At 68.1% G+C, this 57,671-nt stretch carries 45 protein-coding genes, 2 pseudogenes and 1 riboswitch (1 of these 48 running past the window's edge); of the genes and pseudogenes, 25 read left to right on the top strand and 22 right to left on the bottom strand.

Annotated features, from left to right (window positions below):
• The 7 genes from ABZV38_RS21660 to ABZV38_RS21630 all read left to right on the top strand — a co-directional run.
• Window positions 1-870 carry the 3' portion of an SEC-C domain-containing protein gene (locus ABZV38_RS21660; RefSeq protein ID WP_356329273.1) on the top strand. 129 nt of this gene lie to the left of the window's left edge, so only the last 870 of its 999 coding nucleotides appear in the window; its start codon lies off the left edge, out of view; the stop codon is at window positions 868-870.
• A gap of 756 nt (window positions 871-1,626) precedes the next feature.
• Window positions 1,627-2,085 carry a hypothetical protein gene (locus tag ABZV38_RS21655; protein ID WP_356329271.1) on the top strand — a complete coding sequence of 153 codons (459 nt, stop codon included), beginning with the start codon at window positions 1,627-1,629 and terminating at the stop codon, window positions 2,083-2,085.
• A gap of 493 nt (window positions 2,086-2,578) precedes the next feature.
• Window positions 2,579-4,108 carry an ATP-binding protein gene (locus ABZV38_RS21650; protein ID WP_356329269.1) on the top strand — a complete coding sequence of 510 codons (1,530 nt, stop codon included), beginning with the start codon at window positions 2,579-2,581 and terminating at the stop codon, window positions 4,106-4,108.
• A 49-nt stretch (window positions 4,109-4,157) separates the two neighbouring features.
• Window positions 4,158-7,097, top strand: coding sequence for a Z1 domain-containing protein (locus tag ABZV38_RS21645; RefSeq protein ID WP_356329267.1), 2,940 nt, complete (start codon window positions 4,158-4,160; stop codon window positions 7,095-7,097).
• 14 nt (window positions 7,098-7,111) lie between these two features.
• A complete protein-coding gene (locus tag ABZV38_RS21640) occupies window positions 7,112-7,564 on the top strand; it encodes a very short patch repair endonuclease (RefSeq protein WP_356329265.1) in 453 nt (150 codons plus the stop codon).
• Window positions 7,561-8,517: a DNA cytosine methyltransferase gene (locus ABZV38_RS21635; RefSeq protein ID WP_356329263.1), complete on the top strand. Its 957-nt coding sequence runs from the start codon at window positions 7,561-7,563 to the stop codon at window positions 8,515-8,517. The genes ABZV38_RS21640 and ABZV38_RS21635 overlap by 4 nt, the downstream gene beginning before the upstream one ends.
• Before the next feature lie 46 nt (window positions 8,518-8,563).
• Window positions 8,564-9,808, top strand: a complete 1,245-nt coding sequence (locus ABZV38_RS21630) for a DNA cytosine methyltransferase (protein ID WP_356329260.1) — start codon at window positions 8,564-8,566, stop codon at window positions 9,806-9,808.
• 64 nt (window positions 9,809-9,872) lie between these two features.
• Here the strand turns inward: ABZV38_RS21630 and ABZV38_RS21625 are convergent, their stop codons facing one another.
• Genes ABZV38_RS21625 through ABZV38_RS21615 form a run of 3 tightly spaced genes read right to left on the bottom strand, consistent with a single transcriptional unit; the run spans window position 9,873 to window position 13,833 of the window.
• The gene (locus ABZV38_RS21625; RefSeq protein WP_356329259.1) at window positions 9,873-10,775 is read right to left on the bottom strand and encodes a DUF6339 family protein; all 903 of its coding nucleotides are present in this window, start codon (window positions 10,773-10,775) and stop codon (window positions 9,873-9,875) included.
• The gene (locus ABZV38_RS21620) at window positions 10,772-11,749 is read right to left on the bottom strand and encodes a hypothetical protein (RefSeq protein ID WP_356329257.1); all 978 of its coding nucleotides are present in this window, start codon (window positions 11,747-11,749) and stop codon (window positions 10,772-10,774) included. Before ABZV38_RS21620 ends, ABZV38_RS21625 begins: the two co-directional genes overlap by 4 nt.
• Window positions 11,746-13,833 carry a helix-turn-helix transcriptional regulator gene (locus ABZV38_RS21615; RefSeq protein WP_356329255.1) on the bottom strand — a complete coding sequence of 696 codons (2,088 nt, stop codon included), beginning with the start codon at window positions 13,831-13,833 and terminating at the stop codon, window positions 11,746-11,748. The genes ABZV38_RS21620 and ABZV38_RS21615 overlap by 4 nt, the downstream gene beginning before the upstream one ends.
• 327 nt (window positions 13,834-14,160) lie before the next feature.
• Here ABZV38_RS21615 and ABZV38_RS21610 point away from each other — a divergent pair, with 327 nt between their 5' ends.
• From ABZV38_RS21610 to ABZV38_RS21590, 5 genes are all read left to right on the top strand, one after another.
• The gene (locus ABZV38_RS21610) at window positions 14,161-14,532 is read left to right on the top strand and encodes a hypothetical protein (protein ID WP_356329253.1); all 372 of its coding nucleotides are present in this window, start codon (window positions 14,161-14,163) and stop codon (window positions 14,530-14,532) included.
• A 119-nt stretch (window positions 14,533-14,651) separates the two neighbouring features.
• Window positions 14,652-19,451, top strand: coding sequence for a DEAD/DEAH box helicase (locus ABZV38_RS21605; protein WP_356329251.1), 4,800 nt, complete (start codon window positions 14,652-14,654; stop codon window positions 19,449-19,451).
• Window positions 19,448-21,364, top strand: a complete 1,917-nt coding sequence (locus tag ABZV38_RS21600) for an ATP-dependent helicase (protein WP_356329249.1) — start codon at window positions 19,448-19,450, stop codon at window positions 21,362-21,364. The genes ABZV38_RS21605 and ABZV38_RS21600 overlap by 4 nt, the downstream gene beginning before the upstream one ends.
• The gene (locus ABZV38_RS21595) at window positions 21,361-24,612 is read left to right on the top strand and encodes a helicase-related protein (protein WP_356329247.1); all 3,252 of its coding nucleotides are present in this window, start codon (window positions 21,361-21,363) and stop codon (window positions 24,610-24,612) included. The genes ABZV38_RS21600 and ABZV38_RS21595 overlap by 4 nt, the downstream gene beginning before the upstream one ends.
• A gap of 3 nt (window positions 24,613-24,615) precedes the next feature.
• Window positions 24,616-26,472, top strand: a complete 1,857-nt coding sequence (locus tag ABZV38_RS21590; protein WP_356329245.1) for a DUF1998 domain-containing protein — start codon at window positions 24,616-24,618, stop codon at window positions 26,470-26,472.
• A 184-nt stretch (window positions 26,473-26,656) separates the two neighbouring features.
• Here ABZV38_RS21590 and ABZV38_RS21585 read toward each other — a convergent pair whose 3' ends face one another.
• Window positions 26,657-27,289, bottom strand: coding sequence for an ATP-binding protein (locus tag ABZV38_RS21585; protein WP_356329243.1), 633 nt, complete (start codon window positions 27,287-27,289; stop codon window positions 26,657-26,659).
• Window positions 27,290-27,513: 224 nt separating this feature from the next.
• Here ABZV38_RS21585 and ABZV38_RS21580 point away from each other — a divergent pair, with 224 nt between their 5' ends.
• Both ABZV38_RS21580 and ABZV38_RS21575 read left to right on the top strand, forming a co-directional pair.
• The gene (locus ABZV38_RS21580; protein ID WP_356329240.1) at window positions 27,514-28,362 is read left to right on the top strand and encodes a helix-turn-helix transcriptional regulator; all 849 of its coding nucleotides are present in this window, start codon (window positions 27,514-27,516) and stop codon (window positions 28,360-28,362) included.
• Window positions 28,359-28,556, top strand: a complete 198-nt coding sequence (locus ABZV38_RS21575) for a DUF397 domain-containing protein (protein ID WP_356329239.1) — start codon at window positions 28,359-28,361, stop codon at window positions 28,554-28,556. Before ABZV38_RS21580 ends, ABZV38_RS21575 begins: the two co-directional genes overlap by 4 nt.
• A 183-nt stretch (window positions 28,557-28,739) precedes the next feature.
• On the opposite strand, the gene ABZV38_RS21570 is transcribed toward ABZV38_RS21575, so the two are convergent.
• The 5 genes from ABZV38_RS21570 to ABZV38_RS21550 form a co-directional block, all read right to left on the bottom strand.
• Window positions 28,740-29,675 carry a phosphotransferase gene (locus tag ABZV38_RS21570; protein ID WP_356329237.1) on the bottom strand — a complete coding sequence of 312 codons (936 nt, stop codon included), beginning with the start codon at window positions 29,673-29,675 and terminating at the stop codon, window positions 28,740-28,742.
• 4 nt (window positions 29,676-29,679) lie between these two features.
• On the bottom strand, window positions 29,680-32,349 hold the full coding sequence (locus ABZV38_RS21565) for an ATP/GTP-binding protein (protein ID WP_356329235.1): 2,670 nt from the start codon (window positions 32,347-32,349) through the stop codon (window positions 29,680-29,682).
• 489 nt (window positions 32,350-32,838) lie between these two features.
• Window positions 32,839-33,759 carry a hypothetical protein gene (locus ABZV38_RS21560; RefSeq protein ID WP_356329233.1) on the bottom strand — a complete coding sequence of 307 codons (921 nt, stop codon included), beginning with the start codon at window positions 33,757-33,759 and terminating at the stop codon, window positions 32,839-32,841.
• Between the two features lie 426 nt (window positions 33,760-34,185).
• Window positions 34,186-34,779, bottom strand: coding sequence for a flavodoxin family protein (locus ABZV38_RS21555; RefSeq protein ID WP_356329232.1), 594 nt, complete (start codon window positions 34,777-34,779; stop codon window positions 34,186-34,188).
• Between the two features lie 273 nt (window positions 34,780-35,052).
• Window positions 35,053-36,294, bottom strand: a complete 1,242-nt coding sequence (locus ABZV38_RS21550) for an MFS transporter (RefSeq protein ID WP_356329230.1) — start codon at window positions 36,292-36,294, stop codon at window positions 35,053-35,055.
• A gap of 98 nt (window positions 36,295-36,392) precedes the next feature.
• Between ABZV38_RS21550 and ABZV38_RS21545 the strand changes: the two are divergent.
• Window positions 36,393-36,533 (top strand): annotated as a pseudogene (locus tag ABZV38_RS21545) (LysR family transcriptional regulator); the annotation flags it as partial.
• Window positions 36,534-36,902: 369 nt separating this feature from the next.
• Here the strand turns inward: ABZV38_RS21545 and ABZV38_RS21540 are convergent.
• Window positions 36,903-37,601, bottom strand: a complete 699-nt coding sequence (locus ABZV38_RS21540) for a hypothetical protein (RefSeq protein WP_356329228.1) — start codon at window positions 37,599-37,601, stop codon at window positions 36,903-36,905.
• 482 nt (window positions 37,602-38,083) lie between these two features.
• Between ABZV38_RS21540 and ABZV38_RS21535 the strand changes: the two genes are divergently transcribed.
• The 3 genes from ABZV38_RS21535 to ABZV38_RS21525 all read left to right on the top strand — a co-directional run bounded on the left by ABZV38_RS21535 (window position 38,084) and on the right by ABZV38_RS21525 (window position 41,398).
• Window positions 38,084-39,805, top strand: coding sequence for an NAD-dependent malic enzyme (locus ABZV38_RS21535; RefSeq protein WP_356329226.1), 1,722 nt, complete (start codon window positions 38,084-38,086; stop codon window positions 39,803-39,805).
• A 173-nt stretch (window positions 39,806-39,978) separates the two neighbouring features.
• On the top strand, window positions 39,979-40,416 hold the full coding sequence (locus ABZV38_RS21530) for a cupin domain-containing protein (RefSeq protein WP_356329224.1): 438 nt from the start codon (window positions 39,979-39,981) through the stop codon (window positions 40,414-40,416).
• A gap of 250 nt (window positions 40,417-40,666) precedes the next feature.
• The gene (locus tag ABZV38_RS21525; protein ID WP_356329222.1) at window positions 40,667-41,398 is read left to right on the top strand and encodes an NAD(P)H-binding protein; all 732 of its coding nucleotides are present in this window, start codon (window positions 40,667-40,669) and stop codon (window positions 41,396-41,398) included.
• A 14-nt stretch (window positions 41,399-41,412) separates the two neighbouring features.
• Here the strand turns inward: ABZV38_RS21525 and ABZV38_RS21520 are convergent, their stop codons facing one another.
• The 4 genes and pseudogenes from ABZV38_RS21520 to ABZV38_RS21505 all read right to left on the bottom strand — a co-directional run.
• Window positions 41,413-41,982 carry a hypothetical protein gene (locus ABZV38_RS21520; protein ID WP_356329220.1) on the bottom strand — a complete coding sequence of 190 codons (570 nt, stop codon included), beginning with the start codon at window positions 41,980-41,982 and terminating at the stop codon, window positions 41,413-41,415.
• A gap of 58 nt (window positions 41,983-42,040) precedes the next feature.
• Window positions 42,041-42,256, bottom strand: a complete 216-nt coding sequence (locus ABZV38_RS21515; protein ID WP_356329218.1) for a hypothetical protein — start codon at window positions 42,254-42,256, stop codon at window positions 42,041-42,043.
• Window positions 42,169-42,618 (bottom strand): helix-turn-helix domain-containing protein, encoded by a 450-nt coding sequence (locus ABZV38_RS21510; protein WP_356329217.1) that lies wholly within the window; start codon window positions 42,616-42,618, stop codon window positions 42,169-42,171. The genes ABZV38_RS21515 and ABZV38_RS21510 overlap by 88 nt, the downstream gene beginning before the upstream one ends.
• Window positions 42,615-43,439: pseudogene (locus ABZV38_RS21505) on the bottom strand (MFS transporter); the annotation flags it as partial. The gene ABZV38_RS21510 and the pseudogene ABZV38_RS21505, both read right to left, overlap by 4 nt.
• Before the next feature lie 21 nt (window positions 43,440-43,460).
• Here ABZV38_RS21505 and ABZV38_RS21500 point away from each other — a divergent pair.
• Window positions 43,461-43,763, top strand: a complete 303-nt coding sequence (locus ABZV38_RS21500) for a hypothetical protein (protein ID WP_356329215.1) — start codon at window positions 43,461-43,463, stop codon at window positions 43,761-43,763.
• Window positions 43,764-43,903: 140 nt separating this feature from the next.
• On the opposite strand, the gene ABZV38_RS21495 is transcribed toward ABZV38_RS21500, so the two are convergent.
• The gene (locus ABZV38_RS21495; protein ID WP_356329213.1) at window positions 43,904-45,295 is read right to left on the bottom strand and encodes a DUF445 domain-containing protein; all 1,392 of its coding nucleotides are present in this window, start codon (window positions 45,293-45,295) and stop codon (window positions 43,904-43,906) included.
• A 152-nt stretch (window positions 45,296-45,447) separates the two neighbouring features.
• On the opposite strand from ABZV38_RS21495, the gene ABZV38_RS21490 reads away from it, so the two are divergent.
• Window positions 45,448-46,737 (top strand): GDSL-type esterase/lipase family protein, encoded by a 1,290-nt coding sequence (locus ABZV38_RS21490; RefSeq protein WP_356329211.1) that lies wholly within the window; start codon window positions 45,448-45,450, stop codon window positions 46,735-46,737.
• A gap of 66 nt (window positions 46,738-46,803) precedes the next feature.
• Here the strand turns inward: ABZV38_RS21490 and ABZV38_RS21485 are convergent, their stop codons facing one another.
• From ABZV38_RS21485 to ABZV38_RS21470, 4 genes are all read right to left on the bottom strand, one after another.
• Window positions 46,804-47,463 (bottom strand): DUF1707 domain-containing protein, encoded by a 660-nt coding sequence (locus tag ABZV38_RS21485; RefSeq protein WP_356329315.1) that lies wholly within the window; start codon window positions 47,461-47,463, stop codon window positions 46,804-46,806.
• Between the two features lie 102 nt (window positions 47,464-47,565).
• Complete coding sequence (locus ABZV38_RS21480; protein WP_356329209.1) at window positions 47,566-48,546, bottom strand: ATP-binding cassette domain-containing protein; 981 nt, start codon at window positions 48,544-48,546, stop codon at window positions 47,566-47,568.
• A gap of 102 nt (window positions 48,547-48,648) precedes the next feature.
• Window positions 48,649-49,476 carry an ABC transporter permease gene (locus tag ABZV38_RS21475; protein WP_356329313.1) on the bottom strand — a complete coding sequence of 276 codons (828 nt, stop codon included), beginning with the start codon at window positions 49,474-49,476 and terminating at the stop codon, window positions 48,649-48,651.
• A gap of 55 nt (window positions 49,477-49,531) precedes the next feature.
• Window positions 49,532-50,332, bottom strand: coding sequence for an ABC-2 family transporter protein (locus ABZV38_RS21470; protein ID WP_356329207.1), 801 nt, complete (start codon window positions 50,330-50,332; stop codon window positions 49,532-49,534).
• A 190-nt stretch (window positions 50,333-50,522) separates the two neighbouring features.
• Here ABZV38_RS21470 and ABZV38_RS21465 point away from each other — a divergent pair, with 190 nt between their 5' ends.
• The gene (locus ABZV38_RS21465; RefSeq protein ID WP_356329205.1) at window positions 50,523-52,898 is read left to right on the top strand and encodes a transglycosylase domain-containing protein; all 2,376 of its coding nucleotides are present in this window, start codon (window positions 50,523-50,525) and stop codon (window positions 52,896-52,898) included.
• A gap of 22 nt (window positions 52,899-52,920) precedes the next feature.
• Here the strand turns inward: ABZV38_RS21465 and ABZV38_RS21460 are convergent, their stop codons facing one another.
• The 3 genes from ABZV38_RS21460 to ABZV38_RS21450 form a co-directional block, all read right to left on the bottom strand.
• Window positions 52,921-53,241: a multidrug efflux SMR transporter gene (locus tag ABZV38_RS21460; protein WP_030971037.1), complete on the bottom strand. Its 321-nt coding sequence runs from the start codon at window positions 53,239-53,241 to the stop codon at window positions 52,921-52,923.
• 38 nt (window positions 53,242-53,279) lie between these two features.
• Window positions 53,280-53,346: riboswitch (guanidine-III (ykkC-III) riboswitch) on the bottom strand.
• Between the two features lie 58 nt (window positions 53,347-53,404).
• Window positions 53,405-53,743 carry a co-chaperone GroES gene (locus ABZV38_RS21455; RefSeq protein WP_327274989.1) on the bottom strand — a complete coding sequence of 113 codons (339 nt, stop codon included), beginning with the start codon at window positions 53,741-53,743 and terminating at the stop codon, window positions 53,405-53,407.
• 54 nt (window positions 53,744-53,797) lie between these two features.
• Entirely contained in the window at window positions 53,798-54,118 is a 321-nt protein-coding gene (locus ABZV38_RS21450; protein ID WP_356329203.1) for a DUF3618 domain-containing protein, read from the bottom strand.
• Between the two features lie 127 nt (window positions 54,119-54,245).
• Between ABZV38_RS21450 and bcp the strand changes: the two genes are divergently transcribed.
• The 4 genes from bcp to ABZV38_RS21430 all read left to right on the top strand — a co-directional run.
• Window positions 54,246-54,713: a thioredoxin-dependent thiol peroxidase gene (gene bcp, locus ABZV38_RS21445; protein WP_356329201.1), complete on the top strand. Its 468-nt coding sequence runs from the start codon at window positions 54,246-54,248 to the stop codon at window positions 54,711-54,713.
• 112 nt (window positions 54,714-54,825) lie between these two features.
• Window positions 54,826-56,322: a glycine betaine/L-proline transporter ProP gene (gene proP, locus ABZV38_RS21440; protein ID WP_356329200.1), complete on the top strand. Its 1,497-nt coding sequence runs from the start codon at window positions 54,826-54,828 to the stop codon at window positions 56,320-56,322.
• A gap of 152 nt (window positions 56,323-56,474) precedes the next feature.
• Entirely contained in the window at window positions 56,475-57,137 is a 663-nt protein-coding gene (locus ABZV38_RS21435) for an HNH endonuclease signature motif containing protein (protein ID WP_356329198.1), read from the top strand.
• Window positions 57,134-57,671, top strand: a 538-nt coding sequence (locus ABZV38_RS21430; RefSeq protein ID WP_356329196.1) for an HNH endonuclease, incomplete at its 3' end; no start/stop codon positions are given. The genes ABZV38_RS21435 and ABZV38_RS21430, both read left to right, overlap by 4 nt.

Raw genomic sequence — 57,671 nt, 5'->3', positions numbered from 1 at the left:
CGCACCCGCGCCACCCCCCTCTACGACGAGCTCCTAGCCGCGGACGCCGCCGAACCGCACCTGATCAAGGCCCTCAAGGCGTCGAACCTCTGGGAGTACGGCCACGAGGCCGAGGCCCGCGCCATCATCGAAGGCATCCGCACGGCGGGCCCCCTGGAATCCGCCCCCTGGCAGATCGCGGCCGAGACCCTGGAATCGCACGACGAGCTGGAGTCGGCCCACGACTTCTTCTCGACCGCGCTGACCCTGCTCCTGGCCCCGGGCGAGGAAGTCCCGTACGCCACCCACTCGCTGCTGATCGGCCGCCACCGGGTACGCCGCCTGATGGGCCTCGACCATGACACGTGGGACGACCTGACCGACACGCTCCACACCGCCCCGGTCCCGCTGGACGAACTCCACGACCCGAAGCGGCTGTGGTCACTGGGGTCGTCCGACCCGGGCGAACTCCAGGCCGAGATCACCCGCCTCCGCGCCGAACTGGGCACCTACCGCACCGCTCTCTCCCGCCCGTTCCCGGTGGCGGTCCTGCACTGGCCGGAGCCCGAACTGAACGAACTCCTCGCCGCGTACCCCACCCTGCGCGCGGAGTACCCCTCCCACACCGACCACCTGGCCGACCTGGAAGCCGCCCTCCGCGACCTCCACGCGGCGGGCACCCCGAACCTGGGCATCGTCACCGGCACGGTCCCCTCGTACGAGGCCTTCGCCGCCTCGGAAGCCATGTCCCCGTCCGACCCGAACCTCCTCCCCCAGTACGCGACCACGCTCGCTGCCCGCGGCCGTGCCGTGCCGTGGCCACCGGCACGGACCGCGGCGTGCTGGTGCGGATCGGGGCGGGCGTACCGGGAGTGCCACGGGGCGGAATGACGGAGGGGCCACAGCCCTTGCCTGAGCGATCGGGGTCCCGCCACAGCGGGACCCCGATCGCGCGGCCGTACCCTCCCCGCTACGGCGGGGTCCCGACCCCGCCGTAGCACCCTTTCCCTCCTGCGACTCCTTCGCCCCTTTCGACGTCCGGCACGCCGCCCTGCTCGCCGAACAGGCAGCGGGAATCGGCCACTTCCACGTCCTTGCGGACACCCATTCCAGCAACGAGGGCGAAATCCCGGGCCGCTTCCACCTGTTCGACGTGGCGGACGGTTCTGCTGAGCCGGGCTTCCGCATGGCCGAGATGGCCACCCATCAGGGCCTGACCATGGCCACCGTCCGCCAGATCTGCACCCTGGCCGCCACGGAGTACGGCCTGACCACACTGCGCGCAGCAGCCGCACTCGACAACACGGGCTCCCGCGCGGTGCCTGACCCGCACGGGGTGCGTCCCCACCGGACAGACTCCCCAGGCTGCGTCAGGCTTGCCGAGGTCCGACGGGAACTGCGGCGCCGCAGGCACTGCGAGCCGCTCGGCATGAGCAGCCCGCCCGCCCCGGTCGACACCCTGGGGAGAGCGGGGGAACATGGAACGGCGGGCACCTTCCGGCCTCCAGGTTGCCGCCGGTATGACGCGACGGCCGGAGTGCAGGACGGCGCGATCGCCCGCCCCGCAGGCCGCCGCGTTGTGCTCGCAGTGATGACGCCGACGCCTCTGCGGCCGGCTTTTCCGTCCTCTCTGATGGGAGCACCATCATGCGTCTGCACCCTCGACGCGCCGTGGTTTCTCTGCTCGCGTCCTCATTCGCACTGTCCGGCGCGATCGTCTTCGCGCCGACCGCCGACGCGGTACCCGCGGCAAGCTGCACGGTCACGCCCGCGGCGAACGGGATGTCCGTCGCCATCTCCGGTGAGGGCTTCACGGCTCCGCGGAACCTCAACGACGGTGAGTCCACCGAGCGCTTGAACGTGGACGCGACCGGAAACTTCTTGCTGACGCGCTTCCAGAAGAACGTCGACTACACCGTTCTCGCTGTCAACGAGGACCAGAGCAACATCTTCGTGAACTGCAAGGTCGTCCCGCCGGCCACAGGGCTCCAGCCCGACACAGGGTTCCAGCCCGGCACAGGCTTCCCGCCCGACACAGGGACGAACCAGCCCGACACCGGACCGTTCCAGCCCGGCACAGGGTTCCCGCCCAACACGAATCAGTGAGCACGGGGCCACAGAGAAAGAGGCCAGGACGGCTACGACGCGGCCGGGATGAGCTGCAGCGAGCGTCCTGCGCCGGACTGGAGCCGTGATCACACACCGCCTCCTGGGAAGGGTGGACGCAGGGAGAGGATCGCGCTTTCAACAGGGCCTGCCGCAGAGGATCAGCGTCGGTATGACTCTGCGGCAAGCGGGGCGCGGTCCTCTCTCCTGCTGAGGGCTTGCAACAGGTGACACCGTGCGCCGAGGTGGCGGTGGGGGATGAGGCAGCAGGCCGGTTCGCGTCGGCGTGGACCGCATCGTCGATCCCGCTGATCGGCTGCCCCAACCGACCGGACTGCCCAGCCCGAGTCGCGGTCCGCCAACTCCCCGACAGGGGGTTTGTCAATAGGATTCCCCTCTGTCGCACCTTTGCAATATCATCACACCCCACCCACTGATCTCAGGGCGCGCCTCCCCACGCAGGTCTCAGCTCTGTGTGCGCGAGGAAGTCTTCATGCCGCCCTATCAGCCTTCCGCCGACTGGCAGTACGAGATCCCGACGACCGGTACCAAGCGGCTTCCACCCGCCGCCCGTTACGTCGAATCGCTGACGCACCAGGGCTACGGCTTCGAAGCCGCTGTCGCCGACCTCGTCGACAACTCCATCGACGCGGGCGCCCGTAACGTCGTCGTCAGCTTCCTCCGGGACGAGGACCGCCTCGCCGGCCTCCTTGTCGTCGACGACGGGTGCGGCATGAACGACGAGGCCCTGGACACCGCGATGACGGTCGGCGGCCGCGAGGGGTACGCCGCGAGCGCGCTCGGCCACTTCGGGGCGGGCCTCAAGGCCGCCTCCCTCTCGCACGCCGATTCGCTGACCGTCATCAGCCGCACCAAGAAGAGCCCGTCCACCGGCCGCCGATGGCTTACCGCGCGCGCCCAGGCCGACTTCACGTGCGACGTCGTCGACCCCCGCTACTGCCAGGACCTCGTCGACCGCTACGACGGAGTCGTCGAGTGGCACGGCACGATCGTCCGCTGGGACCGGGTGCGGGCCTTCGACACTGTGACGACCGGTCAGGCCGACCGCTTCCTCAACGACGCGATCGAGAAACTGGAGACACACCTCGGGCTGTATCTGCACCGGTTCCTCGCCCGTGAGGACTTCAACGTCGACATCGTCGTCGAGGACGTACGGACCAAGGAGGAGCTCGACCACCGCGGGGTCGAGCCGATCGACCCCTTCGGCTACCGGATTCCGGGCCGGTCCGGCTACCCCCGCACGTACACCGCTCCGATCGAGGGTGTCGGCGAGGTGGCGCTGACCGCGCACATCTGGCCCCCGAAGTCACCGCTGGTCAGCTTCCGCGGCATCGGCCCGCTCGCCGAACGCCAGGGGTTCTACATCTACCGCAACGACCGGCTCGTCCAGGCGGGCGGCTGGAACAGCACCCGCAGCGCCGAGGGCCACCTCGCCCTGGCCCGGATCGCCGTCGACCTGCCGGCCGAACCGAACGACGTCTTCAGCCTCACGGTGAAGAAGGACGGTGTGACGGTCACCCCCGCCTTCGCCCGCGGACTCGAACAGGCCACCGACGACACTGGCCGGACGTTCGCCGCGTACCTCCAGGAGGCGGAGACGACATACCGGGAGGCAGCGCGCCGCTCCACCGAACCGACCCGCAAGGCGGTGCTCCCGGCGGGCAGGGGTCTCGACCCGAAACTGAAGCGCGCCCTGCGGGACGAACTGCCGGAGCTGGAGGGCGAAGACCCGATCACCTTCCGCTGGGACACGCTGCCGACCGAGGTGTTCTTCGAACTCGACCGCGAGGAGCGGGAGGTCAGGCTCAACAAGGAGTACCGGCAGGCCTTCAACGGAGGCCGCCGCGGCGGCCTGAACGACGCCCCGGTCGTCAAGAGCATGCTCTATCTCATGGTCAACGAGATCTTCCAGAAGGAACGGGTGCGGGCCGTCCACACCGACAACGTGGCGCTGTGGAACAGCGTCCTGGTGACCGCCGCCCGCTGCGAACTCGCGCGCTGAACCACCGAGTCGTCCGCCCACCTCCCTTCTCGAGGAAGCCGTCCCCACCATGACCGACCACCTGTTCAACCTGCACGGCGACGTCCTGGCCGCGATGCGCCGCGGACCCAAGCACTTCACCAAGCTGGCCTTCGTACTCACCGAGGCCAACGAACCCGCGGACACGGAGCTGAGCCACTTCCGGGACCGCATCATCGCCGCGGGCCCCGGCGACGAGCTCACCGCACTCTGGCACCGCACCCTGACCGGCTGGGACCTGGCGGAACAGGCCGACTGGTCCGCCGCCCCGCCCCGTACCGACGAGCGCCGCGCAGACACGTACACCCGCCTCGGCTTCGGCGCCGACCTGCGCAAGGCTCTCGACTATGCCTTCCCGGTCTTCAAGGAGCCCGGCCCGACGATCATCAGCAGGACCCCGACTTCCTGGTACTCCCGCGACATCGCGGCGGCCCGCTCCTTCTACTGGAACTCGTACGAGCAACTGCTGCGCCGCAAGGGCTGGTCGGACGCGGCCGTGTCCAGCCTCGACGAGGCGAGCCACGCCGTGGTCGAGCGCCTCGCCGACCCCACGCGCGCCGAGGCGTACGGAGCCCGCGGCCTGGTCGTCGGCTATGTCCAGTCGGGCAAGACCGCCAATTTCACAGGCGTCACGGCAAAGGCCATCGACGCGGGCTACCGACTCGTCATTGTCCTCGGCGGCACCCTGAACCTCCTCCGGGGCCAGACCCAGCGCCGCCTGGACATGGAACTGATCGGCCAGGAGAACATCCTGCGCGGCGCCGACCTGTCGGACCCCGACGCCCTGATCGACATCGACTACCAGGACGACGAGGACTGGCCGGCGAAGTTCGTCAGCCACGGTGGCCGCCCCTCCACCCGAGGCGCTTTCGACATCGAACGCCTCACCACCCGGGACGACGACTACAAGAGTCTGGCGACCGGAATCCGCGCACTCGAATTCGACAAGCAGGTCCGTACGCAGCCGCTGCACGCCCCGGACAACCTGCACCGCGCGGCCGCGCGCGTGATGGTGGTGAAGAAGAACAAGTCCGTGCTGGCCAAGCTCATCAAGGACCTGAAGAAGATCGGCCCGCTCCTCTCCGAGATACCCGCGCTGATCATCGACGACGAGTCCGACCAGGCTTCGGTCAACACCACGGACCCGAAGAAGTGGGAGGAGGGCAAGGTCGCCCGTACGGCCATCAACGGCCAGATCTCCCAGCTGCTCGGCCTCCTCCCCCGCGCCCAGTACGTCGGCTACACGGCGACGCCCTTCGCTAACGTCTTCGTCGATCCGGGCGACGGCGAGGACATCTTCCCGCGCGACTTCCTGATCTCGCTGCCCCGCCCGACCGGCTACATGGGCGTGCAGGACTTCCACGACCTGGACCGGACCGACGACTCCGCCACCGGCACCGCCGAGGAATCCCACATCCGCGGCATCTACGAGGACACGGGCGACCGCCTCCAGGAAGCCCTGGACGCCTTCCTCCTCACCGGAGCCCTGAAGCTGTACCGCGCGGCCAACGGCGTCCCCGACGGCCCGTTCCGTCACCACACGATGCTCGTCCACGAGTCCGTACGCATGGCTGAACACGCCGCCCTCGCCCTACGGATCAGCTCCTTGTGGCACGAGGCGGCTTACACCAGCCAGGAAGGTCACGACCGGCTCTCCGACCTGCTGTCCTCCGACTTCCAGCGCTTCGCCGACGATGGACTGCCCACCCCCACCTCGTACGAGGACCTCAAGCCGCACGTCTTCCGGGCCCGTCAGCTGATCAACTCCGGCGGCACACCGGTGATCGTCGTCAACGGCGACACCGAACGCGACTACGCCCAGCCCGACCTCGACTTCGACCGCACCCCGAACGTGTGGAAGATCCTGGTCGGCGGCACCAAGCTCTCCCGCGGCTTCACGGTCGAGGGCCTCACGGTGACCTACTACCGCCGCAAGACCCAGCAGGCCGACACCCTGATGCAGATGGGCCGCTGGTTCGGCTTCCGCCCCGGCTACCGCGACCTGGTCCGCCTCTACATCGGCCGCGAGGAGCCGATGGGCAAGTCGAAGACGGTCGATCTGTACGAGGCCTTCGAGGCCATCTGCCGCGACGAGGAAACGTTCCGCGCCCAACTCACCCGGTACGCCGCCCTGGTGGACGGCAAGCCCCAGGTCACCCCGGCCCAGATCCCGCCGTTGGTGTCCCAGCACCTGTCCTGGATCAAGCCGTCCGCCCGCAACAAGATGTTCAACGCGGAGCTGGTGGAGATCCGCTCGCCGGGCGAGTGGGTGGAACCGAGCGCCTACCCGACGAGCGCGGCAGACCTGCGGCACAACGCCGAGGCCTGGCGCCCTGTCCTCGAAGCGCTGGATCCCGCCCCCGTCACGCTGAGGTGCTGCTCCGTCGAGTACGGCCGGGACGACAGCTACGAAGCCGTGCTCGGGACGCTCGACCACGGCGCGCTGCTCGGGGTCCTGTGCGATCTGAAGTGGTCGGCGCCCACCCAGTTCTCGCCCCACCTGGAATCTCTGGTCTCGGCGGGTGGCGCCGGCAACGCCATCGACGGCTGGCTGGTGATCGTCCCGCAGCAGACATCGGCAGACAGGGTCGAGGCGAGCATTCTCGGCTCACGTCCGCTCTCGCTGGCGAGCCGAACGCGGCGCCGTGGTGACCTCTTCGGTGCGATCAGCGAGCCCAAGCACCGCGGGGTCGCCCTGCGGGTGGCCGGCGCCCTGAACGACTCCCAGGACCCTCTGGTCGAATCGCTCGCACGGGACCGACGGGGTGTCCTGGTCCTTTATCCGTTGGTCGAGGACGAGCCCCGGCTCTCCTCCGGCGGCGCGATAGATCCCGGGGACGTGGTCATGGCCTTCTCCCTTGTCGCCCCGAAGTCGTCGGACGCCGGGCACAGGAGTCTGGTGCGCTTCCGCGCCATCGATTCGAGCAGGAGCAATTTCGCCGTCATTGATCGCGAAGAGTCCGGAGCGTAGGAAACTTGGCAGTGATGAGCACCGCCAAACCGTCCTCTCCCGGCGTCTCCGCCCGGATGAGCCGCCAGGCACGCCGTGACACCGCTCCCGAGCTGGCGGTCCGGAAGCTGCTGCACGCGTCCGGCTACCGCTACCGCCTCAACGAGCGCGTGCCTCACATGTCCCGACGGACGATCGACATCGCCTTCACACGGGCCAAGGTGGCTGTGTTCCTGGACGGGTGCTTCTGGCACGGCTGCCCCGAACACGCCACGCAACCGAAGTCGAACGCGGAGTGGTGGCGGCAGAAGCTCGATCGGAACATGGCGCGGGACGCGGAGACGACGGCCCATCTGGTCGCCGAGGGATGGACGGTGCTGCGCTTCTGGGAGCACCAGTCACCGGTACAGGTCGCCAAGCAGGTGGCGGAGATGGTCGACCGGGAACGGTTCGATCGAGGGGCTCGAGGAGTGGGTGGGGACCTGTGAGCGAACTCCGGTTCGTGGATGTGTGCGCGGGCGCGGGCGGGCTGGCTCTCGGCCTGGAACAGGCGGGCTTCGACCCGGTGCTGCTGTTGGACAACAAGGCGGTGGCCTGCGAGACGCTGCACCTGAACCGTCCGACATGGAACGTCCTGGAAATGGACCTGCTGGACTTCATTCCGGACGAGCACCCGAGGACCTACGACGTCGATCTGCTGTCGGCGGGCCCGCCCCGGGTGAAGTCCAGCGCGACCGCCGCAAGGGCGGACACAGAGCAGGAACAGCGCCTCCTGGAGGCAGCGATCCTCCTCACCCACTCCATCCAACCGCGCGCTCTCCTCGTCGAGAACGTGCCGGGGCTCGTAGCGGCTCCGGAATTCGAGCCCTTGCGCACATTCATCCGCGAGGAGCTGGAGCACCTTGGATATCGGCTGCACTGGTTCGTCCTGAACGCGGCCGACTTCGGCGTACCGCAGGATCGTAAGCAGGGCGTACTGGTCGCTCTGAAGGAGCGATATTTCGACCTCTTCCGGCCGCCGCTGCCGACGGTCAAGGAGCACGTGTCGGTAGGCAGGGCGCTCCGCCGTTCCATGGCAGCCCGCGGCTGGCTCGGCGCTGACGCGTGGGCGGCTCAGGCACTCAGTGTGGCACCGACGCTCGTCGGTGGTTCCGACAATCGCGGCGGAGCGGATCTGGGACCGACGGGGACGAAGAAGGCTTGGGCGCGTATGAGGGTCAACGGAGGAGCCCTGGCCAATGAGGTCCCGGGGCCCGATCTTGACGACTCGCTCGACATGATCAAACTCACGGACTCACAGGCTGCGCTTCTGCAGGGGTTTCCGCGTGAGTGGCAATTCGCGGGCAGAAAGACCGCGCGGTACCGGCAGATCGGTCATGCCTCACCACCGCCGGTCGGGACCGCCTTGGGACGGGCTGTCGCAGTCGCTCTGGAGGCCTGATTCCTATGGAAACGGCGGGCTCGCCGGCCGGCTACACTGGCACATCATGACCCGCCCACTTCATCCGTTGCTCCCCCATGCGAAGTTCATGATCGTCGATCTTTTCGCAGGCCCCGGCGGTCTCGACATCGCCGCCAAGATCATGGACGAAGTGGAGAGCATCGGCGTCGAGTGGGACGACGCGACCTGTGAAACGCGTCGGGCGGCCGGCCTGCTGACCACCACGGTGAAAAATGTCGCCGCGCTAGGTCCGTGCGATGACGAGGTCATCAAAGCGAACGTACTCACCGGCGGGCCCCCGTGCCAGTCCTTCTCCGTCGCGGGCAACCGGAAGGGCCACCAGGCTCTGGAGCAGGTCAAGGCGCTTGCCACGCGTTTGGTCGCCCACGACGATCCTGAGGAGTTCGAGGCCGCGTGGCAAGACATCAAGCGCGAGACGGACAAGATGTCCGACGACCGCACCGGCTTCGTGCTCCAGCCACTGCGCTGGATCATGGAGGCCAAACTCAAACGCCGCAAGCCGTACGACGTGATCGTCCTCGAACAGGTGCCAACCGTTCTACCGGTGTGGAAGCACTACGCCGAGCTCCTCACGCAAGTCGGCTACGCCGCCGACGCCCACGTCCTGCACTCCGAGGACTTCGGCGTCCCGCAGACACGCCGGCGCGCCGTGCTGATCGCCCAGTGGGACCCGGAGAATGTGGGACGGCCCGTAGGGTTTCCCCGCGCGACGCACCAGCGCTACAGCAAGGGAGCCACTCGCCTCCGTGAGCAGAACGATCCGGAGCACGAGGAGCAGGGGCTGTTGTTCTCCGCGCCTCGAAAGGGGCGGAGGCCGCTCAAGCCCTGGGTCGCCATGCAGGACGTACTCACTGAGCGCCCGCGCGACTTCGAGGTGGTCTCCAACTACGGATCGGGAGGCGACCCCAAGAACCGAGGCCGCCGCACTTCCGACCAACCCGCGGCAACGATCACGGGAAAGGTCCGGCGTAACCGGGTCTTCCTTCTGAAGGAGACCAGGTCCGGAAACAAGGAGATCGGTGAGGAGTTGGAGCGGCTCACGTTCGAGGAAGCCGGACTGCTTCAGTCGTTCCCGAGGAAATACCCCTGGCGGTCCACCGATGTAGCACAACAGATCGGGAACGCCATTCCGCCGCTCCTTTCTCTGCACATCCTCAGCAGTGCGCTCCGACTCGGGCCGCCGGACGACGACTTGATCAATAGTCTGGCGACGTGGGAACCGAAGCACCCGGACACTCCAGCGAATGAGGTCCCCGCCGAGGACGCGTGAGCCGAACGGGGCCTGCCGCGACAGACCCCGTTCGGACTCACTTGGTTGATGGCCACGACCAGGTTCAATCGTGTGCAACCCCGGACCGAGCCCGGTCACGCAACGGCGCCTCTGCGGCGAATCGCTGGAACATCCGCGTCAGGACCTCGCAGGAGGAGCGCCGGGCGGTGCCGTCGACCGGCCCTTCGGGCAGTCGGTCCCACGGGACGGCCGAAGCTGATTCCACGTCTTCGATCCAGTCGGAGAGTGCGAAGTGATCGGGGACGTCGTCCGGAGCGATCACCTCGTACATGAGCGTGCTACCGGCCACGTTGACCGCCGTACACAGTGCGTTGACCCGATCCCCCAGTCGCGTGGCTCCCTGTCGAGACAGGTCCTCGAGGACCCGCACCAGGGCCAGGGCGGTGGGTTTGTGATCGATGGTGGAGAGCCGGAGAGCCGTGTTGATCACGTCCTGATTCCCGCAGGCGATCTCCGCGGAGGTGTAATCGGACCCGTCTCGGAACATCTCGGCGGCCCACCACAGCCGGGAGAAGGCCTGACTGTAATGAGGACCTACGAACCTGACGCCGGTGACCTTCCTGGGATCGTCGTCGGACCCTCCGAGCGGCAGGTGTCGCCACAGGATGTAGTCCGGCGCCACAGCCAAGGCCAAAAAGTTCCACAGACCGGAGTTCGCCGCCTCGGCACGGGTCATCCGCAAGGTCGCGTGCAGTCGTGGCGCCAGCCATGCGTCGGCATCGGTCCTCGCCGCATCGAACCGGCTCATTGCCTCTTCGACAAGCTCTCGCACCGGATCGACACTCCACCGGACGGAGTCACTCTCGATCGGCGTGCTCGCCCGAAGAATCGCCACCTGCGGCAGGCCGTCCCGGCCCGCGCGTACCCCGTGGGTGAGGAAGGCCATGGCGACATTGCCCGGTAGCAACGCGAGCCGTTCGGGAGGCTCGCTATGGTGTCGGCTCATCGACGCGGACCTTCCTGGGCACGATTCACGGCGCGGATGGCCGCCGTCAGATTCTTCGGCACCTGCCCTCGTCTTCCTGCTGCGTAGTGGATCCGTGACTGGATCTCCGCCCACCCTCGGCCGTCGCCTCTGCGGCTGTGTGCCTCTGCCAGAGCTTCGGCGAGGGGAAGCCCCGGGAACACCTCAGGAAGCATGGAGCGCAGCACTGACTCCCGCCACCCACCAGGAAAGTGCGGGGTGCCGTCCTCATCGAATTCGAGGTCGCTCAGTGCCGAGTGAAACATGGTCGTCCAGGCCTCACCCGCGATCTGCGCGGCCACCATTCCGGCGGTCGCTTTCTCCAGCGGCCCGCGAGCACCGGACAGCAGCTCGGGAAGCCCTTCGAAGGACGTATTGATCAGGACCGCCGGCAGGTCTCCGGTGGTGTCGATCAGCCAAGGCGCGTCCATGAACCGGCGCAGCCACTCCTGTGGCCCGTCCCTGAAATCCCTCTGCAGGATCTCCAGATCGCGTTGCCTGGTCGGCGTACGGGCAAGCAGGTCCACTACCCAGGGCGTATCCGTCCTGCCGATGACGCGCCCGTCGACTCCACCGTGGGTGCCGACGACGCTCACATCGAGAAGCGCACGTGCCGCGTGGGTGGAGCGGCGCACCCGGACCTCACCTCGCCAGTGGATGTCGCCACGACGACGTTCCAATCGACTCACCACACGAGTGTTGGTGGCTCCCTCGGTCAGTATGGCGACGCAGCTGACCCCGGACCACGGCCCCTCGTCCAGTTCATCGGTGGGGAGGGAGACTTCCAGGTCGAGGACGCCCTCGATCCAGTCGTTCCGCTCGATCTGATGAAGGGCGACGACCTGATCGCGTTGGGAGATCAGCGAGAGTTGCAGAGGCTTCCCGTCCATGCTCGCCCCTCGAACGGTGACCTCGATCTTCCCCACCAAGGTCGGGTACGCGTACACAGTGCTCACGCCGAAGTCTCCCGTGCCTGCTGGATGTCCACGATCACACCGGCCATGGCGGCAGCCACCGGGTGACTGCGGACGGCCGTGACTCCTCCGAAACGCGCTGACCGTACATCCGGATCGATGAGCAGTCGGCCGTCGACGACCTGACAGTTCTCCTTCGCGGACAGCTCCGCCCACTCCAACGAGGGACGTCCTCCCGATCGCACATCGAACTTGACCACCGGCAGCAACTGCCAGCGGCCGTCGCGCTGCGGGACAGTCAGCGTCACGTCCAGGGTCCAGGCCCCGTCCCCGTCCACCTTCCCGACGACCCGGTCCACGAGTGGGTGCCCCAGGCCACGACGACCGCTCGCCGCCGCAGGCGCATCGATACGCAGCAGCTTCCGAAGGACCTCGGGGCCGGAAGAGTCCTGACCGACGGTGCGCCGACCGATCACGCCACGCAGTGCCGCATCCATGGCTGCGTTGAACTCGGTCAATCGGCGGGACGAGTTGGCATAGGCGGCGGTGAGTTCCTCGGTCGTCCCCCACCTGTCGTGCTCCGGCGGCTCGGCGGCCCGTAGGAATGCCTCGGCGGCGTGCGTCGCCGAGCCGTCATCTCCTGTGGCGAAACCGGCGAGCAGGACAGCTTGGAAGGGGTCCACTCCCGCGCCCAGGCTTCGAGGGGCGCGGGCCGTGACAGACATGCGAGTGCCGCGCATACAGATGATGCGGCTGTGCTTCTCGTCCTTGTCTGCAGCAGGAGTGACCAGGAGTACGGCACGATGGTTGTGTCCTTCGGCTCCGCGCCCGGCGGCCCGCAGCGGCGGGACGGCGAAGGTCACGTCCCTGGCGACGACCTGTCCGGGGGCCGTGAGTTCGTCGACCGTCTCGCCGTCGAGGTACGCACGCAGCGCGTGGACCAGTGCCGGGTGCCGGTCGAGTGGATCAACCCGCTGCTCAGGAACCACAAATTCACCGTTGCGAAGAGCGCGGACCGACGCTTCGAGCATGGCCGGCGTCGAACGGCCCGAGGTCATGGCCGCCCAGAAGTTGTCGGACAGCGCCCCGCCGAGAGCCGCGTGCAGATCCTCCAGGGTGTCGTTGCCTCCGGCCGCGTCGTGAGCGCCGACGACGAGGAAGGAAGTTCCCGGATCATCGCTGTCCCGGTCGAGACGCAGATCGGCGACCACTCGTTCATTAGCCCACCAGGAGCGGGACACACCTTCGTGTTCCTTCTCCGTGTCCGGCTCACCGAGCCAGGCGGGCCCCGCGTAGGCAACTCCATCGACCTCTCGCCAGGGAAGGTCCAATCGGCCGACCACTCGGCGGACCGTCCGCCCCTCATGTGTCTCGGACAGGGTGCTGTTGATCAGCACCAGGCCGAGCCGGCTGGCCGCCCACAATGTGGCCTTACCCAACCCGTACGAGCCGCCGGCTCGGTCGTTGCTTTTGTGACTGTCGAGCTGCCGACGGACCACAGCGGCATACCGACCGTCTCCGTACTCGGGTCCGGTCAGACCCGAGGCGTTGTAGTCGTCAACCCGGAGAAGCAGGAGGGAGGAGTCTTCTCGCAACGCCCGCAGCCCTTCGGCGAGAGCCCGGCCGACCTTGTGCCGGGACTGCGCCGCCGCCGTGTAGTGGGGCTCGAGCTGGTCCCACTTCAGTGCGGAGAGGAAGGAGTGCAGGTGTTCACCAGTCAGCTCGTGCAGGGTGAATCGCACCCGCACCGGGCGCCCCGGATCCAGTCGCTCGTCCAGGGAGTTCTGCGTGACCTCCCTGGCCAACACAGCCAGGTTCGCGTCGAAGGCGAAGACAGCCGCGTTGCCGTACTCCCGACCACCGTCCTGGTGCGCGACCCGGTGGTACCAGTCGATCGGCCGATCCGATCCGGCGTCGGCGTCCCTGGTAATCAGGGTGGCAACGTCCGTCTCCAGGATCTTGGCTATCTCGACCATCAGCTCCGGCCTCGGCCGCGATCTGCCGGTGACCCATGCCGACACGGCCGCGCGCGTCAGGTCCAGCTCCTTGGCGAAATCCGCCTGCGATATGCCGCTGCGGCGCAACTGGCGTCCGAGCCAGATGCCGAAGCCTTCGACGTCCTCCATTGAACCCACTTCCCCTTGGTTCCGGGAAGGGCCACGGTAGCACCTGCATTTGACGCCGCCAGGTCGTCAAACGACGATTGACACCATGCCCGACTGGTGCGCCAGCAGGGGCGGTTGAAGAAAAAATCTCGTTACTGTCCGACCGTCAGGTCGAACCGGCGTGCTAGCGTTCACCCCACGCAACTCCCCTCCCAACGAGGGCTGTTGAAGGAAACGCCTGTTCGGGAATACGGGAGAGCTCCGTCCTCGGGCTGGTTGCACCGCATGCTTGCAAGCGCCATCCAGTCATGGGACTCGTTGGCGTTACCAGAGGGAGGGGAACCCCGTATGAGCGACGATGGTGACGACTGGATGGCACGGTTCATCAAGGAGTACGACAACACGGAGGACCCTGACCTCCGGACCGAGCTTCTGATGTGTCACGGCATCCACCCCGAAGTCCTGGCCTCGGAGCGGCGGCGCCTCGCCCGCCGCAAGAAGATGTCGTCCACGGAGCGGACCACCGCACCCTCCGAACCCCGCGTGCGTCGCACATCCCGTGCCACCCGTCGCCCCACCACCCCTCGGCGCGCCGGTAGCCCCCGCACCTACCAGGTCATCCGCACCCGGAGGATTCGCACGACCGGGCGGACTGTGACCGTCATGACGACGACCGTCACGGTCACGACCGTCACCACGGTCACCACCACCAACAGCTGACCCCACCCTTCTCATCAGCTGCCTCACTGCTTCTCCAGGGGTGCCGGCACCACGCGTCGGCACCCCTGCATCCCCCCGCGCATCCTCGGTTCGTTTCTCTCGCTCGAGACAGGTGCTTCATGACCGACATGCCGTTCGCCGACTCTTCACTGCCCCCCGTGATCACGACCGTGATCCGACAGTCCTCGACCGTCCTGAAGACCTACGAGGTCGACCCGGGGCTGGTACAGGAGCATGCCAACGGCGAGCGTCGCATCACTCAGGGCGGCTACGGCGAACGCCAGTTGCTCGAGCTCGTCCAGAACGCGTCGGATGAGATCGCCGCAAAGCCCGGCGGCAAGCTGCACGTCGTCCTGACCGACACCCACCTCTACTGCGCGAACGAGGGCACCCCGGTCACGCCGGAGGGTGCCGAGACGATCCTGCGCATGAGCGTGTCCCGCAAGCGCGGTGGGCAGATCGGACGCTTCGGCGTCGGCGTCAAGTCCGTGCTTTCGGTGTCCGACTCGCCCCAGTTCTTCAGCGGTAACGGGGACTTCGGCTTCGGGTTCGACCGGGAGTGGTCCGCCGCTGAGATCGGCCGCGCCCTCGGCCGACAGGGCGACATCGGCATGGACACCCCGGTACTCCGCATGGCCCGGCCTCTCGATGTCGACCAGGAACGCGCGGACGACGGCGTGTTGGACAAGCTCCTGCGCTGGGCTACCACCGTCGTCCGTCTTCCTCTGTTGCACGGTGCCGCCGAACGCCTCGGACACGACATCAGCGGTTTCAGGAGTCGCGATGGAAGGATGACCGACGCCTTCCCTGCCCACTTTCAGCTGTTCTCCTCCCATGTCGGCCAGGTGCTACTGCACGACGAGCGCACCATGCCCCCCAAGCGCAGAGAAATCTCGATCGAGCGCGAGGGTAGTCATCGCACCCTCAGGGAGGTGACACGCGGCGCCAAGCAGACAACAGAGCAGTGGAAGGTGTTCTCGGCCAGCTACTCCCCCACGGGGGAGGCCGCGGACAGTGCGGGCGAGTTGCACGGCCGGCCGGTCCTCGAGGTCTCCTGGGCTGTGCCCGAGTACACCGTCCGCAACGGCCTGTACACCGCACCCGTCGGCAAGGGCTCATTCTGGGCATTCTTCCCGACAAAGTATGAGGTGTCGCTGACCGGCATCCTGAACGCACCGTGGAAGACCAATGAGGATCGCCAGCACCTTCTCGACGGCAGCCCTTTCAACCGGGAACTGCTGCAGGTCGCGGCTCGGTTGGTGATCGACACACTGCCCAAGCTCATGCCTGCCGAGGATCCCGCCGCATACCTCCCCCTATTGCCGGGCCGCACCAAGGAGAAGCTGAATTGGGCCGACGAGTACTTCCTCCGACGGGTCTGGGAGATCGCTGCCGAGCGCCCCTCTCTGCCTGACCAGACCGGCGAACTGCAGGTTCCTCGCGATCTGTTCATTACTCCTTCTGACCTTGACAAGGAATGGGTACAGATCTGGTCGGAGTACAGCGGCCGCCCCACCAACTGGGTGCACGCATCCGTCGACGCCTCCGACACCGCCCTCCGCCGCGGCAAGATGAAGCACATTCTGGACGCGGCAGGGAAGACGCCCGAGAACGTCAAGGACTGGCTCGAGGCGCTCGTCTCCGACGGCTCCGCGGAGGCCTCGTCCCACGCCATCGAAATTCTGTCCCTCATGGTGCTCAAGGATCAGGCCGGACGTCAGCGCGGGGACTCCCAAATCACCTCCGAGGCCCGCACAGCCAGGATCATCCTGACCGAGGAGCACGGGATGGTCGCCCCCGTAGCCGGTGAGATCTTCCACCGCACCTCTGCCGACAATCTCCGCGACGACATGGTCTACGTCCACCCGGCAATCTCCGAGCGTCCTGAAATGGCGCGCCACCTGCACACCATCGGCATCAGGGTCGCCGACGCGCAGGGGCGGTTCGAGGGCGTCCTCGATCAGGGATTCGACAACTACGACAACAACGCGTGGGCGAACTTCTGGGTCCTGCTGCGCAGCGCCGGTGGCAGCCTGCAAGTCGACAGGGTGCGCGCCAAGGTGCCCAAGCCGATGGAGACGCTGCGTGTCCGCACCTTGGACGGTCGTTACCGGCCGATGCGCGACTGCCTCCTGCCCGGCCCGGTGGTACCTGCCGACGGGAGCCGTGACAAGGCTGTCACCGTCGAAATGACCTTCCACGAGAGCGACAAGTCGGTCTTCCGCGACCTCGGACTGTTCGACCGTCCCACCGGCGGACACCGGCCCCACGAAGAAACGTGGTTCCAGGAGTACCGGCAGGTCATTCACGATCGACACCTGCGCAATCTGGCCAGCACCGCCCCTCGTCCCAGCATCACCCGACTTACGGTCGAGGGCGCTCCAACGCTGGGACCACTGCACCTGCTGCCCGTTCTGTCCGAAGAGGGTCGCGCCGCCTTCGTGTCGGCTCTACCGGCGTCTGACATCTCGCAGCACTGGCAGATGCAGTACGGAAGCGTCGCCAGCACGCGCATGGCGGTTCTATCCCCGCTGCGCTGGATGATCAACAAGCACGGGCTCGTCAAGACCTCCATGGGTCTGACCCGCGTGTCCGAGGCCGTCGGTCCCCAGCTCAAGAGTTTCCGGACTGTGCTCCCCGTCGCCGAGATCGCGGAAGAGACGGCGCGAAGGCTCAACATGCCCACGTCCGCCGACGAAGTGCCCACCCGGCGCTGGGGCAAACTGTTGGACCTCTTGCTCAAGAGCGAGGACGACGCCTTCATCGGGCGCGCGTACGCCCTGCTGCACCGGATCGGCTTCGAGTTCCCGGAGGGCCTGCTCACCCGCTGCCGAGTGGGATCGTCCTGGGAGGGACGTCCCGACAGTGAGATCGCTGTCGCGATGAACGCGGTGGAATTCCAGGAACTCGTCCGTGAACGACTTCCCGCCCTCCTGGTCACCGACAAGGCTGACGTGGCCACCGCGAAGGAGATGATCGAGGACTGGGGCATGCTCAAGGTCTCGGACGTCATCAGCAGAGAACTCGATCTCGTGAAGGCCGGGCCTGCCACATCCCTGTTCGAGGAGTTCCCCACGGTCAAGGTCCGTCTCGGACAGGCGGGCAGCAGCCACAAGATCCAGCGCTGCTCCCAGCTGGAGCAAGTGATGCGGACACCCATGGGCAGCAAGCGGAAGCCACTCACGTTCGCAAGGAAAGGCCAGACCCTTCTCGTACTGGACTCTCTCGACCGGCAGCAGGTGCTGGAGGCCGCTGACAAGGAGTTCAAGTGGGGCTGGGGCGTGGCGGGCTGCCGCCAGGCCCTGGCCCTCCAGGAGAAGCAGGAGCGTGACCAAACCCTCCTGAATCGGCTGCGAGAGGTGCGGGAGGCCGAGAGCATCATCGACAAGATCGCTCTGCTGATCGGTGAGGACGCCTTGCGCGGCGAACTCCCTCCCGGGCTCATGGAGAGTGAGATCCATGAGCACGGCGCCGAGCCAAACTCACGGCGTATCGCGGAGATGGCCTTCAACGCCCACGGCGAGGCGATACTTCGGGTCCACTCCCGCGACCTCGCGCTGGACTTCCCCACCCGCGCCCCCGGCTCCTTCACCGGGAGCTCGAAGGCTCTGCTCTTCGTCACGGACCTCGGGTTCCCCGACTCCTTCGCCGGCGCCCAGGTGCCCTCACTGGAACCCCGCCTGGAGATCGACGGTCCCACTGAGTTCCCTGCCCTTCACCCGTACCAGGAGGAACTCGCCCAGGCGCTGCTCGGCCTGTTGAAGAACCCGATGCCTCAGCGCGGCATGCTCAGTCTGCCGACCGGATCCGGCAAGACGCGTGTCACCGCGGAGGGTGTGATCCGCTGGATCCGTGACCGGGCAAAGCTGCCTGGCCCGATCCTGTGGGTCGCTCAGACCGAGGAACTGTGTGAGCAGGCCGTGCAGAGTTGGAAGTTCGTCTGGTCGAAGGTCGGCCCCGAACATCCTCTGGTCATCAGCCGGCTCTGGTCGTCGAACGAGGCCACCCCGGTCGACGGGCGCCCGCACCTGGTCGTCGCCACTGACGCAAAGCTGGACAGCTGCATGGAGAAGGAGAACTACACCTGGCTGAGGAAGACTGCCGCGCTTGTCATCATCGACGAAGCGCACACCGCGATCTCCAGCCGCTACACACGTCTGCTCGAACAGCTCGGCCTCACGCACCACCGCACCAGTCGCCACTTGATCGGTCTCACTGCGACTCCGTACAAGAACAACGAGGACCTGACCCGCCGGCTGGTGCAGCGATTCGGCAACCGCCTCGACACCGGGGTCTTCGACGGTGATCTGTCCGTCGCCATCAAGGGGTTGCAACACATCGGCGTCCTGGCCCAGGTGAAGCACCGAGAGCTGCCCGGCGCTGCCATAGCGCTGACAGCCGACGAGCGGGCCCAATCCGAGAAGTTCGCCACCCTGCCCAAGGGTGCCGAGCAGCGGCTGGCCGAGGACCACGGACGCAGTCAGCGCATCGTCGACGAGATCGCTGCCATGCCTTCGGCCTGGCCGGTTTTGGTGTTCGCCACCTCAGTGGCCCACGCCAAGCTGCTCGCCGCCAAGCTCGGTGACCGGGACATCAAGGCCGCCGCGATCGACTCGACCACGCCCACCAACGAACGCCGGAAGCAGATCGACGACTTCCGTAAGGGCAAGATTCAGGTCCTGACGAACTACGGCGTGCTCACCCAGGGCTTCGACGCACCGGCCACCCGTGCCGTGGTCGTCGCCCGCCCGACCTACAGCCCGAACATCTACCAGCAGATGATCGGACGCGGCCTGCGCGGCCCGAAGAACGGTGGCAAGGAGAGCTGCCTGATCCTGAACGTGCGGGACAACATCACGAACTACGGTGAGAAGCTCGCCTTCACCGAGTTCGAGTATCTGTGGAACGGGGACCAGTGACCATCGCCCCCCTCATCGAACATCGGCTCACCGACTCACAGCGTGCCGTGGTAGACCAGCCCTGGGACGCCCGAGTGCTGGTCACGGCCGGGGCTGGCGCCGGAAAGACGCATACCCTCGTGCGGCGGCTCGACGTCTTGGTGGAGCGCGAAGAACTGGAGGCCGGGGAGATCCTGGTACTCAGCTTCTCCCGCGCCGCCGTGCGCGAGCTCACGGACCGGATCGAGCGGCACGCCGCCGCCGCGCAGCGCATCCGTGTCCAGACCTTCGACGGCTGGGCCGCAGCCCTGCTCAACCGCGCCTACCCGGACGTGGACTGGGAGACATACACCTTCGACGGCCGTATCGAGGCCGCTACCGAAGCGATCGACAAGGGGGCGGTCGAAGGCGGCGAGTACGTGCCGGCCCATGTGGTGATCGACGAGGTTCAGGACCTCGTCGGTGTCCGCCGGGAGATGGTCGAGGCGCTGCTCGACCGGTTCCAGGAGAACAGCGGGTTCACCGTGGTGGGGGATTCGGCTCAATCCGTGTACGGGTTTCAGGTGTCCGATCCGGATCAACGGGCAGAGGAGACGGACCGCTTCCTGGAGTGGGTGCGTGCCACGTTCGGCGAGGACCTGGTGGAGCTTCACCTGGACGACAACTTCCGAGCCCGTAGCGAAGCGGCTCGGATGGCTCTGCCCTACGGCTCCCCGTTGCAGCGGTTGCCCCGCGATCGGGCCGCGGCCGGCGGCGAGGCGGAGCGTATCCACGGTGACCTGCGTGCGCTGCTGCTGTCGACGCCGAACTTCGGGGACTTGGAAAACCAGTTCGTGCTGGCAGCCCTGCGCGACTATCCCGACACCACCGCCATCCTGTGCCGCGACAACGGCCAGGCGCTGACGTTGTCCGGCACTCTGGCCGCCGCCGACGTCCCGCACACGCTGCAGCGTTCGGCCCGCGAGCGCTCCGCCCCTGTCTGGATCACCGAACTCCTCGCCTCGACCGGTACGACCGCTCTCACTCGGGAGCGTTTCGAGGAACTACTGGTCGACCTGCGGATCCCCGTCGGCAGCGTGCCGGAGGCGCTGTGGCGGTCGGTACGAAAAGTAGCGCGGGGCCGTGGTCGAGGAACCCTCGATGTCGTCGCGCTGCACCGCGCGCTCGCCGAAGGCAGACTGCCTGATGAGCTCACCGCGACACAGCCGTCCTCGCTCGTGATATCGACCATGCACCGGGCCAAGGGCTTGGAGTTCGATCGGGTCCTGATCGTCGAACCACACGTACTGAAGGAGCCGGCCCCGGTCCGGAAAAAGAAGTACGACTACGACCCGGCTGCTGAGGCCCGGCTGCTGTATGTGGCCATGACGCGGGCCCGGGACGACCTCTACGTCTTGGACGCGCCCAACTCGTGGCTCATCCGGAAGGACAAGAGGATCGACCGCTGGTACCTGGGCGGTCGCAGCACCTGGGCCCGTAACGGAATCGAGCTGATCGGTTCGGACGTGTCCCACGAGCAGCCTCCGGGCACGGAGGGATTTCAACAGGACGCCGAGGAGCTCCGGCGTCACCTGGTGACCGATGTCGCCGCCGGTGCCGAGGCGGAACTCGTTCTGTTGCACGGCATCCCTGTCGCCTCTGACCAGTCGCCTCCGTACGCGGTAGTGGTCGGAGGGCGACAGATCGCGGTGGTGTCCGAGCGCTTCCGAACCGACCTGCACCGAATGCTGCGCCGCACCTCACACTCCGAGGTCGATCGATGGCCGCAGCTGATCACCGGCCTCAGGGTCGACTGTGTGGAGAGTGTGGCGGGCAGTCCCGCCGCCACCGAAGCCGCAGGACTGGGTACGCACGGCGCCTGGGTCGCGCCCCGGTTGTGCGGCCTGGGGCGTTTCCACTGGTACGCGGACGAACCTGAGGGGAACGAAGGATGAGCGGGTCGACCCACCAAGCACACTACGAGGTGCGCGACTCGCTCCTCGATGCCCTTCGGCAGGACCTACTCGGCCCCGTGGGTGGTGTGGACGAGGTGCTTACGGATGACGCGCCGATCACCATGTACCCGGTCGGTGTGCTCTTCCCCCGCTCACGCCCGGACCGTTCCGACAACTCGTCCCGGGCCGGGATGGCCGAGCAGGGGGAGCTGGAGTCCGAGCGGGATGGGCTCGACACGGTACCGCTCGGCGTCCGTCGGGACGTCGAGGACGGGCCCGGCGATCTGGGCGTCTCGCTGGCGAACGTCCGGATGCCGTCGTCCATCGGCCTTACCTTTGCCGTGGACCCGACCGTGTCCAACCGGATCCGGTTCACCGTACGCACTGCCGTCTACCTCCCCGAGGATGTCGAAGGGAAGCCGGTGGCCGCGAAGCGGACCGAGGCACGGAGCACGAAGGCCCAGCGGGAGCATTGGCGGCGCTCCGCCCTGCGGATCGAACCCGTCGATGTGGACGTCACTCAGCCCGGTCTGCTCGATCCCTTCGTTCTTCACACGGGGCTGGAACTGCGCGTGCTGGTCCGTCCCCGGTCCACGTCGGACGGGACCGTGACCGTGACGGCCACGGTCGTCAACAGTCTTGAGGTCGGCCGATTCGACCTCCGCGACGCGCACTGCTTCTACCAGCCGGTGATGAACGTCACGGCGGAGGACGGCAGCAGCCCGGTGTTCGTGGTGCGGACGGCCACTCAGGGTGCGGTCGACTCGGAGCAGGCGCTTAGTAGGCTCCTGCACCGCCATGTGCCGAGCTTCGCCACCGGCCACGGGTGCGCGGCACATTGGGATTGGACGCCGCCTCCGGTGGGATCCGTATCGATCGATCCTCCGACGGTCACCGCCCTGCGGACCGAGTTCGTCCCCTCCCACGAGGTATTGCTGACCGACTCGAACCCCGGGATCGACAACAGACCACTGACCATGTACCAGCTGGGAACCGCCCCGTCCCATGAGGTCGGGTCGGCGCTTCGCGCCCTGCTGGCGGGATACGAGCGGTGGATCGAGACCCAGGAGGATCAAGCTCGTCTGCTGCGCGACACGGAGGACGGCAAGGCTGCGGCCGATCAGGTCCTGCTCTGCCGGCGAGCTCTGCGCCGGATGCGTGAAGGCGTGGATCTGCTGGAAGACACCGACCGGCCGGACGTTCTACGGGCATTCCAGCTGGCAAACCTCGCGATGGCCGACCAGCGGGCACGTACCGCGTGGATCAAGAGCGGCAGATCCGGCCATCCGGACGAGCAGGCCGGGCGGTGGCGCCCCTTCCAGATCTCCTTCATGCTTCTCTGCCTCGCCGGGATCGTCGATCCGGACCACAAGGACCGAGAGATCTCGGACCTGCTGTGGTTCCCCACAGGTGGCGGCAAGACGGAGGCATACCTCGGGCTTATCGCCTTCACCACCTTCCTGCGGCGGTTGCGGGACGGGGAGGACGGGGCAGGCGTCACCGTGCTCATGCGGTACACACTCCGGCTCCTCACCCTCCAGCAGTTCGAGCGCGCCGCAGCACTGATCTGCGCCATGGACCGGCTACGGGCCGCCGACCCGGCAAGTCTCGGGCACAAGGAGATCTCCATCGGCATGTGGGTGGGCCGTTCGGCGACCCCCAACACGCTGGCGGTCACCGAAGGCAAACTGGCGGACCTCATGCGCAACGAGAACCTCCAGTTGCAGACCGAGAACCCGGTCCAACTGCGGAACTGCCCATGGTGCGGCGAGCCGCTGCGCCCGCGGGACTACGCGGTCGATAGTGATGCCAAACGCATGACGGTGAATTGCCCCTCCGGTCGTTGCGACTTCCACCGGGGGCTTCCGGTACACCTCGTCGACGAGGCCGTCTACGCCCATCGTCCGACCTTGGTCATCGCGACGGTCGACAAGTTCGCCTCAATGCCCTGGCGGCCCGCGTCTGCGGCCTTGTTCAACCGGGACGTGGACGGGGTCCGGCCGCCCGAACTCATCGTTCAGGATGAGCTCCACCTGATCTCGGGACCGCTCGGCACGCTCACCGGCCTGTACGAGACAGCCGTGGACGCCCTGGCGGAACGCCCCAAGGTCATCGCCTCGACGGCGACCATCCGACGCGCCGACGAGCAGGGCACCCGGCTCTTCGCCCGTTCGGTGGAGCAATTTCCTCCCGGCGGCCTCGACGCACGAGACTCCTGGTTCGCCGTGGAGACACCACGCGAGCGCAAGGCGGCCCGCTGCTACGTCGGCCTACTGACCTCCAGCACAAGCCAGGCCACCTTGCTGATCCGGGTCTACGCGGCCCTGCTCCATAGGGCGCACACCCACGATGCCCCACCTGAGGTGAAGGACGCTTACTGGACTCTGGTCGGCTACTTCAACAGCTTGCGTCTGCTTTCGGCGGCAGAGCTCCAAGTCCTCGACGACGTCCAGGAGCGACTGGGTCACCTCGCAGTACGGGACGGGCTCAAGGCGCGTCGCGCAGACGCTCTCACGGAATTGAGCAGCCGGGCGAACGCCAGTGACATCTCCCGCCGGCTCAAGGACGTGGAGCGCCGACTCCCGAGCCCGGAAGTGCTGGACGTACTGCTCGCCACCAACATGATCTCTGTGGGTGTCGACGTGGACCGGCTCGGACTGATGGCCGTGATGGGGCAACCGCAGACCACTGCCGAGTACATCCAGGCAACGAGTCGCGTGGGTCGACAACACCCTGGCCTTGTCGCCATCATGCTCAACTCCACGCGTTCGAGGGATCGTTCGCACTACGAGGACTTTCAGAGCTTCCACTCCGCCCTGTACCGCGAGGTGGAGTCCACGAGCGTCACGCCGTTCTCCGCCCGGGCCCGTGACCGAGGACTGCACTCCGTGGTGGTGGCTCTAGCTCGGTTGATGCTGCCTGCCGCACGGGCCAACGAAGCGGCAGCACGTGTTGAGGACTTCCACACCGACCTCCGCGAGCAGGTCGGCAAGGTCCTGCTCAAACGGGTTTCGGCGGTCGAGCCGACCGAGCTCGAAGCCACCACCGCGGCCTTCGAGGAGTTCATCGAGTGGTGGCGGGACGAGGCGCTGGCCCGCCCGAACCTCGTGTACGAGGCTCCACGTGGCTCTCGCGGGCCCGCCCTGTTGGCCAACTACGACGACGAGTCGGCCGACGTGTCGCCGTGGAAGACACTGTGGAGTCTGCGAGACGTAGATGCCTCGTCCACCTTCTTCGAGGAGCGCTGAGCCATGGGCCCCGTCCCGCCCCGTACCCGTCGCCGCGGCCTCCCGTCTGCTCCGGCACGTACCGTCCGCAAGCTCGGCGAGATCCGACGCGCCCAGCTCATCACTACGTACGGCGTCGGAGCCATGATCGCGGTGGAGAACGAGTCCTTCCTCATCCGCGGCATCGACTCGTGGGACATCTCCGAGGCGCCCTTCATCTCGGAGCCCCGGCTGGCCCGGCAGCTGGGTGTCTCCGGGTTCCGGATGCCACCGGCTCCCGATCCCGACTCGGCACGGGACGGCGTACGAGCGGTGCGCTTCCCGGAGATGTACTCATGCCCTCATTGCCATCAGTTGCAGCCTTTCCGTAAGTTCAACTCGCCGGCCGGACGAGCTGAGTGCTCGACCTGCCAGGAGAGCTTGGTCCCGTCCCGCTTCGTGATCGCTTGCACGCACGGACATCTGGAGGACTTCCCCTACTGGAAATGGGTTCACCGGGGCAACCGGATGGGTTCCGGGGCCTGCGGGGGCCAACTGACTTTTCAGGCCGACGGCTCGACCGCATCGCTGCGTGCCGTGCTGATCGGTTGCAGTTGCGGGGTGGAAAAGGTGTCCATGGAGGGGTCGTTCCGACGCCAGGCCCTCCGGGACCTCGGCATCCGGTGCGGTGGTCGTAGCCCTTGGCTCAAGGACGCTCCGGTGGAGAGCTGCCAGGAACCACCGCGCACACTCCAGCGAGGTTCGTCTTCAGTCTGGTTCCCTGTCATGTACTCGGCATTGTCCATCCCGCCGTGGAGTCAGGGCATCGCCAAACTCGTCGCACCGTTCTACGACGCTCTCAAGGACGAGGACCCCGCCTCCATCAAGTCGTACGTGCGCATCGTGAAGCTGCTGCGTCACCACCCGAACTACACCGAGGACGATGTGGTCGCCGAGGTCGAGCAGAGGCGTGCGGCCGAAGTCGCCTCTGCGGAACCGATCGATGGTACGGAGGCCGCAAAGCGCGCCGTCGACTACCGGCGGGAACTGTACGAGGGTGAGTACCGAAGCCTTTCCAAACTGCACCCAGAGGTTGCCGAAGAGGAACAGGAGTTCGTCTGCGAGCCCCCCATCACTCCGGTCGATGCTCTGCGCTCGTCCCATGGGCTGGCCCAGGTGATGTTGGTCAAGCGGCTGCGCGAGGTACGGGCACTGCAGTCGTTCCGGCGCGTGGAGGAACCGAGTCCGGCCGACTCTCAGCTGCGCCAGGCAGCGATCTCGCTGACAAAGCCGAGTTGGCTTCCGGCTTTCGAAGTGAGCGGTGAAGGCGTGTTCCTTCGCCTCGACCCGGAGCGGCTTCGGATCTGGGAGGAGCAACCGGAACAGGTCGCTCGCGCCGCCCGGATCCGCGAGAACCACGAGAGGCTGCTGTCAGCACGGGCGGGCGACTCGGACAAGCTGGTTCCTCCTTCACCCGCCACGCCCCGCTTCCTCCTTCTGCACGCCTTGGCTCACTCACTGATCAACGAATGGAGCCTGGACGGCGGCTACCCGGCCGCATCCCTGCGTGAGCGGCTCTACAGCGACGAAGACATGGCGGGCGTGCTGATCTACACGGCCTCCAGCGACTCCGCCGGCAGCCTCGGCGGCGTCGTCGCGCAGGGTGAACCGGACCGTCTCGCAGAGACCCTTCGGGCCGCTCTATACAGAGCGAGCTGGTGCTCGAACGACCCCTTGTGCATGGAGTCGGAGACGAGCGGTGCGGACAGCCTGAACATAGCCGCCTGTCACGCCTGCATGTTGCTCCCCGAGACGAGCTGCGAGAACAACAACATCCTGCTCGACCGGGCAGCCTTGGTCGGGACACCGGATGGTCGGGTGCGGGGCTTCTTCACTCGCTGACGCCCAACGCCCAGGCGGCCCGGGGCCCGCAGACACCCCGGCCACCGGATCGGCTCACATCACGAGAACTCGAGACCAGCTGCGAGCACAACAACGGGCTCCTCGACCGCGCCCTGCTGATCGGGACTCCGGAGGACCCATCGATCGGGTTCTTCAGCGAAGCACTGCTGCTCTGATCGCGGTGTCATCCTGTCTGGATCAGCTCCGCCTCGAAGTGCATCTGGGCCCGGTCCAGCGCCTCGTCCGGGTCGTAGCCGTGGGCAAGTAGCCAGTGGAGGAGGTCGGCGATCAGATCGATCGCCGCCTCCTGTTGGAAGGCGGCATGAGTTCGCCCCGTTCCGCGGCACGACGCCACGCCGCCCGAGTAGAGGGTCAAACAGGCCTCACCCTTCGCGACCCTCCCGTCATCGACATGCCCTCTGGGCGAACCGAGTCGGGTGGCCAGGTCGCACCAGACGAGCTTGGAATCCGCACCCAGGATCACACCCCACCGGTCCGACATCGCATCCACCAATGCCAGCCCGCGCCCCGCCTCGGCGTCCGGACCGGCCGATAGAAGTGTCGGGAGGGCGCGGGTGTCGGGGTCACGCAGGCCGATCCGCAGATGCGTGTCCCGCATCTCGGCCGTGAGCGTGCACGGCGTTCCCTCACCGACATGCCGAATCACATTCGCCACCAGCTCACTCACGCAGGTCTCGGCGGCGTCGGCCACGTCCGACAGTCCCCACAGGCGCAGGTGCAACCGCACGACTCGTCTCAGCCCGGCGACCTCTTCGGGCTCCGCCAGGAAGGGCAGTCCCCAGGGCTTTCGCGTCATGCAGCCGTCGATCCCGTTCACCACGAGCGCACGCCTTTCGCCGGAGCAAGCAGCCACTCCTCACCCTTTGTGAAGTGCGGTGACTCACAGTCGTCCCGCAACAGAGAATGCCAACCGTCGATCCCTTCATGCAATGTGCACGGCGAGATTCGCTCCTTCGGGTGATTGGCCCGGGCCACCGATTCCGATGGGATGGAACCTCAGCAACACAAAGGGGAGTTGAAGTGGCCGGTTCACCCACAGCACGCCGCCGCCGATTGGCGATCGAGCTCAAGAAGCTCCGTGACGAGAGCGGCCTGACCTGCAATCAGGTCGGCAAGGAACTCGACTGGAGCGGCTCCAAGGTCAATCGGCTGGAGACCGGCCAGGGTCGGGTGCAGCCCTCGGACGTGGACGCCCTGTGCCGCTTCTACGGGACGTCCGACGAACTGCGCGACCTGCTGAAGTCCCTCGCGAAGGAATCGAAGACCAAGGGGTGGTGGCACGCCCACGGGGACGCCATTCCGTCGTGGTTCTCGGTGTATGTGGGGCTGGAGCAGGCCGCCTGCAACATGCGTACCTACCAGGGCGAGTTCGTGCCCGGCCTGCTGCAAACATCTGAGTACGCAACCGAGATGAGCCGCGTCACGCCCGACCTCCCCCACGACGAGATCCAGCGCCTCGTCGACGTACGCATGCGCCGCCAGGAGCTGTTGACGGCTACGGACGGCCCCGACTTCTGGTCCGTGATCCACCAGAGCGCCCTCATGCACGTGATGGGCAGTCGAAAGGTCATGACCGCCCAACTCGAACGTATGCTGGAGATGTCGAAGTTGAGGAACGTCACGGTGCAGGTGCTGCTGTACGACGCCGGGGCGTATCCCACCACCGGGCCCTTCACCGTGCTCGGCTTCCCTGAGCAGGAGGACCCCGATGTGGTGTACAGGGAGGGTCTCACCGACTCGATCTACCTGGAACTTCCATCAGATGTCAGCGTCTACACCCGGGCTTTCGACCACCTCAGGGCCCTCGCACTGAGCCCGCAGAGATCAGCTGCGCTGATCCGTTCCGCCATGGAGGAACACTCACGATGAACCTGCCTCCCACCGCCCCTCAGTGGCGGAAGAGCAGCTACAGCAACGGCGCCGGTGGCGAATGCGTCGAGGTTGCCGACCTGCACCACACCGTAGGCATACGCGACTCGAAGCGTCCGAACGGTCGCCACATCGCCGTACAGCGGGATGCGTGGGCCGGGTTCATCTCGTCGGTTCGTCTGCGCCAGCTCTGATCCGATCGGTGAGAGCGAAGGCCGCCACCATCCCCGCTCGCCCTACCACGACGGCCGGTCATGCCCTCCGGATCGGGCTGTGCTGGTGATGCGGCGGAGGCACGTCCACGGTGTCCACGGCTTCGATAGCGGTGCGGTCCCGCGAACGGAGCCCCCGGGCGCCCTGCACCCTGCCCAGCTCCGTCAGCCAAGCACCTGAAAAGCACCCTCCACCGACTCCACGAACCTGATCATCTCCAGGTGGTACGTGGCCTGGCTCGGGTCCGGGAAGCGCACGTGGTGCCGGTAGTAGCGGTGGAAAGCGATGATCAGCGCCGCGTGGGTGATCTCCCCGGGGAGCGCCGCCACGTCCTCCTCCGAGAGCGGGGCGATCTGCTCGTAGCCGGCGACCAGGGCCTTCACTCGCTCCGGTGCCAGTTCGCCGTCTTCCTGGGCCAGGCCCACCGCCGTCATACCGAGGTCGAGCAGCGGGTCGTCGAGGGAGATCGTCTCCCAGTCGAGGACGGTGAGGCTGCCGTCGGTCCGCACGATGATGTTGTCGTCGAAGAGGTCCCCGTGCGTGACCGTTCGCGGCCGATGGCTCGTCGCTTCGGCCCGGTGGATGCGGCTGAGCCGGTCGGTGAGCCAGGCGGCGAACTCCCTGTCCGGGAGTTCCGGGATGAGGGCCTCGTGGTCGGCTGAGAGGCGGCGGGTGCCGACCGGGATGTCGGTGAGGCCCGGTGACTGCGTTGAGAGCGCGTGCAGTTGGGCGAGGATGCGGCCCGCTTCGGGCAGGAGCTTCACCGGCAGCGGCTGCTCCACCCGTCCCTCGGTCCACACCTTGAGGATCACCGGTCGGCCGTCGAAGTGTGTGATGAGAGAGCCGTCGGTGGCGGGTACGACCGCGCTGGTCGGCACGCCCAAGAGGAACAGCGCCTGGGTGTGGGCTGCCAGGGACTCGGCGCTTGCCGTGTCGTGGTTGTCGAGAATGGTCAGGACGAATTCGGTGGAGGCGGTGGAGAGGCGGAAGCTGGAGTTGGCCGCGCCGCCCGACAGCGGTGCGAGCTGCGGATCGTCGAGGCCATAGTTGTCGGCCACGGCCGGCAGATCGATCTGTTCCAGCGTGGTGTACTTCGCCACCTGATCATTCTCCTCTGATCGCGGCAGCCTCACGGCGCCGATCTTCGACGATCGCCACCCAGCGTGCCCGTACGGAGGCCTGCCCGTCCAGCCACCTCGCTCGGGGTAGGTCGGCCGGCGGCTCCTCGTCGGCCATCAGGTACGAGAGTTCTGCCAGGTAGGCGAACTCCTCCCCGCGTACGCACGCGCGCAGCCGCCCCCTCGCCTCGTCCAGCAGGTCGGGGTGTCCGAGCACCAGGAAGTGCAAGCAGACCGCGAGGCGGATGTAGGCGATGGAGGAGGTCAGTCCCGCCTCGCGGGCGCGGGTGACCGTGTCCTCGGCGCGCTGCGGGAGGTCTACAGCAACACCGGCGTCCCGTACGAGCGTGGCGATGGCGGTCTGGATGTCCGCCCAGCGGATCGACACCCCGCCGAGCATGTCCTCGGCGCGGGCGATCTGTTCCGCGGCGCGGGGGCGGTCCTGGAAGGCGGCGGCGAAGGCCAGGCATGCCTGGGAGAGCGCCGCCTCGCCCGGCTGGTCGAGGCCGAGTGCCTCGTCCCGGCCTGTGGCGTAGGCGGAGCAGGCCGGTCCGATGTTGCCCTGCGTCCACCACAGGTCGCCGCGGGCCCGGTCGGCCCGGCCCTCCGGCCCGAGCGCGTCGACTGCGATGCGTACGCGTTCGAACCGACCGATCCGGCGGGCCAGGTGCACCAGGCCACGTGCGGCCGTGGGGGCGAGACGGCCTCCGGCATCGGCGACCTGGCGCATCCCGTCCAGCGAGTTGTCGAAGTGCCCCAGGTCGCGCTCGCATTCCGCGAGGAAGTAGCGCGGCAGTTCGCGCAGTGCGTCGGGGAGTTGGTCCGATGCCAGGACCGCACGCAGTCGGTCCGCTGTGCGTCCGCGGTGCTCGCGCTGTCGTTGGGCGATCGCCAAGAGTGTCACGGCCAGCGCTTCAGCGGGCGTGCCGATCGTGTCCCCTCCGCTCTCGTCCAGGACCGGGAGTTCGATGGGCTCCCAGACGAAGTCGTCCACGTACCGGAACGCGGCGTCGGCCAGCCAGCCCAGGTCCAGCCGGTAGTCGCGGGCCAGGCGCAGGCCCTGCCGCAGTGCGACCACGAGGCGGGTGCGGTCGTCACCAGTTGCTTCGCGGCCGAGTGCGGTGAAGGTGCGGCGGGCCGCGCGCTGCCAGTCCGCCTCGCTCCACCGGTCCTCACTCGTGTGGTCGGCTTCCCGCACCACGTCCCGCACCAGATCGTGCAGCCGGTACCGCCAGGGCGCACCGGGGTCGGTGTCGACGAACGGCCGCTCGACCAGGTCGAGGGCGGGCGCGTCGTGGTCGAGGCCGGCCGCGGCCGTGCCCAGTTCCACCGAGAAGGAATCCAGCAGGCTGACGGCACGCAGTACACGGCGTATGTCCGGGGTGAGGTCGCGGAACGTACGCGCGACAAGGGCGGGGAAGTCGAGGTTGAACTCGCCGGGGGCCGGGGCGCGGTCGTGGCGGCGGTAGAGGTCGAGGAACCGCATGACCGCCAGGTCCAGGTAGAGCGGCAGGCCGTGGGAGTTCGCGGTGATCAGGTGGCGGGTGCGGTCGTCCATCAGCGGCCGCCCGGCGATGGTCAGCCGCTCGCACAGGTAGATCTCACAGTCCTCCGCCGAGAGGTAGCCGACCGTGTGCTGACGTGGTTCCTCGCTCGCACCGCCGACCAGCAACGGCCAGCACTCCGGGCCCGCCCAGTCGAGCTGGCCTTCGAGCTTGGGGTCGTCCCACTGGAGCCGGTTGCGGCCAGTGATGATGAAGAGGGCGTTCGGCATGAGCCACACCACGCGCTGAATCAGCCGCTCCAGATCGCGGTGCACGCGGTCGCCGACGTCCTCGAAGGTGTCCAGCAGGACAACGAGGGTTGCCCGCTTCTTCGACGGTACCCGGCTGAGGTCCCAGGACAGCAGATGGGAGTAGTAACTCAGTGCCTCAAGGTCGGGGTCGGCCTCCAGCAGGTCGGCCAGCCGGTGGCACTCCGCGAGCGCACGTACCTGCCGCCGGTGTTCGCGCAGGGCCCGGACGACCACACCGACGCTCTGCCCGATCACTGCGCCCGCGGTTCCCGGCAGGGCCACCGCCTGCGCAATGTCGGACAGCGCCGACTGCATCTGCCCCGATAGCGACCGTGTCCCGGGGAACCTGCTGAACCAGGTGCGCCGTCGCAGATACTCGTCGACCGGCTCCCCGGGGTGGTTACGCTCCCAGTACCGCTGGAAGGCGAGGTCGAAGGCCGGCATGGGTTCCCCGAGCTCCGATGCCGCCAGCCGCAGCGCCAGCATCAATGTCTCGAAGTCAGCGCCGGAATCGTTGGACAGGTCGATGCGTACGGGTACGACCCGTCCGACCTCGGCTTCCAACGGCGCCCAGTTACCGCCGCGTGCGGAGCCGTCCACCAGGTGCTCGGCGACGCCGCGCGAGAAGGTGGACTTGCCGATGCCGCCGACCCCGTAGAAGACGAGGGCGTTGCACCGAGGGATCTCCAGATCCCCCACGTCGAACCCGGGTCGCCGCACCCACCGGGTATGCCGTACGAGGGAGTCCGCGACGGTGGCCCATTCGTCACGCCGGTCCGCAAAGAAGTCGACCGCCTTAAGCTCGCGATCGTTGGACCGGAACAGCGCGCGAAGATCGGACCTGGCCACGTAGCCCCCCATGTAGACAAGCTCAACTCAACCAGACCAGCAGGCATGTTGACAGCCAGTCACGGGAGGATTCCCTGAGAGTGAGGTATGTGGCCGGGCAACGTCGCACGCCCGGGCCATCAGGGATGCGATGTGTGCAGTGCACTCGCACGGGAACGCGAGGAAGCTGCCGCGATGGGTAACTGGTCGACGGTCGCCGACTGCAATGTTGAACTACGACGACACCACAGGGAGCGCACATGACGGTCCCTCGTGCCCGAGCTGTGTACCGCTACGTGCTCCACCGCATCACCGAGCACCCCGACACGGACATCACGCACGAGGCCGAATGTCTCTGGTGCGACTGGGCCGCGGAACCTTCGACAGACTCCGCGCGTGTCGACGTGGAGTGCATGAGCCATACCGGCCGCAGTGGGCACAAGAGCTTCCGCCGCGTCCGTACATCGTTTGCCGTGGTCGTTCGGTGAGCCCTGCTGGTAGCAGTCCCCGCGGCGGGCGAGGTCAGCCCTCACTCGGCAGAGCCGCGGCCAGTCCGTTGATCTCGGCGAACCGTTCGCGCCACGGGATGTGCTCAGGCTCCGGTGCGGGGGCGCCGTAGAAGGTCGCGTACGCAGCGGACTGCCGGCACGGGGCACATTCCGTCTCGTCTCCCAAGGGGCGGAAGACGTGTTCCTCACCGGGCGAGGAGCAGACGACCAGGGCAGCGGCCGACGGGAGTTGAGGCAGCGGGGGCGGGGCCGGGTCCGCGGGGAGCTTCTGGACGAGGCGGTAGCGCAGGAAGCCGAACGCCGAGCGCACGCCGTCTTCCGGGCGTTCGGCGAGCAGTGCCTGTCGCAGGTCGGACTCGCTCAGCCCGCGCTCCAGCCACTTGACGGCCTCCCCGGCCAGTGCGCGGGCCTCGCGGACTCCCAGGTGCAGTTCGCGACGGGTGTGGCGCAGCGAGAGCAGGACCCGTTCGGCGCGGGCCAGTTGGCGGGAGTCAGCCGATCTCGGCATCGGTTCGGGTTCCGGGTCCGTCGTCGGCTCTTCGGAGGGTGGGTGGGGAGTGGTCTTATCACTGTGGTCTTCTATGGGTTTACAGCCACCGACCGTCCGGGCGGCCGGTTCACCGACCGTCGGAATCTGCGTACTCGGTGGCGAGGTGGTGGGCGGGGCCCCTCGCAGATGTTCTGCCTGCTCACTCGTCAGAGGGTTGTTCGCGACCAGTTGCTCGGTGACCCAGCGGCCTCGGCCGCCCTGGGTCCGCCACTCGTGTACGTATCCGTGCGCGACCAGCTGTTCCTTCGCCTTCTGGTACGTGCGGCCCTTGATGCCCAGTTTCTTGGCGAGTTCGCTCAGGGGCTTGCAGGGGGTGTCCTCGGGAAGGCCTTGGACGTACAGGAGCAGGATCTTCGCGTCACTGCTCAGACGCGGATGGCGCACGACATCGTGCGATGCCTTCGTGTAGCGCCGAGACGGCGCGCTAACATGACGCAGCATTTCCGGTGGTCTCGATCCACTGGTGATGAAGGCCCTCGGTTGGTGTTGGTGCACCGCCGGGGGCCGCCCTATGCGCGCGTGAACACACAGAGCGTGACGACTTCGTCACCGTACCGCACTATCGTCATCTCCCACCATGCGAACGGGACTTCGCGTCGCGCCCTCGGTGCAGGTCAGGCGCACCGGACTGAAGGGCCCGGCCCGTCACCCGTTCGGATCGGAACAGCCGGCACACCCGAGGGTGTACCGGCTGCATGAATTCGATCTGGGCACCGTGCTGCCGACAGGCGCAGCGCGCTCTCGTCACGTCTCCATTGACGTGTGGGCTTCGGGTTCCGCGGCAGCGGGGCAGGCGGGGCGGTCCTTGGCTCAGGCGCCGACGGCCGCGCGTCCGGCGGCGTAGATACGGGCCTGCTCGGCGACGCGGCGGCCGAGGTGCTCGGCGGTGGCTATGTCGGCCTTGTGGACTTCCTCGGGGCCGTGGTCGGTGTGGGTCTGGGCGCCCGCGCCGAGGTAGAAGCCGAGGCGGTTGAGGTCGTCCTCGGAGGCGGTGGAGCTGTTCCAGCCCGGGTGCAGGCCGAGGTTGACCCAGGTCATGCCGTGCTGGGCCGCCAGGACGGTGAAGTACTGGAGCGTGTGGAGCTTGTCACCGCTCTTGGCGCCGGAGTTGCTGAATCCGGCGGCGAGCTTGTCCTTCCACGAGTGGACGATCCAGCGCTTGGAGGTGGTCTCGGCGAACTGGTGGAAGGCACCGGAAGCCGTGCCCATGTAGGTCGGCGAACCGAAGACGATCGCGTCGGAGGCGTCGAGCTGCTCCCACTGCTCGTCGGTGATCTCGTCGACCTTGATCAGGTGGACGACGGCTCCGGCCTCCACAGCGCCGTCACGCACGGCCTCGGCCAGGACGGTTGTATGGCCGTAGCCGGAGTGGTAGGCGATCGCGACGCTGGGCGGGGTGATCATGAAGGTTCTCCTTCTGGCAGTGGCTCGGCTGACTCCCTCCCTTCGGGAGCCGGGAGGTCGAGGATCATCCGACGTAGCGGCTCGGAGTCGACCTGTACCTAACAGACCGAGCAGCCTCCGCATTCGTGACACCGAGAGGGTCATTTGTGAGAACGAGCCCCCTTGTCGCTACCTGACGATGTGGGGTTGGGCTGACGGGAGCCGGTCACGTCCTCTGCGTTCGGACCGGTGGCGCGGACCGCACCACCGGACGGTGCGTTGCGGTGTGCCCTGTCAGGCTCCGGCCGGTTCCCGTTCGCGCTGTGGCGTGTCGTCGTGTCGGGGCAGCAGGAGCGGGGTTGCCAGGATGAGGAGACCGGCGATCGCGAGCGCGGTGCGGGGGCCGGTGATGCCGGCCAGCAGGCCCCACAGGGCGGTCAGGGCCGCGATGGTGGCCTTGCTGGTGACTGACCACGCGGACAAGGTGCGGACGACTCGGTCCGTCGCTGTCCGCTCGAGCCGGTAGGTGGCGAACACCGGGTTGAACACGCCCATGCAGGTGATCAGCCCGAGCTCGACGGCGATGACGAGCACCAGCCCGGCAGCGCCGGGGCGGATGAAGACCAGCCCGACGGGCCAGCACGCACGCAGGGCCCCAGCGGTGAGCATGACGTGGTGCCGCCCGAAGCGCGCGACGAGTGGGCGGGCCAGCCGTGAGCCGACGAGGCCGCCGACGCAGGGTGCTGCGAAGGCGAGGCCGTACTGCCACGGCGTGAACCCGAGGCGGCCGAGCATGAGGACGGCGAGCAGCGGCGAGGTCGCCATGATCAGGCCGTTGACCAGGATCGTGTGGAAGAACAGCGGGCGCAGCGCCGGGTGGGTCAGGATGTACCGCCACCCTTCGACCAGGTCACCGGCTCGCAGTCGCCGCGGCGCATCGGTTCGCGCGGGCTGCGGCTCCTTCCCGCCGATCGCACGGATCCCTACTGCCGAGAGCAGGTAGCTGACCGCATCGGCCACCACCGTCATCACCGGGCCGAACAACCCGATCGCGGCCCCGCCGAGCGGCGGTCCGAGCATGGTGGCGGTCCATGTCGTGGACTCGAACCGCCCGTTCGCGACGAGCAGGGCCTCCGGGCGCACGAGCGCTTTCAGGCATGCGCCGCCGGCCGCCGTGAAGGTGATGTCGGCTGCGGCGACGACGACCGACACAACCAGAAGCTGGGCGAAGCCGAGCCGGCCGAGGGCGAAGGCCGTGGGGATGCTCATCAACGCTGCGAACCGGGTCAGGTCCATCGCAACCATCACCGACCGCTTGCGGCGGAACTCCACCCACGGACCGAGCGGCACCGCCACCACCGCCCCCACCGCCAGCCCTGCAGCTGCCAGCAGCGACACCTCGGTCGACCCGGCGTGCAGCACGAGGATCGCGATCAAGGCGAAGGCGTCGAACGCGAGCCACGTACCGAATGTGCTGACCGCATACGACGCCCAGAGCCACCCGAACTGCCGCCCCAACGACCCCCTGGCGACCATATTCAGCGCACCCCCCGCCCTCTCACGAAACAACCAGACGTTGACCATCGAGATCAAAGCGAGCGCCACACCAGCAGGTCAAACAACCGATCGACCGACGCGACTTCCACCGCGCGCATCCGGAGACCGAACTCGACGTCGTGACCCACCTCCTCGACGCCGACGCCGCAATCGCCGCTGTCCGGTCCGGCACGATCGACGCGTCCTTCCGCGCCGTCACCCTGCCCGCGCAGCAGCTCTCGTTCAAGGGCGGTCTGCGTTCGGCTGACGTACGCGCAAAAGGCTCTGCACGCCCCCACGAGCGCGACGAAGCGGGAGGTGCCCCACATGGCCGTCGGCAGAACCGATTCGGCTGTTCACTTCCGGGTGACCGAGGCGCGCGCTCCGCAATAACCGCAGGTCACCGGGACAGATGGGAGCGGAACATATTCCTCCGTATCGCACCAGGAGAGCCCTTCATGCGTCTTCGCACCACCGTCGCCCGCCCCGGTACGCGTCGCATCGCGCTCGTACCGGGGCGGGGTCGCGTGCCGGGCCAGTCGGCCTCGGCGGCCGGGGCGTCCCCAGCCACTCCGCGATGGCGGCGGCGCTTCCGGAGTCGTCCGAGGTCAATTGGATTCCGGCTCGGTCGACCCTCCTGGTGAAGCAAAATGTCGCCGAAGGACGTCCTCCAGCGTATGGGCGGCGTCGACCAGGTGGTCCGTGATCTGCAGCAGCCGGGGATCGAGCGCGGTCGGCCGGTTGCGCAGCGCGCACTGGACCTGGCGGAGCGGGGGCATCGGGCCGGGAGGCTGCAAAGTCCTGACCGCCTGGGCCAGCGAGATCATCGTGGAATCGAACGCGGTGGCCAGGGCGTCGAGCCGATCGGCATCGGCATCCCGGGCCCCGCCTTCTTCCCGGCCGATGGCCGTAGCCGGTGGCGGGACGAGGGCATGCAGCGACAGTTCGGTGTGGGCCAGCCGGGTCACCACGGCGACCAGGGTCCGCGCGACGGTGGGAGTCAACGGCGGGTGCGGCGGCTCGGCGGCCAGGCGGTCCGAGGATGCCTCTGCGTCGGTGCGGGCGCGGCGGGCGGCGGCTTGAAGGCGGCGTAGCCGGGCCGGATCGGTCTGCCCGGGATGGGCAAGGCTGTGCAGCAGGGCAGTCGTGTAGATGCGGTGGGCCTCGACCAGCCGGGCGAACTTCTCCTGGGCGGTGAGGCCCTCCCAGGTCGGCCACACGGAGTAGGCGATGAGCGCGAGGACCGCTCCGATCGCGGGAATCGGGTCAGATAGCTGCGGCTGGACCGAAGCATGCTGTGTGTCCATCGACGCTGATGGCTGGTCATCCTCAACGGGGGCGATGCATTCCCGGCGGGGTACGAGACGGGCAGCCGGTCAGATGGAGTTGCTGCGGTTGCATCCCTGCTCCGTGTGGCGAGTGTCGAGCCCGAATGTGAGGCGGCCATCGGCTGATTCCTCGAGACGTCTGACGTCCGACGTCTCGAAGAGGAAGACCAGCGCGATGACCGCACCTGGCAGTCTGCCGTGGGCCGTCGCCCGGGAGGAGAACCCGGCACCGGCGAGTCCGGGCCTGTCGCGGGGCTTTCTCCAGTGGCGCCGTCGGGGTGAGCGGATGGAACATGGCAATGCGCGGGCTGGAACCCATGGAGTCATGCCCGTGGAAGAGTTCTCATCCCTACGCACATGCCTCCTGTCCTTCTGGATCCGCTGGTCAAGGAGGTCACCCACATCCCCGCGCACCTCAGAATCCGACCGCGCCGACGAGGGCCGACGACGGGAGACCGCCCATGGGCACCCAGTGGATCGCCGGGGAACACCGCTTCGAGACCACCGCGACGGGCCGGGCCGTACTCGCCGATCCACGGCTCAACCGCGGCACGGCCTTCACCCGGGAGGAACGCACGGCACTGGGCCTGGTGGGCCTGGTGCCGTCGCAGACCCTCACCCAGGACCAGCAGGCGACGCGCGCCTACGCGCAGTACCGTTCGCAGCCCAGCGACCTCGCCAAGAACGTCTATCTGACCGGTCTGCGCGACCGCAACGAGGTGCTGTTCTACCGGCTGGTCGGCGACCACCTCGGCGAGATGCTGCCGATCGTCTACACCCCGACCGTCGGCACCGCGATCGAGCGCTACAGCTACGAGTTCCGCCGCCCGCACGGGATCTATCTCTCCGTGGACGCCCCCGAGGAGATCGAGGACGCGCTGCGCGCCTCCGGTCTCGGGGCCGGCGACGTCGACCTGATCGTGGCGACCGACGGTGAGGCGATCCTGGGCATCGGCGACTGGGGCGTCGGCGGCATCGACATCTCCGAGGGCAAGCTCGCCGTCTACACCGCGGCCGGCGGGGTCGACCCCAACCGCACGCTCGCAGTCATGCTGGACGTCGGCACCAACCGGCAGCAGCTGCTGGAGGACCCCCTCTACCTGGGCAACCGCCATCCGCGCGTGGACGAGAAGACGTACGACGCCTTCATCGACGCGTACGTGACCACCGCGAACAGGCTCTTCCCCGACGCGCTGCTGCACTGGGAGGACCTCGGCATCGCCAACGCCCGGCGCATCCTGGACCACTACCGCGACCGGGTGTTCACCTTCAACGACGACGTCCAGGGCACCGGCGCCGTCAATCTCGCCGCTGTGCTGTCCGCGACGAAGGCCAGCGGCATGGCGATGACCGACCACCGCATCGTCGTCCTCGGTGCCGGAAGCGCCGGCACGGGCATCGCCGACCAGTTCCGCGACGCCCTGATGGCCGACGGGCTGCCGGAGGAGGAGGCCGACCGCCGCTTCTGGGCCGTGGACCGGTACGGCCTGCTGACCGACGACCAGGACGGCCTGCGCGACGCCCAGATCCGCTACGCCCGTCCGGCGGCCGAGGTGGCCGACTGGGAACGGGACGCGCCGCACGGCGGCGTCGGCCTCGCCGAGGTGGTCCGCCGGGTCCGGCCGACCGTGCTGATCGGCACCTCCGGGCAGGGCGGTGCCTTCACCGAGCAGGTCGTACGGGAGATGGCCGCCCACACCAGACGGCCGGTCATCCTGCCGATGTCCAATCCGACGCCGCTGGCCGAGGCCACCCCCGCCGACCTGCTGAAATGGACCGACGGGCGGGCGCTGGTGGCCACCGGCAGCCCCTTCGACCCGGTCGAGTACCGGGGCGTGACGTATCTGATCGGTCAGGCGAACAACGCGCTGATCTTTCCCGGGCTGGGCCTGGGTGCCGTCCTCGCCCGCGCCACCCGTGTCACCGACGGCATGCTCGTCGCCGCCGCCCACGCAGTGGCCGGACAGGTCGACGGGAGTACGCCGGGCGCGCCCGTCCTCCCGCTGACCGACGCGCTGCGCGCGACCTCCGCTGCCGTGGCGGGAGCGGTCGGCCGCGCCGCGGCCCACGACGGCGTCGCCCGCACGGAGGTCGACGACGGCTTCGGCAAGCTGGTGCGGGACGCCATGTGGCAGCCGGTCTACCCGGAGATCAGAGCCGTCCGCGACGCCGGAGGATCCTGAACGAGGTCCGCGTGAATCCGGTCCCGGCCAGAGCTTGAGTGGGGGCCTGGGCCCCGCCGAGCCGACGTCGCACACGCCCAGGACGGTGCCCAGGTACTGGATCGGGCAACAGGCGTCACGCCGGAGCCGGTGCGAGACTGGGCCAGGCAGGCCAGGACACTGGAGGTTTCACCATGTCGAGCAATGAGCCCGGGAACACAGGGCAGGAACCACGGTCCGAAGCGTGGAAGACCGCGCTGACCGTGCTGCAGACGGCCAAGCCGCCGTACGTCCCGGAGGGGGCCGAGGCGATGACCGTTCTCATCGAATACCCCCCGGGCGACCCGGGCGCACCTCCGCACCGGCATTCGGGGCCGGCATTCGGCTACATGCTGGAGGGGGAGATGGTCTTCGAGCTCGAAGGCGAGCCGGAGCGTGTGATCAAGGCCGGGGAAACCTTCTGGGAGCCGGGCGGCGACGTCATCCACTACCAGGACGGAAACAACCGCACGGACTCCCGGAGCCGTTTCGTCGTGACGATGATGTGCGCGCCGGGCCAGCCCATGCTTACCCTGGTTGATGACGAGGAACTGGCACAGCGTAAGGACCGGCGGGCTCCGCGGCCTGCGTGAGCGCGGCGGTGTCATTCGGCCCGCGAACCGTGTGCTGGTTCCCCGACGCCGGCGAACCTACCGGCATACGGCAATGACCCTCCGCGCGATCGCATCACGGCGAAGAAGAAGTCGTCGGCCCATTGCCGGAGCGTCAAGCGAAGAAGGGGCACCGGTCCCGATTCGGACTCGCTGTCAGCGCCCTTTCCCTCCCCAGCGCGCCATCGGGGCTCCAGCGAGCCACGCGGTGGTGCGCGACGAAAGGTGACCCATGAAGTTCGCAGTATTGGGCGGTACCGGCCGGATCGGGTCGCGGGTCGTGAAGAAGCTGAACGCGGCGGGACACGAGGCCGTGCCGCACTCGCTGTCCACAGGTGTCGACGTCATCACCGGGCAGGGCCTGCAAGAGGCGCTGGCCGGCGTCGATGTCGTCGTCAACCTGACGAATTCCCCGACCTTCGACGACGCCTCCCCGGCGTTCTTCCAGACCTCGATGGACAACCTTCTGTCCGCCGCCCAGAAGGGCGGGGTGGGCCACGTCGTCATTCTCTCGATCGTCGGTGTGGATCAGGTGCCGGGCCTCGACTACTACCGGGCCAAGGTCCTTCAGGAAAACATCCTCAAGGCCGGGCCGATCCCCTACTCGATCGTCCGCGCCACTCAGTTCATGGATTTCATGGATTCGGTCCTGGCCATGACCACTGAGGGCGACACCGTCCGGCTGCCCGCTACCCCGATTCAGCCGATCGCCGCCCAGGATGTCTCCGACGCTGTCGCCGAAGTCGCCGCCGGCCCCCCTCTGAACGGCGTCCTCAACGTCGCCGGGCCCGACGTCTTCCCCCTCGACGAACTCGGCCGGATCACCCTGACCGCCCGCCCCGACGGCCGTACTGTCGTCACCGACGACACCGCCGGCATGTTCGCCGCCGTCCAGGGCGACGTCCTCACCGCCAAGGGTGACGCTCGTATCGCCCCCACCCACTACGCCGACTGGCTCTCCTGACCGACGCGGCTCCGTCAGCGGTAGTCCTCCGGGTGGCCCTGCATCCATGTGTTGATGCGGTCGCGCGTGCCGAACAGCTCGGAGCGGTGCTTCTCCAGGTTGTCCGTGGAGGTGTCGCCTTTCAGCGTCCTCTTCAGGGTGGTCACCCAGTCCACGGGCTCGTTGAAGTGGCCCGCGTCCTTCGGGTACGCCTTCATCGACGCTTCCAGGCCCGCCAGTTCGTCGTAGACCCGGTCCAGGACGTAGGCACAGTCGTCCGTGCCCGGGGCGCACGTGTCGCCCAGGGTCGCCTGGAGGGTGGCGAACGCGTCACGGACCTGCGCGGGCCTGCTCGCGGGCGGCGTACCGGACACACGGACGGCGTCCTCCGCATCGGCCGACGCCTGGGCGTCCGCTTCCACTTGCGCCTCTGCCGCCCGGGACGCGGCCGCCGCATTCGCCGATGGCGCCACGTACGGAACGTCGCCACCGGGCCCGTCCGACGTCTCGACGCTGCTGCAGCCCATCAGGCACGCGCCCAGCAGCAGAGTCAGGCCGACGGCGCCACGCTTGCGGGTGCGGGCACGGGTGGTACGGACAGACATGAGGCCCCCCTGGTCGGTTGGCCCAGACCATACCTGTCAGGCTCCGCACGGGGCGGCCTCAGCCCGTGATCAGCGTCTGGAGCGCCGGTGCGTACAGATCGGCAATGCGCTCGGGGGTGGCCAGTGAACCCGCGCCCTCACGGTGCAGGCTCAGGGTGGCGCCGAGGCCGAGGAGATGGCCGGCGATCAGCTCGGCGCGCAGGGAGCGTTCACGGCCGGGGAGGCGGGCGGTGAGCGCCTCGGTGACCTGCTCGTGGAAGCGGTCGCGCAGCAACGAGCGTTCGTCTGGTTGCCCAGGGAGAACACGACGCGCAGGAGCGGGTCCGACTGCAGCTCGCGTCGGCGGCGTACGAGAGTCACCACCATGTGACGGCCCAGCGTGTCGAGCGGGGCATCGAAAAGTTCCTCGGCGGCCGGGCCGAAGTCGGCGACGGTGTTGAAGAGTTCTTCCTTGCGGCCGAAGTGCTTCACGACCAGGGAGGGGCTGACTCCGGCGTCTGCGGCAATCCCCCGGATGGTCACCTCGGCGTACGGGCGCTGGGTGAACGCCCGCCGGGCCGCGCGCAGGATCGCGTCCCGGCCCGTGCCCTGATCGGCGGCGCCGGGAGCCGGAGCGGTGGCCTGACTGCCGGTCATGCGCCCTCCTCGATCGGGATCGTCCGCGCACCGCCCTTGCGGTCCTTGCGGTTCTCTTCGACCGTACCTGCCGCAGGTGTACGCCTGCCGGGCAGGAACAGCGTGACCGTCAGCGCGAGCAGCGCCGCGCCCGCCGCGATCAGGAAGACGACCTGGTACGCGTGGAGCGTCGGGGCCGTCCGGCCACCCGCCCGGAACGTGATGCCGGCGAGGACCGCCGCCACCGTCGCGCTGCAGAAGGCCTGTCCGATCGACCTCATCAACGTGTTGAGGCCGTTGGCCGCACCCGTCTCGCTGACCGGGACCCCGCGCATCACCAGGGCGGGCAGCGCGGAGTACGCGATGGCCGTGCCCGAGGCGACGACCGTCGCACCGGCGATGATCAGCCACAGGCTGTGGCTGGTGAAGTACCGCACCACATAGCCGACGGCGATGATCCCCGCGGCCAGAGCCAGGCTGACCCTCGGCCCGTACGCCGCCGAGATCCGCGCGGACACCGGCGAGAGCGCCACCATCGCCACACCGCCCGGCAGCAGGCAGAGCCCACTGACGACGAGCGAGGCGCCGAGCCCGTAGCCCGTCGCCTTCGGCTCCTGCACCATCTGTGCGGTGACCAGCGAGTTCGCGTAGAAGGCGAAGCCGATCAGCAGGGCGGCGATGTTGGTGAGCAGGACGGCCGGGCGGGCCGAGACCCGCAGGTCGACCATGGGCGTCGTCGCGCAGAGCTCGTACGCACCCCAGAGCAGCGCCACCACCACGGCCGCGACGAGCAGGCCGACCGTACGCGTCGACGTCCAGCCCCAGTCGGCGCCCTGCGTCACGAGAAGGCGAAGGTGGCGGCTATGGCGAAGGTTCCGACAGCGGCAGTGGCGGCGAGCGGACTGGTCGGCGGGTACGCGATCGCGCGGTGGACCAAGAAGCGGCCGCTGGGCGGAGTCGCGCTCGCCGCCGCGGGTTCCGTCGCCGCGTACGGGTGGAACCGGCAGGCCGGCCCCCGCGCGGCCGTCGCCCTGACCACGGCGTATGTTGCCGCGTTCGCCGGATCGCACCCGCTGGCCAAGAAGGTCGGCGCCTGGCCGGCCGTCTTCACCGTGGCGGGCACGGTCGCCGCCGCGTCGTGGGCGGTCACCCGCCGCGCCGCCTGAGAAATTTTTCCCGCAAGGCCCGCAGCACACTGAACGCGTCCGCGCCGGCGTCCGTATTCAAGAGCACTCCCCCGCGTAAGCCGGGTGCGTATCCGTACGACAGGACGGGTACGCACCCGGAACCCTCGCAAGGGGCGTTGTCACGCGCCGAACGCCCGCGACACCGTATAGATCAGCAGCCCCGCCAGCGCACCCACCACCGTGCCGTTGATCCGGATGAACTGCAGGTCACGGCCGATGTGCGCCTCGATCTTCTTCGATGTCTGATCCGCGTCCCAGCTCGCGACCGTGTCACTGATCAGCGACGTGATCTCCGTGCGGTACGTCGTGACGACATACACCGCCGCGTCCTCCAGCCAGCCCTCCAGCTTCGCCTGGAGCCGGCCGTCCGTCGCCAGCCGCGCGCCCAGCGACATCAGCGAGGCGCGCGCCCGCAGCCGCAGCTCGCTCCGCTCGTCCTCAGCAGCCGTGATGATCATCGTGCGGACGGACGACCAGGCCGACGCGATGACGTCCTGGACCTCGCGGCGCCCCAGGATCTCCGACTTCAGCCGCTCCACCCGCGCCCGGGTGTCCGAGTCGGTCTGGAGGTCGGCGGCGAAGTCCGTCAGGAACGTGTCGATCGCATCACGCGCCGGATGCCCCGGCATGTCCCGCATCTCGGTCACGAAGCGCAGCAGCTCCTTGTAGACCCGCTCCCCCACCCGCTTGTCGACGAACCGCGGCGTCCAGCCCGGCGCACCGCCCTGCACCGCGTCCATCACCGAGTCGCCGTGCAGGATCAGCCAGTCGTGCGCGCGTACGCAGAGCAGGTCCACGACCCTGCGGTGGCCGCCGTCCGCGACGATCTTCTCCAGCATCTTGCCGAGACCGGGGCCGATCTCCGCCGCCTCCGCCCGCCGGGTGATCGCCTCACCGACCACGGCCTGTACGTCGGAGTCGCGCAGGATGGTCAGCGCACCGCGCAGCGCGGTCGCCAGCTCCGCGGTCACCCGGTCGGCGTGGTCCGGCTCCGCCAGCCAGGCACCGAGCCGGCCGCCGATACCGAGGCCGTGTATCCGGCCCCGTACGACATCACCCGAAAGAAAATTCTCCCCGACGAAGGAACCCAATGAGGCTCCGAGCTGGTCCTTCTTGGTAGGGATGATGGCGGTGTGCGGGATCGGCAGGCCGAGCGGACGCTTGAACAGCGCCGTGACGGCGAACCAGTCGGCCAGGGCACCCACCATTCCCGCCTCGGCGGCCGCGGCGACGAAGCCCGGCCAGCCGCCCACACCCGCGTTCTTCGCCCAGGTGGCGAGGACGTACACGAGCGCGACAAGCAGAAGGAGGCCCGTGGCCGTGGTCTTCATACGGCGTACGCCACGCCGCTTCTCCTCGTCGGCGGCCGTGTACGCGAAAGAGGCGAGGGGGGCGTGGCGCACGGTGGAAGCTGCGGTGCCGGAACTCCCGTCCGCGCCACCCAGTGCCCGTGCGGGCTCGACCGGTCCCCCGCCCGGCTCGTCCGACCTGGTCCGTCCGATCCGTTCCATCCGCTCCACCCGTCCGCGTCCACGTACGCATCGCCCCCGGTGCCCCGTACGCATTGTCCTTACCTGACCTACTCCCGGGCCGCATGTCGAGTTCCCCGCGCCCTGCTTCATCATGAGATCAGCCCACATCACCACGAGGAGACACTCCGCCCATGCCCAGGCGCCACGGACCCGCCCTGCTCACAGCCCTCGTGGCAGGCACCGCCGCGCTCACCGCGATCGTGGCGTTCGCCGGATCCGTGCTGTTCTCCGGTAGCGGACCGAAGCAGATCGGCACGGAGTCGGCGGCCCGTACGCCCGCCGCGCCCGCCCACTCCACCGGTGTCTGGATCGGCACCTGGGCCGGGGCTCCGACAGCCGGTGTGGCGGACACATACACCGACGAGGACCTGACCCGGCGCACCATCCGTAACGTCGTGCACACCAGCATCGGCGGCGACGCGGCCCGCATCACCCTCTCCAACCTGTTCGGTACGCGCCCGCTGCTCGTCGATCAGGCCACGGTGAACACCCGGCCCGTCTCCTTCCGCGGCGCCCCGTCCGTCACGATCCCGGCGGGCGAACAGGTCGTCAGCGACCCGGTCGTCGTACCCGTCGCGCCCGACGCCGATCTCGTCGTCACCCTGCGCACGCCCACCGCCGACGGCCCCGTCACCATCCACCCGAACAGCCACCAGACCTCGTACGTGGCGGACGACCGCGGCACGTGGCACAGCAACCTGTGGCGCTACCTCACCGCCGTGGACGTCCGCAACAAAGCCGCTGCCGGGGCGATCGTCGCCATCGGTGACTCGCTGACCGCGGGCACCGGCTCGACCCTCGACGCCAACGGCCGCTGGCCCGACGTCCTCTCCGACCGGCTGCGCGGCCGGTACGCGGTGGTCAACCAGGGCATCGCCGGCAACCGCATCCTGCGCGACGGACAGGGCTACGGGCAGGGCTACGGGCAGGGCTACGGGCAGGGCTACGGGCAGGTCTACGGGCAGCGGGCGAGCGCCCGCTTCGAGCGCGACGCGCTGGGCGTCGCCGATGTGAAGACCGTCATCATCGCGCTCGGCATCAACGACGTGCAGCAGTTCCCGCAGGAGCAGAACCCGCAGCGGATCGCGGACGCGCTCAGGGCCATGACGGAGCGCGCCCACGCCCGCGGGCTGCACGTCGTCGGGGCCACCCTGATGCCGTTCGAGGGGTACCTCACCTGGACGCCCGCCCAGGACGCCGTACGGATGCAGGTCAACGCGCTGATCCGGGCGGGCGGCATCTTCGACGACGTCGTCGACTTCGACCAGGCGGTACGCGACCCGTACCGGCCGAGCCGGCTCCTCCCGGAGTTCGACTGCGGCGACCATCTGCATCTCAACGACAACGGATATCTGCGGCTGGGACAGCGGGTGGATCTGCGGACCCTGCACCAGACCAGGCGGACGTCCGACCAGCTCTGACCGGAGGGACGCGGTCCGGTACGCCCGACCGGGCGCACCGCCGTGTCCCGCGTCGCCGGACAGGCTCTACTCGTCCCCCGAGCCCTTCTTCAGCTGCCGGGCACGCTCCCGCTCCTTCTCCGCCTTCGTCCGCTTGCGCTCCACATCGACCCCGCCCATCAGCGCGAAGCCGGTGACCCGCACCCGCGGCGAGCCCGGCGAGGGGATGCCCTCGCCCGACGCCCGGTCGCCGAAGCCGCCCATGATGCCGATGCCCCTGACCTCGACATCGAGCTCCGGCGGGACCGTCACCTGCATCCCGCCCATGATCGTGAAGCAGCGGACGACGACCTCACGGTCCTCGAACCGGGCTTCGCGCAGATCGATCTCACCGCCGCCCCACATCGCGAACGCGGTGAACTTCCGCGCCACCGTCCACGTGCCCTTGCGCCTGAAGCCGCCCCAGAAGGCGAACGCCCCCTTCGAGGTGGCGGGGCCGCCGACACGTGCCGCCCAGTCGACACCCGTCGAACCCGTCCGTGCGGGCGAGCTTCCCGGGCCCACCGGCGCCACCACCCCGCCCGGCGCCGGAAGGTCGCGGACCAGCGGCTCCAACTCCCCATGCGTACGGGCCTTGTAGGTCGCGTCGAGCCGCTGCTCGAACTCCTCCATCTGCAGTCGGCCCTCGGCCACCGCCTCGCGCAGAACCTCGGCGATACGCTCACGTTCAGCATCGGAAGCACGCATGTCCGGATCTTCGCTCGTCATACCACGCAGCCTATTGAACGCGTCCGCCCACGTCACCGATCCGGCTGCCGCCACCGGTAATTGACGTCGCCTCATGTCTCTCTACGCGCTGCCGGCCGACGCGTACATCCTCGCGATCACTGACTCGATGTCCGGCTCCCGCACCGACAGGTCCACCAGCGGATACTCCGCGGCGATCCGCGCCACCAGCGGCGCCGCCGAACCGGACGCGGGGAAGGCCAGCCACTGGCGTGGCCCCTCCACCTTCACCGTGCGCACCGAAGGCTCCGACTCCAGCCGGATCGCCGGGAGTTCGCGCTCCAGGTCGACGACCAGGGTGCGTTCGCTCGCGCCGATCTCGTGCAGCCCGGCGAGCGCCCCGTCGTACATCAGACGCCCGTGGTCGATCACCATCACCCGCCGGCAGAGCTGCTCGATGTCCGTCAGATCGTGGGTGGTGAGCAGCACCGTGGTACCCCGCTCGGCGTTCAGGTCACGAAGGAAACCGCGGACCTTCGCCTTGGAGACCACATCGAGTCCGATGGTCGGCTCGTCCAGGTACAGCACCTCCGGGTCGTGCAGCAGCGCCGCCGCGATATCGCCCCGCATCCGCTGCCCGAGCGACAGCTGCCGCACCGGTACGTCCAACAGATCGCCCAGGTCGAGGAGTTCGATGCAGCGGTCCAGGTTCTCCCGGTAGCGGGCGTCCGGGATCCGGTACATCCGGTGCACCAGCCGGTACGAGTCACGCAGCGGCAGGTCCCACCAGAGCGTGGTGCGCTGGCCGAAGACCACACCGATCCGGCGGGCCAGCCTCGTACGCTCCCTGGAAGGGTCGATGCCTGCGACCCGCAGCCGGCCGCCGCTCGGGGTGAGGATGCCGGTCAGCATCTTGATGGTGGTCGACTTGCCCGCGCCGTTCGGGCCGATGTAGCCGACCATCTCACCGCGCGGCACGCGGAAGCTGATCCCGTCGACCGCGCGGACCTCGCGACGCTCGCTGCGCAGGAAACCCGTCCTGCGGCGCACGTCGAAGACCTTCTCGACTCGGTCGAGTTCAATGAAGTCGGTATCTGTGCCCATGCCCATGTCCGATGCCCTCGTTCTCCCGCTCGTCCGTGTGGTTGCACGCGCTTCGGGCGCGCCTTGTCCTCCATTGCCGGACGGGCCTGAATGTCCCGCTGGTCAGCTTCCTGTGCTCCGGTACGAGCGCAGACCCGCCCGCCACACCGCCCCTGCGAGCACCCAGCACATCCCCGCCACCACCGGGGGCAGGAGCGCCACCCACTCCGGCAGCCCCAGCGGGTACTCCCGGCCCAGCACATACAGCGCGGGCAGCCAGTTCACGAAGGCCAGCGGCACGGCGAACGTCACCCCGCGCACCAGGTCCTTCGCGAAGATCGTCGGCGGGTACTGGAGCAGCGTGTTCCCGCCGTAGGTGAAGGAGCTCTGCACCTCGGCGGCGTCCTGCGCGAAGAACTGGAACGCCGCCCCGCACACGAACACCGCCCCGAAGATCGCCGCCCCGCTCAGCAGCATCAGCGGCACCGTCGCCACCCGCAGCGGTGTCCAGTCGATGTCCAGCGTCACCAGGGCGTAGCCGAGCACCAGCAGCCCCTGCGTGATCCGCCCCAGCCTGCGCAGCGCGAATCGGTCCGCCGCCACCTGGGCGAGCACCGGCACCGGGCGCACCAGCAGCGTGTCCAGCGTGCCGTCCCGGATCCGGCGGCCCAGCCGGTCCATCGACCCCAGCACCAGATCGGCCAGGCCGAACGCGGTCCCCGAAGCCCCGTACAGCAGGGCGATCTCCGGCAGCGTGTAGCCGCCCAATGCGTCGACGTGCGCGAACATCAGCATGATCGTGACGAAGTCGAAGCCGGTCGCCGCGAAGTTCCCGAACGTCGTCATGACGAACGAGGCGCGGTACGTCATCGTCGAGCGCAGCCACATCGAGACGATCAGCCCGTACGCACGGACCCCCTCGACCAGCCTCGACCGTTCGGCGAAAGCCACCTCGGGCGCCTCGACACCTCTTCCGGCCTCAGCCGCCTCCGCCGCCTCCGCAACCTCAGCCACCCTGGACCACCACCCTCCGCGTCGCCACCGACTGCACCAGCCGCCCCGCCAGCAGCAGCGCCAGCGCCCAGCCGCCCTGGAACGCGAACGCCTCCACCAGCCCCCACCCCGTGTGCTTACCGAGGAACACATCGGCCGGCACCTGCAGCAGCGCCGACCACGGCAGCGCCCTCGCCACCTCGCCCAGCACCCCCGGGAACAGCGTCAGCGGAAGCAGCATCCCGGAGAAGAACAACCCCGCCAGAAACGCGATCTGCGACGCGCCCGCCCCGTCCATCAGCCAGAACGCGGAGAGCGCCACCAGATAGCGCACCGCGAAGCTGACCACGACACCGAGCGCCACCGAGACCAGATACGCCAGCCAGATGCCCGGCGACGTGGGCAACGCCAGCGGGAAGGCGAGCGCGCCCAGCACCATCGGTGCGATGCCGCGCGCCATCAGCTGATACGCCGCGCGCCCCAAGTCCCCGGCCAGCCACCACATTTGAAGATCGATCGGCCGGTAGAGGTCGATCGCCACATCGCCGGTACGGATCCGCTCCATCAACTCGTCCTCGAAACCGCCGCCCATCATGGCGCACGTCGCCAACAGCGCCTGGCCCAGCCACACATAGGTGAGCGCCTGGGACATGTCGTAACCGCCGAGCTGCGGCCGCTCGTCCCACAGGGCCATATAGGTGTACGCCAGGATGAAACCGAAGACGGTGTTGGTGAACACCCCCGCCGCCGTCGCGATCCGGTAGGTGGCATACCGCCGGAACCCGCCCGCCGCGACCACCGCGTACAGCCGCACCTCAATCGCCCCCGCACTCGTTCGCACTCGGACGCCCAACGGCGCCGGGCACCGAAGCGCACGACCCTAGTCCAGCGGAAGCAGCCGCCGCGACCGCTTTTCGGCCCCCCTCCGGAGGTCGATCAGGTGGTTATTGCGCAGAAAAGTGCACTATGGGGGAACTGACCGCGGCCGAGGAGTCTTCACCGATATGAGCGACGAGCCACAGCAGCAGAGCGGGGGCCCCGACAACGGGGACCGGGCCCCGAGGGACCTCTCTGCCGGCACCGGCGCACCCGCAGGCCAGGCGGCCACGCCCGGAGGGAAGAAGGGGCGCGCGAACCGGCCCAGGCGCACCGGCCGGCGCCGGGCCGTCCCCACCTGGCGGGCCACGCTCGCCACGCTCCTGGTGATCGCCCTGCTCCTCATCGGCGGCTTCATCGTCGGATACCAGCTCGTCGGCATCCCGCCCGCCAACCCCACCGCCATCGCGCAGTCCAACGTCTATCTCTACAAGGACGGCACCGTCATCGCCCGCGACGGCGACGTCAACCGGCAGAACGTCCAGCTCGCCCAGGTCCCCCTCCACGTCCAGCACGCCGTCCTCGCCGCCGAGGACCGCAACTTCTACTCCGAACGCGCCATCGACATCAAGGCCCTGATCCGGGCCGGCTGGAACACCGTCACCGGCAAGGGCAAGCAAGGCGGCTCGACCATCACCCAGCAGTTCGTGAAGAACTACTACCTCGGCCAGGAACAGACGGTCATGCGCAAGATCAAGGAGTTCTTCATCGCGATCAAGCTCAACCGCGAGGTGAGCAAGGACCACATCTTCGAGGGCTACCTCAACACCAGCTACTTCGGCCGCAACGCCTACGGCATCCAGGCCGCCGCCCAGGCGTACTACGGCAAGGACATCGGCGACATCACCACCGCCGAAGGCGCGTACCTCGCCTCCCTGCTCAACGCCCCCAGCGCGTACGACGTCGTCGTCCACCCCGAGAACAAGCCCGCGGCCGTGGCCCGCTGGAACTACGTACTCGACGGCATGGTCAAGGAGAGCTGGCTCAGCGCATCCGAGCGCGCCACCATGCAGTTCCCCGTGCCCGACAAGGTGAAGGCATCCACCGGCCTCTCCGGACAGCGCGGCTACATCGTCCAGGCCGTCAAGGACTACCTCACCACCCATCAGGTCATCGACGAGGAGACGCTGGCCACCGGCGGCTACCGGATCACCACCACGCTGGAGAAGAAGAAACAGAACGCCCTCGTCGAAGCCGTCGACGACAACGTCATGTCGATGACGAGCGACGAGCGGACGGTCGACCGCAATGTCCGCGTCGGCGGCGCCTCCATCGACCCCGCGAACGGCCGGGTCGTCGCCATGTACGGCGGCATCGACTACACCAAGCAGTACGTCAACAACGCGACCCGCCGCGACTACCAGGTCGGCTCCACCTTCAAACCGTTCGTCTTCACCTCCGCGGTCGCCAACGGCTCCAGGACCCAGGACGGCCGGCGCATCACCCCCAACACCGTCTACGACGGCACCAACAAGCGCATGGTCCAGGGGCCGAACGGACCCACCGGGTACACCCCCGCCAACGAGGACGACGTCAGCTACGGGCCGATCAGCGTCCGTATCGCCGCCGACAAGTCCGTCAACGCCGTCTACGCACAGATGGCCGAGGACGTCGGCCCCGACAACGTCAAACAGACCGCCATCGACCTCGGCATCCCCAAGAACACCCCCGACCTCACCGCATCGCCGTCCATCGCGCTCGGCCCCGCCACCGCCAGCGTCCTCGACATGACAGTGGCGTACGCGACGCTCGCCAACCACGGCAGGCACGCCCCGTACACCCTCGTCGACAAGGTCAGCAAGGACGGCGAGGAGCTCACCCTCCCCGACGGGAGCACCGAGCGGGCCGTCAGCCGCGAAGCCGCCGACACCACCACCTCGATCCTGCAGAGCGTCGTCGAAAACGGCTCAGGCACCGCAGCCCAGGGCGCCGGCCGCCCCGCCGCCGGCAAGACCGGCACCGCCGAGGACGACAAGGCCGCCTGGTTCGCCGGCTACACCCCCGACCTCGCGACCGTCATCGCCGTCATGGGCCAGGACCCCGACACAGGCGTTCAGAAACCGCTGTACGGAGCGCTCGGCCTGGCCCGTATCAACGGCGGCGGCGCCCCCGCCCAGACCTGGGCCCAGTACACCGGCGCCGCACTGCGGGGCACCGGTGTCCAGGACTTCGACCTCACCCTCGAACGCGGCGCCGAGGAACCGTCCCTGCCGACCGGCGAAGTCACCGGACCGACCGACACCGGCACCCCGTCCGCGACACCGTCGAACACGCCGCCGAGCAGCCCGGTCATCGAGCCCACCACCCCCTTCGGCAGCGAACCCGCCACCCCGCCGGGGCCGCCCACCGGCCGACCGACCAGCGGATTCCCGGACACCGGAGGAGGGGACAACGGCGGCAACGACGGCTTCTTCCCGCGCGGCGTGGGCGGCGCCCTCCCGACCCCCGCCCCGACCCCCGCCCCGGCCTCCGCCCCGGGCCCGGCCTCACCCCCGGTCCGCTAGAGAATCCGGCCGACCTGGCGGCTCAGTGCCCCGAGGTCGCCTTCAGCCCGACCACGGCCACCAGCAACAGGCAGACGAAGAAGACCCGGGCGGCGGTCACCGGCTCATGCAGCACCACCATGCCGAGCACCGCCGCCCCCGCGGCACCGATACCGACCCACACGCCGTACGCCGTACCGATCGGCAGTGACTTCGCCGCCTGCGACAACAGCACCATGCTGGCCACGATCCCGAATCCGGTGAACACACTCGGCCACAGCCGGGTGAACCCGTCGGTGTACTTCATCCCGATCGACCAGCCCACTTCCAGCAGACCGGCCACAGCAAGCAGAACCCACGCCACGACGGCACCTCCGACACCACAGACACACGGACATCACGGGTGCGTCGTCTTTGCAGAAGCCCGGTACGGCGCGTCTCGTCGGGGTCCCACCAACATAGCAAAGAACAGGCAAAAGGCCTGGTGACGGCTGTCACCAGGCCTTACGTCAGGCACATCGGGAGAGCTACAGATACAGCCCGGTCGAATCCACCGAACCCTCGAACCGGTCCGCCGCGACCGCGTGCAGATCCCGCTCCCGCATCAGCACGTACGCCACACCGCGCACCTCGACCTCCGCACGGTCCTCGGGGTCGTACAGCACCCGGTCACCCGGTTCCACCGTCCGCACGTTCTGGCCGACCGCGACCACCACGGCCCAGGCCAGTCGACGACCGACCGCAGCCGTCGCCGGAATCAGAATGCCGCCGCCCGAACGCCGCTCACCCTCGGGCGCATCGGACCGGACCAGCACGCGGTCATGCAGCATGCGAATGGGCAGCTTGTCGTCGGTGTTCTCGCTCACGCCCCGAAACCTACCTGCCCTCAGCCGCGCCGCACGCCCCCGGGGTCAGCCTTGTCAGCGCTTCTTGCGCCGCGCCGACACCACGACCAGCCCGACCACACCCGCCGCCAGCAACGCCACCGGAATCACCCGCTCCATGCGCGGCGCGCCATCCTTCGACACAAACTGCGCCTTCACATCGGACACCGTCCGGTTCACCGCCACGAACGCCCGCCCGGCCGTCCGGTCCACGGCCTCCGCAGCCTTGGCCTTCGCATCGCCGATGATCGTCTTCGGGTGCACCCGCACCCCGATCTCATCGAGCACCACCGCAAGCTGCTCACGCCTGCTGATGATGTCCGCCTCGATCTGCGCAGGGGTCCTGGCATCCGACACTGCGCCGCCTCCGTGGTCGTCGTCCGGTAAACCTTCATCGACAGTCTGTCAGCTCGACCGCCCGCACACCCGGCGGCACCCCTATTACGCTCGGTCCCGTACACCCCACATGCCCCTGAGGAGAACCATGAGCGAGCGACTCCAGCCCGGCGACACCGCCCCGGCCTTCACCCTCCCCGACGCCGACGGCAACAACATCTCGCTCGCCGACCACAAGGGCCGCAAAGTCATCGTCTACTTCTACCCGGCCGCCCTCACCCCCGGCTGCACCAAGCAGGCTTGCGACTTCACGGACAACCTGGAGCTCCTGGCCGGCGCCGGATACGACGTCATCGGCGTCTCCCCCGACAAGCCGGAGAAACTCGCCAAGTTCCGCGAGAAGGAGCACCTCAAGGTCACGCTGGCCGGCGACCCGTCCAAGGAGACCCTCGAGGCCTACGGCGCCTTCGGCGAGAAGAAGCTCTACGGCAAAACGGTAACGGGCGTCATCCGCTCCACCGTGGTCGTCGACGAGGAGGGCAAGGTCGAACGCGCCCTCTACAACGTCAAGGCGACCGGCCACGTAGCAAAGATCATCAAGGATCTGGGCATCTGACCGCCGCCACGCCCCTGTGACGGGCGTCGCACTTTCACTCCCCATCGGTTTGCGACCGCCATGACCGCACAGAAGCCTTTCCTGGAACACCCACCGAGGAAAGGACCCGGCCATGGCGGCCTCCGACCTTCAGCAGGCGGCCGACCCCGAAGCGGTCAAACGCCACCCCACCCTCTTCCGTACCATCCGGAAGCGGCAGAACCCCAGGCTGCGCCGGTCCGACATCACCGTCACCGACGACCAGGCAGTCAAGCGGGCGGTGAAGGCGGCCTCCCTCGGCAACGCCATGGAGTGGTTCGACTTCGGCATCTACTCCTACCTGGCCGTCACCCTGGGGCACGTCTTCTTCCCGTCCGGGAACAGCACCACCCAGCTGCTCTCCTCGTTCGCCACCTTCGCGGTCGCCTTCCTGGTACGCCCGCTCGGCGGCATGTTCTTCGGCCCCATGGGCGACCGGATCGGCCGCAAGAAGGTCCTCGCGCTCACCGTGATCATGATGGCGGTCGGCACCTTCGCCATCGGCGTCATCCCGTCCCACGCCTCGATCGGCCTCTGGGCACCCGCTCTGCTGATCTTCTTCCGGCTGGTCCAGGGCTTCTCCACCGGCGGAGAGTACGGCGGCGCATCCACCTTCATCGCCGAGTACGCCCCCGACAAGCGCCGCGGCTACTTCGGCAGCTTCCTCGAATTCGGCACCCTGGCCGGCTACGTCGGCGCAGCCGGTCTCGTCACCGCACTCACCGCCGTTCTCGACACCCCCGCCATGGAGGCCTGGGGCTGGCGCATCCCGTTCCTCGTCGCGGGCCCCCTCGGCCTGGTCGGCCTCTACCTCCGGCTGCGCCTCGACGAGACCCCGGCCTTCCAGAAACTTGAGGGCGGCAACGCTCAGGCCACCGAGGCCGCCGACAGCATCGAGACGACCGCCAAGGGCGACCTCGCGAAGATCTTCCGGCAGTACTGGCCGACGCTGATCCTCTGCATCTGCCTGGTCGGCGCGTACAACATCACCGACTACATGCTGCTGTCGTACATGCCGACGTACCTTTCCGACGAACTCGGCTACAGCGAGACCCACGGCCTGCTCGTCCTGCTCGCCGTCATGGTCTTCCTGATGCTGATCATCAGTCAGGTCGGCAAGCTCTCCGACCGCTTCGGCCGCAAGCCGCTGCTGATGGCGGGAATGCTGGGCTTCCTCTGCCTCTCGCTCCCCTCCTTCCTGCTGATCCGCCAGGACGGCATCCCGGCCATCACGATCGGCATGCTGATGCTGGGTCTCTCCCTGGTCTGCATGCTCGGCACGATGTCCGCCGCACTCCCGGCCCTCTTCCCCACCCAGGTCCGCTACGGCTCCCTGTCGGTCGGCTACAACCTCTCGGCCTCGCTCTTCGGCGGTACGACCCCGCTGGTGATCACGGCGCTGATCAGCTGGAGCGGTACGAACCTGATGCCGGCGTACTACGCTATGGCAGCGGCCCTGGTCGGCGTGATCGCGGTGGCCTGCATGAAGGAGACCGCCCAGCGGCCGCTGGACGGCTCGCCCCCGTCGGTGGAGACGGATGAGGAGGCGGCGCAGCTGTGCGCGGCACAGACTCCCGGGCCCAGGCTCTGAACCCGGATCCGGTCTCTGGGAACGGTCCGCACAGCGTCAGCCGAAGCGGGGCGGGCCGTTCCACATCTCGCCGTATTTCGGACGTGACCATCCGATAAACGGTTCGTTGCTCCGTACGAGACCGCGAACGTGCGGTCGGGAACGGAGGCAACATGCCGGTAAGCCCCTACTCGCGCGAGCGCCTCGCAGAGGCCGTCGCGTCATCACGGACGCTGTCCGAGGCCCTGACCAAACTCGGGGTCGACCCGAAGAGCTCGACACGGCATTACGTCCACGAGCGCATGAAAAAGATGGGAATAGCCACCGAACACTTCGAACGCGAGGGCACTCGCTGGACGAGGGAAGTTCTTGAGCCCGTGGTCAACGCGTCAACGAGCGTGCACGAGGTACTGCGGCGACTCGGCCTTGAAGCGGTAGGCGGCCACCACACCAACATCAGTCGCCGCATCAAGGCGTACGGCATCGACACCTCGCACTTCACTCAGCCGTCCAGAGCAGGAAAGGAGAAGCTTCGCCGCAAGCCCCAGGAATTACTGGTCATGAACCTGGCACCAGACGCACGCCGAGTGCCCAGCGCCCGCCTCAAGATCGCCATGGCGTCCCTGGGCGTTGCGGAACGATGCGCTCTTTGCGGAACGGAGCCGATGTGGCAGGGCAGACCACTCCCGCTCGAGGTGGACCACATCAACGGCTCGTGGCGCGACAACCGGATAGAGAATCTCAGGCTCCTGTGTCCCAACTGCCATTCATCGACGGACACATATCGCGGTCGCAACAAAGGACGTCGATCCGCGACGGAGTGTGAGGCGCGGTGAGTGTCGGCAACCGTTACACACGGGAACGACTGGTCGAAGCAGCCCAGAAATGCACCACCATCGACGAAGTCATCGCCTACTTGGGCACGCGCCCGTACCACCGCCTGGGCCGGTATCTACTCAAGCGCTTCGATCACTTCGGGATCGATGTCTCGCACTTCCCCACACGCCGCTACCGCAGAAGTGGCCCGCGCCCTGCCACGACAGATCTGAGCGAAGCTGTTGCCGCGTCCATATCCATCGCAGACACACTCCGGCGTCTCGGCCGACCTGACAGCACGAGCCAGCGAAATCAACTGCGTCGATGGATGACCGATGACGGCATCTCGGCATCGCATTTCCTCGGCCAGGCGCACCAGCGGGGCAAACCGGGCACGACGCCCGTCAAGCCTCCGGAAGAAATACTGGTGAAGCACGACGGCAAGCGTCGCACAAAAACGGCTCTTCGCTCGCATCTGTGGGTTTCAAGCGGTCTCCGCGAGGGCTCGCCCGGGGAGCGGTCGGGCGTAACCGGCCAGACAGAGCAGGATCATG

Origin of the sequence: Streptomyces sp. NPDC005181 (assembly GCF_040608395.1) — a bacterium.
Lineage (GTDB): Bacteria > Actinomycetota > Actinomycetes > Streptomycetales > Streptomycetaceae > Streptomyces.
Note: the sequence above shows the minus strand (reverse complement) of the source record. Positions and strands in the feature narration are given on the sequence as shown.

Coding starts and splice junctions, on each gene's coding strand:
- ABZV38_RS21655 (WP_356329271.1), top strand. CDS start 1,627: ATGCGTCTGCACCCTCGACGCGCCGTGGTTTCTCTGCTCGCGTCCTCA.
- ABZV38_RS21650 (WP_356329269.1), top strand. CDS start 2,579: ATGCCGCCCTATCAGCCTTCCGCCGACTGGCAGTACGAGATCCCGACG.
- ABZV38_RS21645 (WP_356329267.1), top strand. CDS start 4,158: ATGACCGACCACCTGTTCAACCTGCACGGCGACGTCCTGGCCGCGATG.
- ABZV38_RS21640 (WP_356329265.1), top strand. CDS start 7,112: ATGAGCACCGCCAAACCGTCCTCTCCCGGCGTCTCCGCCCGGATGAGC.
- ABZV38_RS21630 (WP_356329260.1), top strand. CDS start 8,564: ATGACCCGCCCACTTCATCCGTTGCTCCCCCATGCGAAGTTCATGATC.
- ABZV38_RS21625 (WP_356329259.1), bottom strand. CDS start 10,775: ATGAGCCGACACCATAGCGAGCCTCCCGAACGGCTCGCGTTGCTACCG.
- ABZV38_RS21615 (WP_356329255.1), bottom strand. CDS start 13,833: ATGGAGGACGTCGAAGGCTTCGGCATCTGGCTCGGACGCCAGTTGCGC.
- ABZV38_RS21610 (WP_356329253.1), top strand. CDS start 14,161: ATGAGCGACGATGGTGACGACTGGATGGCACGGTTCATCAAGGAGTAC.
- ABZV38_RS21605 (WP_356329251.1), top strand. CDS start 14,652: ATGACCGACATGCCGTTCGCCGACTCTTCACTGCCCCCCGTGATCACG.
- ABZV38_RS21595 (WP_356329247.1), top strand. CDS start 21,361: ATGAGCGGGTCGACCCACCAAGCACACTACGAGGTGCGCGACTCGCTC.
- ABZV38_RS21590 (WP_356329245.1), top strand. CDS start 24,616: ATGGGCCCCGTCCCGCCCCGTACCCGTCGCCGCGGCCTCCCGTCTGCT.
- ABZV38_RS21585 (WP_356329243.1), bottom strand. CDS start 27,289: ATGACGCGAAAGCCCTGGGGACTGCCCTTCCTGGCGGAGCCCGAAGAG.
- ABZV38_RS21575 (WP_356329239.1), top strand. CDS start 28,359: ATGAACCTGCCTCCCACCGCCCCTCAGTGGCGGAAGAGCAGCTACAGC.
- ABZV38_RS21565 (WP_356329235.1), bottom strand. CDS start 32,349: ATGGGGGGCTACGTGGCCAGGTCCGATCTTCGCGCGCTGTTCCGGTCC.
- ABZV38_RS21555 (WP_356329232.1), bottom strand. CDS start 34,779: ATGATCACCCCGCCCAGCGTCGCGATCGCCTACCACTCCGGCTACGGC.
- ABZV38_RS21550 (WP_356329230.1), bottom strand. CDS start 36,294: ATGGTCGCCAGGGGGTCGTTGGGGCGGCAGTTCGGGTGGCTCTGGGCG.
- ABZV38_RS21540 (WP_356329228.1), bottom strand. CDS start 37,601: ATGGACACACAGCATGCTTCGGTCCAGCCGCAGCTATCTGACCCGATT.
- ABZV38_RS21535 (WP_356329226.1), top strand. CDS start 38,084: ATGGGCACCCAGTGGATCGCCGGGGAACACCGCTTCGAGACCACCGCG.
- ABZV38_RS21530 (WP_356329224.1), top strand. CDS start 39,979: ATGTCGAGCAATGAGCCCGGGAACACAGGGCAGGAACCACGGTCCGAA.
- ABZV38_RS21525 (WP_356329222.1), top strand. CDS start 40,667: ATGAAGTTCGCAGTATTGGGCGGTACCGGCCGGATCGGGTCGCGGGTC.
- ABZV38_RS21520 (WP_356329220.1), bottom strand. CDS start 41,982: ATGTCTGTCCGTACCACCCGTGCCCGCACCCGCAAGCGTGGCGCCGTC.
- ABZV38_RS21510 (WP_356329217.1), bottom strand. CDS start 42,618: ATGACCGGCAGTCAGGCCACCGCTCCGGCTCCCGGCGCCGCCGATCAG.
- ABZV38_RS21500 (WP_356329215.1), top strand. CDS start 43,461: ATGGCGAAGGTTCCGACAGCGGCAGTGGCGGCGAGCGGACTGGTCGGC.
- ABZV38_RS21495 (WP_356329213.1), bottom strand. CDS start 45,295: ATGGAACGGATCGGACGGACCAGGTCGGACGAGCCGGGCGGGGGACCG.
- ABZV38_RS21490 (WP_356329211.1), top strand. CDS start 45,448: ATGCCCAGGCGCCACGGACCCGCCCTGCTCACAGCCCTCGTGGCAGGC.
- ABZV38_RS21485 (WP_356329315.1), bottom strand. CDS start 47,463: ATGCGTGCTTCCGATGCTGAACGTGAGCGTATCGCCGAGGTTCTGCGC.
- ABZV38_RS21480 (WP_356329209.1), bottom strand. CDS start 48,546: ATGGGCACAGATACCGACTTCATTGAACTCGACCGAGTCGAGAAGGTC.
- ABZV38_RS21465 (WP_356329205.1), top strand. CDS start 50,523: ATGAGCGACGAGCCACAGCAGCAGAGCGGGGGCCCCGACAACGGGGAC.
- bcp (WP_356329201.1), top strand. CDS start 54,246: ATGAGCGAGCGACTCCAGCCCGGCGACACCGCCCCGGCCTTCACCCTC.
- proP (WP_356329200.1), top strand. CDS start 54,826: ATGGCGGCCTCCGACCTTCAGCAGGCGGCCGACCCCGAAGCGGTCAAA.
- ABZV38_RS21435 (WP_356329198.1), top strand. CDS start 56,475: ATGCCGGTAAGCCCCTACTCGCGCGAGCGCCTCGCAGAGGCCGTCGCG.